This is a genomic window from Azospirillum sp. TSH64 (assembly GCF_003116035.1).
In the GTDB taxonomy this organism is placed as follows: Bacteria; Pseudomonadota; Alphaproteobacteria; order Azospirillales; family Azospirillaceae; genus Azospirillum.
On record NZ_LGQW01000015.1, the window covers coordinates 330,763 to 387,138 of the forward strand.

The window sequence follows — 56,376 nt, forward strand, 5'->3', positions numbered from 1 at the left end:
CAACGTCACCGGGCTGTTGACGATCACCCGCCTGCTGCTGGACCGGCTGATCGCAGAGCGCGGGCTGATCGTCAACCTCGCCTCCATCGCCTCCAACTGGCCCTATCCCGGCGGCAACGTCTATGCCGGCACCAAGGCCTTCGTGAAGCAGTTCTCGCTCGGTCTGCGCTGCGACCTGTCGGCGCAGGGCGTGCGCGTGACCTCCATCGAGCCGGGCCTGTCGGAGAGCGAGTTCACCCTGGTGCGCACCGGCGGCAACAAGGATGCCTACGACGCGCTCTATGGCGGAGCCAACCCGCTGCAGCCCGAGGATATCGCCGAGACGGTGCGCTGGGTGGTCTCGCTGCCCTCCCACGTCAACATCAACAGCGTGGAGATCATGCCGGTCAGCCAGTCCTGGGCGCCGTTCAGGATCCACCGCGAAACACCCGCCTGATCCCGCCCTTTCCTGATCCCGCCGCAACCGGCACCGCATCCCACCCCTAGGAGATGACCGATGGATGACGTCCTTCGGAACGACCTGTCACGCACCAACGACATCCGGCATGTGATCGAGGCCGACCGCGCCCATGTCTGGCACCATCTGACCCAGCACAAGGGGTTCGAGACGACCGACCCGCGCATCTTCGTCGAAGGCAAGGGCATGCGGGTGTGGGACGCCGCCGGGCGCGAATATCTCGACGCCGTGTCGGGCGGCGTCTGGACGGTCAATGTCGGCTATGGCCGGGCCAGCATCGCCGACGCGGTGCGCGACCAGCTGGTCAAGCTGAACTACTTCGCCAATTCCGCCGGGTCGATCGCCGGCGCCCGCTTCGCCGAGAAGCTGGTGGCCAAGATGCCGGGGATGAGCCGGGTCTATTATTCGAACTCCGGTTCGGAGGCGAACGAGAAGGTGTTCAAGATGGTGCGCCAGATCGCGCACCGGCACCATGGTGGCCGCAAATCCAAGATCCTCTACCGCGAGCGCGACTATCACGGCACCACGCTCGGCACGCTGGCCGCGGCGGGGCAGGCGCAGCGCCGCGCCCAGTTCGGCCCCTTCCCCGAGGGTTTCGTCGAGGTGCCGCATTGCCTGGAATACCGCAGCCAGTACGGTGCCGTTGAGAATTACGGCGAGCTGGCCGCCGACGCCATCGAGGCGGTGATCCTGCGCGAGGGGCCGGACACGGTGGGCGCGCTGTGCCTGGAGCCGATCACCGCCGGTGGCGGTGTCATTACCCCACCCAAGGGCTATTGGGAAAAGGTGCAGGACATCTGCCGCCGCCATGACGTGCTCCTGCACATCGACGAGGTGGTCTGCGGGCTCGGGCGCACCGGCACCTGGTTCGGCTACCAGCATTACGGCGTGCAGCCGGACTTCGTCACCATGGCGAAGGGCGTGGCGTCCGGCTATGCCGCCATCTCCTGCACCGTGACGACCGAGCGGATCTTCGAGCTGTTCAAGGACGATCCCGCCGACCCGATGTCCTTCTTCCGCGACATCTCGACCTTCGGCGGCTGCGTCGCCGGGCCGGCGGCGGCGCTGGAGAACATGCGGATCATCGAGGACGAGAATCTCCTCGCCAACACCCGGGCGATGGGGGAGCGGCTGATGGCCGGCCTGTGGGAGCTGTCGGAGCGCCACCGCGCCGTCGGCGACGTGCGCGGCAAGGGCCTGTTCTGCGGCGTCGAGCTGGTGCAGGACCGGACGACGAAGGAGCCGGCGGAAGAGAGGCTGGTGCAGGCGGTGGTGGCCGACTGCATGGCGAACGGCGTCATCATCGGCGCCACCAACCGCTCGCTGCCCGGCCTGAACAACACGCTGTGCCTGAGCCCGGCGCTGATCGCCACCGCCGACGACATCGACCGCATCGTCGCGGCCATCGACGGCGCCTTGTCGCGCGTCTTCGGCTGAAGGACGGCACGTCCGCAAGCCCGGTTGCCGCCGGGTTGCCGGTGCTCCGCCTGCTGCGGGGCACCGGCGCGGTGGAAGGCGTACTTGCGGGTCCACGATGCCGCGAAGCGTTCCGAGAGGCCGGTGCGGGTCGGCTACGCGCAATTCCTCAAAGGCAATGTCTCAAAGAAAGAACTCGTCGATCTCGCCGCCCTGCTCCTGGCCGCTTTTCTCCGGGCCGGCTTTCTCCTGGCCGGTTGGCCCCCGGCCGCCTTGCAGGCCACCGAAAAGCTCGGAATGGATGCTTCTCTCCCGTTCCGCGGTATACTGCGACGCGAAGAGCCGGTTCAGGTCGTCGGAAATTCCCGGGGCATGGATGTCTCCCCGTCCGGCATAGGGCTGCATCCGGTCGACGAAGCGTTGGGTGAAGCCTTCGAGCCGAAGCTCCATGCCCAATCGGCCTACCGTGCCGGTCAGCACCTTGGAGGCCTCCGCGCAATCGCCGGTCATGGTCGACAGGGAACGCATCTGATCGGCATGCAGCCGCTTCAGGCAGTCCATGGAGCCGGTCATGGCATCCACCAGCTCCATCGCCACCCGATGGTTGGTGCCCGACCGCCGGTCCAGGCCGTTCGCGCGGTCGGTGGCCGCATGGATCGCCTCGGAGATCGCCTTCGACATGTCCTCGGTCCGGCGGCTGCACGCGCGCAGTTCCTGTGCAACCACGCCCAGCGCCCGCCCCGCATCGCCAAGGCGCGCGCATTTCAGCGTCGTGTTCAGCCCCATCAGCCGCATGTCGGTGTCGATGGAGCGGATGGCGAGAACATCCCGCCCCATGGCGACGAAACCGCCCGAGACTTCGCCGACCTGCCTGCGGATGATGTCGTCGGAGCGGCGATAGTGATGCAGTAGCTCCAGCGCCCGGTCGACGTCGCCCGCGACATCGTGCAGAACGGACTTGCCTGCCGTTTTGCCGGCAGCCGGGATGTCGCCGCCCGACCCGAACAGCTCCCGGGCTTCCTGCGCGATGCTGTCCGCATCGCGGGCAAGCGCTTCCAGATTGTCCTTCAGCGACGCCACCTGACTGCCGAAATCGGCGCACGCCTCGACGCACTGGCGAATTTCGAGGGTGCAGATCGCCGCCGACAGATCCTGCCGGTGTCCCAGCTCCAGCTCGGCCAGCCATCGCAGGTCCCGTGCCACGGATGACGCCGGGGGCGGGTCCGCCAGCAGGGCCAGCACATCCATGGCCGTGCCGATATGGGCCAGCCGCTGGCAGGTGAAGTCGCCGACCTGAAGGTCGCTGATGCAGCGGGCGATCCGCCGGCCGATCTCCTCGACACGGCCGACGAAGCGCTGCGATGCCGCCTGCGCGGTGCGGCGGTATGCCGTCAAGCGGTCCAGGCTTGCCTGCAGACGGCTGCCGACATCGTCCAGGCGGGTGCGGTTGTCGCGCTCGAACGCACCGGCGCCGTCCTTTGCCGCGGACATGGTCGTGCGCAGATCGGCGAGGCGTCCGATAGCCTGCGTCGTCGCCGCCTCGGCCAGACGGTGGAGCCGGTCGATTTCCCGGTTGAACACGCTGAAATCGTCGCTGCCGGTGCGGATCTGGACCGACTGGACCTTCGCGTTGATCGCCAGGGCGGTGATCTCGCCGATGATCTTCGACAGGGTGGCGAGCAGGGCGGCCATATCGGCCCCCGTGCAATCGAGATCGGTCAGATCGGCCAGCGTTTGCCGGAGATTGCCCGCCAAGCCGTCGGTCACGCTGCGGACGGTGCCCAACCGTTTGCAGGCATCGGCGCCGTCCTCGCTGTCGATCAACATGGACAGGGCGCTGAAGCGGCCGGCGATGGCCGTCATCCGCTCCAGCGTCTGCGACAGCGTTTCGCCGACCGTCAGGAAGGTCGTCTCGATCGGCGCCGATGCGGCGCGCAGTTCGGCGCTCAGCGAGCGGATCAGTCCGGTATCCGGGCCGGCGCCTGGGCCGGACTGGGAAGCCGCCGGGAGGGCGCCGCCCGGACCGCCGAGGGCCACTGCGTCAACGGTGCTGTACATGCCGGAAGCCTTTTCCAAACGGATGCGTCAGGGGAAGCGGATATGGTCACGAGCGGTCATGGCGCAGGATCTCGCGCGGGATCGACGAAAGTCCCACCACCTTGTCCACCCCGCCCCGCGCGATGGCCTCCTTCGGCATGCCGAAGACGACGCAGCTCTCCTCGTCCTGGGCGACGGTGAAGGCGCCGGCCTGCTGCATCTCGCGCATCCCGGTGGCGCCGTCGTCCCCCATTCCCGTCATGATGACGCCGACGGCATTGCCGCCGGCGCAATGGGCGGCCGACCGGAACAGCACATCGACCGACGGCCGGTGCCGCGACACCAGCGGCCCCTCCTTCACCGCCACCAGATAGCGGGCGCCGCTGCGTTGCAGCAGCATATGGCGGTTGCCCGGCGCGATCAGCACCTGCCCGCGCAGCACCGTGTCGCCGTCGCGCGCCTCGCGCACCGTCATCTCGCACAGGCTGTCGAGCCGGCGGGCGAAGGCGGCGGTGAAGCTTTCCGGCATATGCTGGACGATGACGATGCCGGGACTGTCGGCGGGCAGCGCCTCCAGCACCTCGCGCAGGGCCTCGGTGCCGCCGGTGGACGCGCCGATGCAGATGACGCGCTCGGTGGTGCGGGCCATCGCCCCGCCGCTGGGGGCCGGCATCATCACGTCGGCGCTCAGCTTCGGTTCCGGGGCGCGGGTGCGGCCGAGTGGAGTGGGAGTGGCGGCGGCGGAGGCCGGGCGGGCGGAAGGGCGCGGGCGGGCGCGGGCCGCCGCCTTCACCGTGTCGCAGATGCGGACCTGGGCGTCGAGCAGGCTCTGGCGGGTGTCGATCCGCGGCTTCAGGATGACGTCGACGGCTCCGGCCTCCAGCGCCTGCATCAGCGTCTCGCTGCCATCCTCCACCAGCGAGGAGCACATCACCACCGGGATCGGGTGCTGGCTCATCAGCTTGCGCAGGAAGGTGATGCCGTCCATGCGCGGCATCTCGACGTCGAGCGTGATGACGTCCGGCGCCTCCTCCGCGATGCGGCGGACGGCGGCATAGGGATCGGCGGCGGTCCCCATCACCTCGATCTGCGGATCGGACGACAGGATGCCGGCAAGGGTCTGGCGGACGGTCGCGGAATCGTCGACGATCAGCACGCGGATCTTCTGGCCCATCGTTCAGCTCCGGACGAAAATGGCGGAACCCACCTGTTTCACGGGCAGGTCCATGTTGGCGATGGTCTCGCTGTGGCCGACGAACAGGTAGCCGCCGGGCCGCAGATGGCCGCACAGCTTCTCCAGCACCCTCTGCTGCGTCTTCTTGTCGAAATAGATCAGGATGTTGCGGAAGAAGACGACATCCATGTCGCTCGCCACCGGATAGACCGGATCCATCACGTTGAGATGGCCGAAGCGGACCGACTGGCGGACCGGCGGCACCAGCCGGACCGTGGGATTGCCGTCGTCGCGCGACCGCATCAGATAGCGTGACGCGAAGGGGGCGGGCACCATTTTCGCCATGTCGAGCGGGTAGACGGCGGTCTTCGCGGCGGCCAGCGCTTCCGTGCAGATGTCGGTGCCGATGATCTCGTGGCGGATCGGCGTCCCGGTGCCGGCACGGTCGAGCAGCAGCATCGCCACCGTGTAGGGCTCCGCCCCGGTCGAACAGGCCGCACTCCAGATCTTGAGCGGGCGGTCCTGGCCGGGCCGGTGGGGGAGACGGGACAGGGCCGGAATGGCGGTGCCCATCAGGTAGCGGAAATGCTCGATCTCGCGGAAGAAGTCGGTCTTGTTGGTGGTGACGGCATCGATCAGGTCGACCATCTCGCCGTCCAGCCCGCCGTCGTCCAGCACATGGCGGCAATAGGCGTTCATGTCCGGCAGACCGAGCGCCCGCAGACGGCGGCGCAGACGGCCTTCCACCATGGTCCGCTTGCCGGGCGGCATCCGGATGCCGGCATGGCGCTCGATGATGGCGGCGAGCCGGGCGAAGTCGCGCTCCGACAGGGTGTCGGAGGACGACCGCCGCGATCCTTCCTCTGGCTGCGGATCGTCGTGATCGATCATGACACCCCGTCCGCCATCAGGCCCGCCATACCGTCGGCCATGTCCAGCAGAGCCACGTCGTCCTCGGCGAACAGCCGGGCGATGTCGAAGACGATGACGAACGTTCCGTTGGAACGGCCGATGGCCTGGATGCAGTCCGACCGCCAGCGACCGCCGACCTGGGGCGGCGTTTCCAACCCGCGCTCGTCGAGCGCGGTGACCTCGAACACCCGGTCGGCGATGACGCCGACAGTGATCGACTGCCCGCGCTGCGGCACGTCGAGCACGACGATCCTGGTGTTGGCGGTGGGCTGCGCCGCCGGCAGGCCCAGCTTGACCCGCAGATCGACGGTGGGCACCCCCTGCCCCCGCACGTCAATCATGCCGACCAGGAAGGACGGCGCATGCGGCAGGCGGGTGATCGGCTGGAGATCGAGGATCTCGCGCACGATGGCGACCTCTATGGCGAACACTTCGCGATCGATGCCGATCGTCACATATTGCGCCGGTTCGCGGGGCGCGGTCGCGCTGGTCATCTGCGGCTTCCGGTTCGGGGGACGGAACGGCGGGATGACGCTGCAAGCACCATCCCTCCTTGCATGGGAAAGGGCCCGGCGATCAGAACGCGGTGTAGCGGGCGTCGAGCGCGTCGGGGCCGCTGCCGCCTTCCAGCGCGATCTTCACGCCGCGGTCCCTGCCGTTCAGCTTCGCCGCCGGCTTCTGCGTCATGGTGACGACCGTTGCAGGACGGCGGGCGGCCGGGGGCTGGGCCTGCGCCGGCCGGGCCTGGGCGGCCACAGCGACCGGGCTGCGAACGGCGGAGCGGGCGGCGGCTTTCTCCTCCACCGTGAAGTACGAGATGGTGTCCTGAAGCTGCGTCGCCATCGACGACAGCTCCTCCGAGGTCGCGGCCATCTGTTCCGACGCGCTGGAGTTCTGCTGCGTCACCTTGTCGAGCTGCTGGATCGCCTGGTTGATCTGCTCGGCACCGATGTCCTGCTCGCGGCAGGCGGCGCTGATCTCCTCGACCAGTTCGGCGGTCTTGCGGATGTCGGGCACCAGCCGGGCCAGCATCTGCCCGGCCTCCTGGGCGATCTTGGTCGATTCCGCCGACAGGGAGCTGATCTCCGCCGCCGCACCCTGGCTGCGCTCGGCCAGCTTGCGCACCTCCGAGGCGACCACGGCGAAGCCGCGGCCATGCTCGCCGGCCCGCGCCGCCTCGACCGCGGCGTTCAGCGCCAAGAGGTCGGTCTGGCGGGCGATCTCCTGCACGATGCTGATCTTCTCGGCGATGGTCTGCATCGCCTGCACCGCCTTGTTGACCGCCTCGCCCGACGCCTGCGCGTCCTTGGACGACTGGCGGGCGATCTTCTCGGTCTGGGTGGCGTTCTCGGCGTTCTGCTTGATGTTGGCGGCCATCTCCTCCATCGAGGCCGAGGCCTGCTCGGCGGCGGACGCCTGCTCGGTGGAACCCTGCGACAGCTGTTCGGAACTGGCCGACAGCTCCTGGCTGCCCGCGGCGACATTGTCGGAGGCGGACAGCGCGTCGGTCACCACGCCGCGCAGCTTCTCCAGCATGGTTTCCAGCGCCAGGCCCAGCGTGTCCTTGTCGGACTGCGGACGGGCCTGGACGGTCAGGTTGCCGCGGGCAATCTCGTCGGCGACCTCGGCGGTCGCCCGCAGGTTGGCGGTCATGCTGTTCAGCGCCGTCACCAGATCCTTGATCTCGTCGTCGGTCGACACCTCCACCTTCCGGCCGAGATCGCCGATGGCGACCGCATCGGCCAGACCGACCGCCTTGCCGAGGCCACGGGCGATGGAAATGGCGATGTAGGCGCCGGCGGCGATGGCGATCAGCAGGGCGATGGCGACGGCGCCGATGGTGACGGCGCGGATCTGGGCGTAGGTGGCCTCCGCCGCCTGCCGGTCCTGGGTCATGCCCTTCTCGGCGTCGGCGACGAGATCGTTGGCAATCGTCGCCAGCTTGGTGGCGGCGGTCCGCACCTCGCCGATGGACAGCGCCAGCGCCTTCACCTCGGTGTTCTTGCGGGCCAGGGCCACGACGTCGTCGGTCAGGCGCAGATAGGCCTGGTAGCGCTCAAGGAAGGTAGCGAACACCCGGATGTCGTCGTCGGCGGTCAGACGGGCGCGGATCTGCTCCTGCTGCTGGGCAACGCGCTTCAAAAGATCGGGCAGCGGCTTCAGCGCGACTTCCGTCGAGGCGTCGTCGGACACCAGAAGCGCATTGCGGACGACCACGCGGGCGGCCATCCAGTCCGTCGTCATCCGGCGGACCAGATGGGCGATGGCGATCTGCTCGGCGCTGGCCTGCGAGCCGTTTTCGACCCGGTCGAGCAGCGGGCGCAGTGCCTCCTGCGCGACATTGACCGTCTCGTTGGCGGTGCCGGTCAGCAGTTCGGCGCCCTTGCCGTTGGAGTGGACGCGGCCCACGGACCGCACCTTGTCCTGGGCGGTGTTGAACTCCGCCATCACGGCTTCGATCTGGGTCAGCTTGCGCTGGGCCTCCGGATCGGCGACGCGCCGGTACTGTTCCAGGATTCCCTTGAACTCTTCCCGGCGCGCCAGGATCGCCTTGTCGAAGCGGTCCATGTCCTCCTCGCTGTTCGACAGCAGGAAGTTCTTCTCCTCGCGCTGGATCAGATAGACCGTGGTCGGCATCTGGCGGGCGACGTTGATCCGCTGGGACGATACGCTGACGAGTTCCTCGATCTTCTGGTTCAGGTCCGACAGCCCGTTCAGGGCGATGCCGGCGGTGGCGGCGGACAGCAGGATGACCGTGCCGAATGCCGCGACGATTTTGGCCTTGATGGAGATGCGCATGGTCGTTCCTCGCTCCGCGAACCGGTGCGGCCTGTCCGATGGTTGGGACGGCGCTGGCCGGTCTGGTTTCCGTTGTCCTGAGTTCAGTGGGTCGTGAAGATGCGGACGATGTCCGGAATGACGATGAAGTCGTCGCCGCGCTTGCCGATCCCCTTGATCAGGTCGGGGTTCCAGCGCATGCCGATGTCGGGCGTGTCCTCGATGGAGGCGCCGGCGATGCCGGTCACCTCATGGACCTTGTCGGCCAGCAGCCCGACCACCGTCGGCTCGTCGTCCAGCAGGATTTCGACGACGACGATGCGGGTGTCGATGGTCGGCGGCGTGCGCTCCATGCCGAAGCGGATGCGCAGGTCGGCGAGCGGCACCACCTTGCCGCGCACGTTGATCAGGTGGCCGACCAGCGGCGGCGCGCCCGGAACCTCGGTCTGGGGAACGATGTCCAGGATCTCGTGGACCGAATTGGCGTCGATGGCGAAGATCTCGCCGCCCAGCCCCAGGGTCAGCGCTTCAAAGGTCTCTGTCCCGGTGACGGCCATGCCGGCCTCCCTGTGAGGTCTGTCGGTGGAATCGGTTCGCTTTTGAGGAGCGCTCAGCAGGCTTCGCGCCGCAGTTCCTGCGTCTGGCCGGCGGCGACGATCTGCGCGATGTCGAGGATCAGCGCGACCGAGCCGTCGCCCAGGATGGTGGCGCCGGAGAAGTTGGCGACGCCGGCATGCAGCTTGGACATCGACTTGATGACGGTCTGGTGGTCGCCCAGCACCTGATCGACCACCAGACCGACGCGCTTGTCGCCGGAGGAGATGATGACGATCTTCTGATAGGGATCGGGCGGATGACGGACGGCGAAGCTGTCGCGCAGACGCAGGAACGGCACCAGCGCGCCGCGGATGTTCAGGAAGTTGCGGTTGGCATGGCGGCGTTCGACATCGGCCGGCAGCTCGACGCATTCCTCCACCGCGAACAGCGGGATCACGTAGCGCCCCTGCCCGACCCGGACCAGCAGCCCGTCGATGATCGCCAGCGTCAGCGGCAGGCCGAGCGTGATCTCGGTGCCGCCGCCGGGAAGACTGGACACCTCGATGGTGCCGCGCAGCCCGTCGATCGTGCGCTTGACCACGTCCATGCCGATGCCGCGGCCCGACACGCTGGTCAAGGTCCGCGCCGTCGAGAAGCCGGGATGGAAGATCAGCTGGAACAGCTCGGCATCCGACAGCTTGGCACCGGGCGGGATCAGCTCCTGCTCCTCGGCCTTGGCCCGGATGCGGTCACGGTCCAGCCCGCGCCCGTCGTCGCGGATGGTCATCAGCACGCGGGTTCCGGCATGGCGGGCCGACAGGTGGATGCGGCCCTGCGGCGCCTTGCCGGCCGCCACGCGCTCCGCCGCCGGTTCCAGCCCGTGATCCAGGCTGTTGCGGATGATGTGGACGAGCGGGTCGTTCAGCCGCTCGATCATCGTCTTGTCCAGCTCGGTCTCCTCGCCGGACATCGTCAGCGCCACGTCCTTGCCCAGTTCCTGCGAGAGGTCGCGGACCAGCCGGCGGAAGCGGCCGAACAGCGATTCCACCGGCACCATGCGGATGCCCATGGTGATGTCGCGCAGCCCGTTGGACAGCCGTTCGATCTCCTCGGTCACCGACTTGATCTGGAGATCGACGCTGTCGGAAATCAGCTGCTTCAGACGGGCATGGGCGATCACCAGCTCGCCGACCTGATCCATCAGATCGTCGAGCCGCTCCGCCGGCACGCGGATCGAATTGGCCGCCGGCTGCGCCCTGCCCTTTTCGGCCGCTCCGTCCGCCTTCGACGGGGCCGGCTCCTTCGACGGGACAGGCCCGGCCACCATCGCCGTCACGGGCATCGGCACCGGCTCCTGCTCCGCCCCCGGCTCCGGCATCGCAGACATCGGTTCGATGGTCAGTTCGGTCTCGTCGATCACGAAGATGAACACGTCTTCGATGGTCGAGCGCGGATGGGTGGTGGTGAGGATCAGCTCCCAGCCGATGTGGCAGCTGGTCGGTTCCAACGCCTCCAGCGGCGGAACGTCGTCGGTCAGGGCGACGATCTTGGCCTCGCCCAGCCCGCGCAGCTCGTCGAGCAGCAGCAGCGGGTTGGTTCCGCGCTCCAGCGCGTCGGGAGCGAGCCGGAACCGGACACGCCAGCTCGCCCGGCTTTCCTCGTCGTCGCGCTCCCGGCCAAGGGGAGCGGACATCGCGGCACTGCCGCTCAGGTCCGCCAGCCGGGCCAGGATGCCGTCTACTACGGCAGGGTCGGCACTGGCGGGGTCCTCGATCAGGATGCGGATATGGTCCTTGGCGGCAAGGGCGATGCCGATCATCGCCGTCGTGGCGGCCAGTTCGCCCTTGCGCATCCGGTCGAAGGCGCTTTCCAGATGATGGGTGAAGCTCGCCGCAGCCTCGAACCCGAACATCGAGCCGGAGCCCTTGATCGTGTGCAGGGCGCGGAACGCGGTGTCGAGCGGCTCGCGGTCGGTGGGGTTCTGCTCCAGACGGAGCAGTGCGGATTCGAGATCGGCCAGAAGCTCCGCCGCCTCTTCGCGGAAGACCTGGCCCGGGTCGCCGCCGGTCATGTGCCGACGATCTTGCGGACGACGCTCAGCAGCTGGTCCTGCTGGAACGGCTTGACGATCCAGGCGGTGGCGCCGGCCGCCTTGGCTTCGGCCTTCTTGCCGGCGTCGGATTCGGTGGTCAGGAAGACCATCGGGATGCCGCGATAGGCCGGCAGCGTCCGCAATTCGCGGATCAGCGTCAGGCCATCCATATTCGGCATGTTCAGATCGGTCAGCACCAGATTGAAGCTGCCGGACTTCGCCTTGACCAGAGCGTCACGCCCGTCCGCGGCCTCCACCACCTGATAACCGGCAGAGGACAGGGTCAACTTCACCATCTGGCGCATGCTGGCGGAATCGTCGACGGCTAGTATGGTCTTCGCCATGATGTCAGGGCACTCCAATCCAGAATTCATCCGCCTTGCGCGTCGGTCCGGACATACCGATGAAGCCGCCCCGTTCGAGGGCATCGCGCATCGATGCTGAGATCGGCTGCTTGAGGTGAAGGCCGATGCCCCGCCCGGCTGCGCTCGTGCGTGCCGCCAGCAGAAGTTGAATGAAACAGATCGATGTCTCTCCAACTTCACTGCAATCGACATCGACCCGGCCAGCCGAATTCAGCGAATCCCGAAGCCGGTCGCGAACGTCCTCGACTTCGATGAGCGTCATCGGGCCAACGCAGTCCACAACAACGCTTCCACTGAGATCGGCCATTTTTCTTCACCGCATTCGCCGCGTCATCGCATTCGCCACGTCGCCGCAAGGCACATGTTGAAATTTTATATCGCGTCAGTCTGCGTAATTGAAATTCGGGATATCCCCAACCCCGGTTTCATCGCAACTTAATGGCCGCGAAAGATGATATAGCGTCTATATTAGACTCTTCATTGGCACCGAGCCGGTGGCAACGCGCGGCGGATCGCTTCGAGCCAATGGCCGACAGCCCGCTTTGGGTCATGCGCATGGCTTTTCCCGGCAGCGCCTTGCCGGCGCAGCCGGCGGCGGCTTCCCCTCCCCATCCGGTCACGGCCGGCAATCGTGTGCGTGTTTGCTGCCGCCGCCCACCTCTTGGTAGTCTGGGGCTGGACGACCGGAGAGGCTTTCGTGGCGAACGGCGGGCAGCGGGACGGGCAGCGGGGCGGGTGGCCGGAAAGAGTGGGGCCGGAGGGTGGAAGGCCGGCACGGGCTGGTCTGAGCGAGGCGATCCTGACCTTCCTGGAGCGTGGCGTCAGCCTGGTCGTATCGTCGAGCGACCGGGCGAACCGACCGCGGGTCGGGCGGGCGCTGGCGGTGAAGGTGCCGGCCGACGGGGCCTGGATCGGCGTCTGCCTCGACCGGACGGCGAACGCCGCCCTGTTGGCTGCGGTTGCCGAGACCGGACGCTTCGCCCTGGCGGCGACCGAGCCGAGCACGCATATCTCCATCCAACTGGCCGGCGAGGACGCCATCGTCACCGCAGCGGATGCCGAGGCGGCGGCGCTTGCCGCCCGCCACGTCGACGCCTTCTCCGCCGAACTGGCGCTGATCGGCTACAGCGACGCCTTCACCCGCGCCCTGATGGCGCATGACCCGGCCACACTGGCAATGGTCCGCTTCCGGCCGTCGCGGCTCTACGACCAGACACCGGGCCCGAAGGCCGGCACCGCGGTGCCGCCATGAGTGCCGCCACCAGCGCCTCCCTGACGCTCGATGCGATCCGCGCCTGCCTGGAAGGGGCGGTTCCGGCGACCATCGCCACCTGTGCGCCGGACGGAACGCCCAACGTCTCGCTGCTGTCGCAGGTCCATTACGTCGATCCCGACCACGTCGCGCTGTCCTATCAGTTCTTCAACAAGACTCGCGCGAACATCCTGGCGAACCCCATCGCCGTCCTGCAGTTGATCGACCCGCCGACCGCTGCGCAGTACCGGATGGAGCTGTGCTACCTGCGCACCGAGACCAGCGGTCCGCTGTTCGAGAGCATGAAGGCCAAGCTGGCCGGCATCGCCTCCCATGTCGGAATGCAGGACGTGTTCCGCCTGCTCGGCGCCGACCTCTACCGGGTGACGGCAATCGAGGCGGTGCCCGGCGGCGCGCCCCTTCCCGCGCCGGTCGCCCAGCGGAGCCTCCTGTCGGCGACCCGGCGGGCCTGCGAGGAGTTGCGCGGCTGCGCCGACCTGACGGAACTGCTCGACCACAGCCTGTGCGTGCTGCGGCGGCTGTTCGGGGTCGAGCATGCGCTGATCCTGATGCCGGACGCGGCGACCGACCGGCTCTTCACCGTCGCGGCACTCGGCTACGATTCCTCCGGCGTCGGGTCGGAGGTGGCGCCCGGCGAGGGGGTGATCGGCGTGGCCGCACGGGAACGGGTGCCGATCCGCATCACCCACATGACCAGCGACGTCGCCTACAGCCTGACCGCCCGCGACGGGGCGGAGGACGCCGGGCTGACCGGCGGCCCGGCCCGCGAGATCCCCTTTCCCGGGCTGGACCGGCCGCACAGCCAGCTGGCGGTGCCGATCCTGGCCGGGCGGCGGCTGGCCGGCGTGCTGTTCGTCGAGAGCCGGCAGGAGATGCGCTTCACCTACGACGACGAGGATGCGCTGGCGACGCTGGCCGCCCAGCTCGGCGCGCTGATGCAGGCCCTGCCCCCGGCGGAGGAGGTGGCACCCGTTCCCGCCGCCTGCCCGCAGGCCGGCGGCGCCCCGGTGGTGGTGCGCCACTACGCCGCCGACGACAGCGTGTTCGTCGACCACGATTATCTGATCAAGGGCGTGGCCGGCGCCATCCTGTGGAAGCTGGTGCGCGACCACACCACGCTCGGCCGCACCGACTTCACCAACCGCGAGCTGCGGCTGGCGCCAGACATCCCGCTGCCCGACTTCGCCGAGAATCTGGAAGCGCGGCTGATCCTGCTGCAACGCCGGCTGGCGGAGCGCTGCGGCGTGCTGCGCATCGAAAAGACCGGACGCGGGCGCTTCCGCCTGGTGGTGACGAAGCCGCTCCTCCTCCAGGAGACGTCGTGAACACCGTCCGGCTTTACTTTCCATCCCGACAGTTATCGGGTCAGAAACGGTTACGAATATTTTAGCATTCCGTTAGGCAACAGTTAGCAAGCCGGCGGCGATTGCCTGCGTAGGGTCCGTTCCGCACACAACGTCACGGAGCCGACCGACATGACCGCCCTTCCTCCCGTGGAGGCCCTGGAACGCATGATGCTGGAGCGCATGATGCTGATCCGGGCCTACGAAGAAACCCTGGTCGACCTGCATGGCCGCGGCCGCGCCGCCGGAACCTGCACCGCCATTGGGCAAGAGGCGTCGGCCGTCGGCGTCGTCGCGGCGCTGACCCCCGACGACCTGATCCTCACCAACCACCGCAGCGCCGGCCATCTGCTGGCCCGCGGCGCCGACCCCGGGCGGATGCTGGCGGAGGTGCAGGGCAAGAGCGGCGGCTATTGCGGCGGCAAGAGCGGGTCGCTGCACATCTCCGCCAGGGAGCTGGGCGTCGTCCTGACCTCCACCATCGTCGGCGGCGAGCTGGCGCTGGCGACCGGCGTCGGGCTGTCGCGCTCGATGCAGGGCGGCCCCGGCATCGTCGTCTGCTTCTTCGGCGACGGGGCGGCCTGCGAAGGGCGCTTCCACGAATCGCTGAACCTCGCCGCGGTGTGGAATCTGCCGATCCTCTATGTCTGCGAGAACAACCAGTGGCAGGCCTTCGTCCACCGCAAGGAGACGATGACGGCCGACGGCGTCGCCGACCATGCCGCCGCCTACGGCATCGACAGCGCGGTGGTCGACGGCAACGACCCGCTGGCGGTGTTCGAGGCCGCCGCCGCCGCGGTCGCCGCCATCCGCCGCACCGGCAAGCCCTTCCTGCTGGAGGCCATGACCTACCGGCTGCGCGGCCATTTCGAGCCGGACGACCAGTCCTATGTCGACCCCGGAGAGTTGGCCCGCTGGCGCGAACGCGACCCCGTCATCCTGCTGCGCGGCCGGCTGGAGCGCGACGGGCTGCTGGACGCCTCTGCCGCCGCCCGGATGGAGGAGCAGGTCAGGGCGCAGATGGAGGCGGCCGCCGCCTTCGCCGAGGCCAGCCCGTACCCGGCGCCCGAAGAGCTGACCCGCGACGTCTACGCCTGACCGAGGAGACCGACATCATGACCCAGATGACCGTGAACGATGCGATCTCCGCCGCGCTGGCCGAGGAGATGCGCCGCGACCCCTCCGTGCTGATCTTCGGCGAGGGCGTCGCCACCAAGCGCCGCGACCTGCTGGGCGAATTCGGCCCGGCCCGCGTCCGCAACACCCCACTGGCCGAAGGCATCATCGCCGGCACCGCCGCCGGGGCCGCCGCCACCGGCCTGCGCCCGGTGATCGACCTGCTGTTCGCCCCCTTCCTGTGCTACGCGATGGACGAGATCGTCAACAGCGCCGGCAAGCTGCGCTACATCTCCGGCGGACAGTTCAAGTTCCCGATGGTGGTGCTGGCGATGACCGGTGCCGGCTGGGGTGTCGGCGCCCAGCACAACCACAACATAGAATCCTGGTTCGTCCACAGCCCCGGCCTGAAGGTGGCGATGCCCTCGACCCCAGCCGACTTCAAGGGGCTGCTGAAGGCGGCGATCCGCGACGACAACCCGGTGCTGATCTTCGCCGACATCGCGCTCGGCTACAGCGCCGGCGAGGTGCCGGACGACATCGACGCGATCCCGCTGGGGCAGGCCGCACTGCGGCGGACAGGCGACGATGTGACGCTGGTCTCCTACGCCAAGACCGTGGGCACCTGCCTGGCTGCCGCCGACCGGCTGGCCGAGGCCGGCATTTCCGCCGATGTCCTCGACCTGCGCAGCCTGAAGCCGCTGGACGAGGACGCCATCCTGCGGTCGGTCGCCAAGACAGGCCGGCTGGTGGTCGTCCACGAGGCGAGCCGCCTGTGCGGCGTCGGGGCGGAGGTCGCGGCGCTGGTCGCCGAAAAGGCCTTCGCCAGCCTGCGGGCGCCGGTGCTGCGGCTGACCGGCCCGGACGCCCCGGCCCCGGCCAGCTTCCCGCTGGAGCAGGCCTTCGTTCCCCATGCCGACGCGGTGGTCGCGGCGGTCCAGTCCCTCGTCCATGGCGCGCTCGCCGCCTGATCATCCGGAGTTGCCGACGATGTTCCGCAAGACCCTGTGCACCGCCCTCCTGCTGTCCGCCGCCGCTCTCGCCTTCCACGCCGATGGGGCCCGCGCTGATGAGAGGGTGGAGCGCGGCAAGTATCTCGTCGCCCTCGGCGGCTGCAACGACTGCCACACGCCGGGCAACTTCCTCGGCAAGCCGGATTTCGCCCACGCGCTGAGCGGGTCGGAGGTCGGCTTCGAGATCCCGGGCCTGGGCGTGTTCCATGGCCCGAACCTGACGCCGGACAAAGCGACCGGGCTCGGCGAGTGGAGCGAGGATCAGATCGTCGCCACGCTGCGGACCGGCAAGCGGCCGGACGGGCGCATGCTGGCGCCGGTGATGCCGTGGATGGCCTTCTCCGTCCTGACGGACGCCGACGCCTATGCCATCGCCGCTTACCTGAAGAGCCTGCCGGCGGTCGCCAACAAGGTCCCCGGCCCCTTCGGCCCGACAGCGAAGCCGACCGGGTTCGTGATGCGGGTGGTGGCGCCGCAGAGCGAGTGAAACCGGCGGCCCGGCGGGTTCTCTCAGTCCTCGCCGATCGACACCAGTTCGGCCTTCCGGCGGCGCCGGGTGTCGGCCAGTTCCCTGGAATCGACCCGGACGAAGCTGCCCGGAGCCTGTTCGGCGTCGGTCGCACGGGCGATTTCCCGCCGGCTCCAGGCGGACACCCGATGCGCCTCGGCGATCTGATGCAGGAACAGGTCGGACGGACGCAGGCGGAAAATGATGTCGTCGTGCCGCTTGCCGACCTTGACGACCTCCCGTTCGACCTCCGCCAGAGCGCCGACCTTCTGCAGCACGTCGACGATGTCGGAAATCCACCGCAGCATGTTCGACCAGCGCGCCCATTCCGTCATGCCGCTATCGCGCATGATTTCCCGCGCGGTGATCTCGATGCTGGACCGGTCCTGGTGATGGCGTTGCAGCAGCGTGAAGGCCACGCGCTTGAACAGCCAGCGCGAGAACGGGTTGGCGATGCGCATCAGCCATTCATAGGAGATGCGCTGCTGCTCGACGCTGCGGATGGTGTTTTCCACCATCCAGTTGAACTGCACGGCGGTCTCGACGTCGGCGCGGCCGTTCTCGTCCGGCGAGCCGCCGGCATTGACGTCCTGGTTGCGCATCCACAATTGCGGGAAGACGCTGGAATCGAGCAGGGCGTTCTTCCCGCCCTTCTCCGCGATGACGATGGTCGAGCGGCGCAGGACGAGAAGCGCCTCCTTGAGTTCCGGCAGGCTCAGCGTGTGCTTGACCCGCCGAAGCTCCTGCATCACCTCGTAAAGGGTGAATTTGAAGACGATGGAGTCCTTGTCCCCGGTCGACAGCCGGGCCTTCTCGGCCGCAAGCCGGCGGATGACCTCCTCGACGACCTGCTCCTTCTCGCCGGGGAACATGTCGATTTCCTCGACGACCTCGGTGGCGCCCTCCTTCACCCGGCGCTCGATGCGGGCCGGCAGGATCTTGAGCGAATAGCTCTTGTCGTTGAAGACGAACTCGCGCTTCACCTGGCGCAGGAACCGCGGCTTGGCCGGATCGGGCTCCGCGGCGTCGACCGCGCCGGCGGAGCGCTTGCGGCCGTTGGACCGTGCGACATCGGAGGCGAAAAAAACCCATTTGGGCGCAACATCGTAGAGGCCGACGAAATGGGTCGTGCGCTTGGCGTCGTCGGGCTCGTCGATCTCGAACAGCGCGAACTGGAGCGGCAACGCCATCTGCTTCACGTCGCCCTTTCCGCCCGGTGTGTTGCTCGACATCTTGGGGTCTCCAGCCACGTCTCCAGCGATACACGCTATGGGGTTGGACGTCCGATGCGCAACGACGGATTTGGCATGCCCTCCCCCAAGCCGGTAGGTACCGGGTGCAGATAGCTAGGTTGCGGGTGCAGAAGCGATAGGTACCGGGTGCGGACCGGTAGGTACCGGGTGCAGGAAAATGCGGGACCGGCTGCCGGACATTCCTTTCTGCACCCGGCACCTACCGGAAACCCGTCCGAATCGGGCTGGAAATGCCCGGCCGGATTCCGGGGACGGTCCCTGGGGCGCCCCCCGAGGCGCCGGGATCTCCAGCCTCCGCAGCGATCTGCACCCGATGCCTACCCATCCGTGCCGGCCGCCACGCCGGCAAGCGGTCGGTAGGTGCCGGGTGCAGCAACGCCACCGGCGATTCTCCCAGGTGTAACGGCCAAGCCTCTATACGGTAGGCACCGGGTGCAGAAAGCGGACTGTCGTCCGGCCCCTCCTGCCGCTGCGGCCGTGTGCGGAGTCCAGCGCCGGTCCCCGATAGGAGCCGGGTGCAGATGGACCGCTCCGATTCGCAGTGTTTCTGCACCCGGTGCCTATCCATCGGCACCCGCATCCTACCGGGCCGCATCCGGCACCTACGCATCTGCACCCGACACCTAACGGTGGGCGCCGGGTGCAATTTGGCCGATGCCCGTCCCTCGGGGAATCCTTCCCGCAGATCCGTCGGCCCGTGCCGATTGCCAGACCTCGCAGGAGCACCCGATGCGCAGCTCGCCGACCGACAGCACCAGCCGCTGGGGCAGGATTCCCGCCTGGTGGCTCGACCACCCCGATCTCGACGCCGACGGGTTCGCCATCCTGGCGGCACTCGCCACCTTTGCCGACGAGGAAGGCGTCTGCTGGCCGTCGCAATCGACGCTCGCCGCCAAACTCAAGCGGTCGCGCCCGACAATCAACCGAATCCTGCAACGGCTGGACGACATCGGTCTCGTCCGCATCGAGCACCGCCGCGGCCGTGACGGCTCCCGGCTGTCCTGCCTCTACCGGCTGCGCGTCGAGCGGGATGGGGTCAGGGCCGCGGAGGAGGTGCCGCGCCCCGCCGCCAGCGGGTCTGTCCATGCGGAGGACAGGGATGACTCGGTCGTGAACGCCCCCTGTCCGCCAGCGAGTCAGAAACACCTCCATTCCGAACAGATTCCAGACTCGCTCGCCACGGGCGGGCGCGGACAGCTATCCGACGTGCCTGCGGATTGGATGCCGACCGCCGATGATCTCGCCTGGGCGGGCAGCCGTTTCGGCACGGTCGATCTCGGCCGGCATGTCGAGGGCTTCGTCCTGCGCTGCCAGGCACATGGCTACCGCTACCGCGACATCTCCGCGGCGTGGCGCGCCTGGCTGATCCAGGATGCGGCCGCCGGCAAGGCACCCGCGGCCAGGATTGCGGCGACCGGGGGCTCCCTTCCGCATTCCGCTCCGCCGGCCTCCCGGCCACGCGAAAGCTCTGCCGAACAGCGCGTCAATGCCTGGATGACCGTCGCGGCGCGGCTCAGGGACACCAAGACCGAACCCCGTTCCTGGCTGTGAGGAGAACCGCCATGTCAGCCTCCATGTCAGCCGCCGCCCTGATGCCGGTGCCGGAGCGCTCACCGCTGCCCTTCGACCCCGCGATGCCGCCGGGCGACCGCCGCCGGCTGCTCGTTGACGCCTTGCCGGAACCGTTGCGCGAGATCCTGGCCGCCGGCCGGCTCGAACACCGTCCGCGCTTCGGTGACAATGGCTTCGACGGCCTATCCGAGATTTGGTCGCCACCCGCCACCGTCACCGCCCGGCAGGCCGCCATGGCGCAATGGGCGCTGGCCGACCTCGAAGGATCGGTCCTGGCCCCGGTGGAGCCCGACCGGCTGCTCGGCCGTATCCTGGCGCTGCTGTCGCATTACCCCGCCAAGGGATTGACGCCCGAGGTGGAGCAGCTGGTTGCGATGGACTGGGTCGAGGATCTGGGCGAGTTTCCTGGGTGGGCAATCGACCAGGCGGCGCGCATCTGGCGCCGGACACGGAAATGGCGGCCGAGCATCGCCGAAATGCGGGCATTGTGCGAGGAGGCCTGTGCGAAGGAACGCCAGCTCGCCGAGTGTCTCCGCAAACTGGCGGGCGCCGCCCTGCCCAGACCATCGGTTCCGGGTTTCACGCGGCTGGCCGAGGCTTCCTGCATCCGCCGTTTTCCCTGAGTCCAGGCCTTGATCGCAGCGTTCGCCGGTGTTGCCGAAAAGCCAGGGTGGCTGCGAGACGCTAACGCGGGCATGGCCGGCCCATCCGAACGGCGTTGACAGGTGTGAGTGTCTCACACTATCGGTGACCCGGCTGGACTTGACGGATTGGGGAGGGGGCATGCTCGGCGAACAGTTGAAGGCGTACCGGGAGGCGCGCGGGCAATCGAGGGAAGACTTCGCGGCCTTCCTGAACGAGGGCCTGGACCGCTCTTACGACCGCCAGCGGATTTCGCGCTGGGAGAATGGCGGCGAGCGCATTCCGCAGGCCGTCGTCGCCTTTGTCCGCAAGCACCCGGTGCTTCCGGTCGAGAAGCCCGGCCCGGCGCTGGTGGTGTCGCTGGCGAACCAGAAGGGCGGTGTCGGCAAGACCACGGGCTGCGTCAATGTCGGCCGCATGCTGGCCGACCGCGGCTATTCAGTCGTGCTGGTGGATTCCGACCCCCAGGCCAACGCCGGCATCCATCTCAGTGTCGACGTCGTCGCCTGCGAGGAAGCCGAGAAGACCCTCTATTATGTCCTCAAGGGGGCGGCGAAGGCGGAGGAGTGTCTGGTCGAGACCCGCAACCCGCGCCTCCGGGTGCTGCCCTCCTCCCTCAAGCTGGCTGAGAGCGAGACCGAGCTTGCCGCCCAGCAGTTCTCGCACAACACCTTGCGCAGCCGTCTTGCCGAACTGCGCCGCAGCGTCGATTTCATCCTCATCGACTGCCCGCCCACACTGGGGCATCTGGTGACCAACGCTCTGGTGGCCAGCGACACGGTGCTGATCCCGTGCCAGACCCAGCCGCTCGCCTTCATGGGGATGGGCACGCTGCGCAAACAGATCGACTTCGTGCGTGAACGCGGCAATCCCACCCTGTCGCTGCTCGGCATCGTCCCGACCTTCTATTCCGGCCGCACGACCCAGGATCAGGCCACGCTGAAGGACATGCACGACACCTACGGGCAGGAGGTTCACATTTTCCCGCCGATTCCCAACACCACGCTCTACCCGCAATCCTCGGCCGGCGGCGATGCGCTGGTCGCCTTCAACGCCAAGGCGCCGGGGATCGGAACCTTCGATCTGGTGGTGCAGACCCTGATCGCGGAACGCGACCGCCGCATCGTTCGGGCCAGTCATGGAGTGATGACGCATGGCTAAGGGCATTCCGCGCTCCAACATGGGGCTTATCGCCAAGAGCAGCGATCAGAACAGCGCCAGCCCGGTGCGGCTCGACAGCAACGCGCTGACCGGCAAGGCCGTCCCCTTCGAGCGGCCTTTCGCCTGCGACATCGGGCTGGTAGTGACCAATCCCGACCAGCCGCGCAAGATCTTCCGGGAGGAGGATCTGGCGTCTCTGGCCGCCTCGCTCGACCGGCATGGCCTGAAGCAGCCGATCGGTGTGCAGCAGCAGGCCAACGGCGAATATCTTCTGGTGTGGGGCGAGCGGCGTTGGCGGGCCGCCCGGTCGCTGGGCTGGCCGACCATCACCGCGGTCCTGACCGCCGGCGATCCGCTCGAGGTGGCGCTGGTCGAGAATGTGCAGCGTGTCGACCTGTCTCCGTTCGAGCAGTCCGATGCGTTGCAGGGGTTGAAGGAGCGTCACGGCTACACGGACGAGGCGCTTGCCGGCATCGTCGGCAAGGATCGCAGCATGATCTCCAAGCTGCTCCGCCTGCAATCCCTGCCTGGATTGGTCCGCAAGGAATATGCGGAGCATGAGCCGACGCTCCGCTTCCTCCTCACCCTGACCCGGGCCGCGTCGGAAGCGTCCGCCCTTGCCATGTGGGCTCAATGGAAGAGCGGTGACGAGCCGGGAAATCCCGATCCGGATGGTGAGCCGCCGCAGCGCAAGAGCGCCGAGGAGGAGGGCGAGCGCCTTCCCCACAACCCGGCCGACGGCTCGCCGGAGATGGCGCTGAGCGCCTTGCCGCAGCGGGTGTTCCGCGTCCTCAACCGGGCTCAGGAAACCATCAGCGCGATGGTAGAGAAGCCGCGTCCGCTGACCGACGAGGATTGGCAGCGGCTGATGCGGATGCGGTCGCTGATCGACACGCTGCTTGAACAGCGCAAGGCGTAGTCGGGGGATCGTGCAATGGGAACGGTTCCCATTGCACGGCGCCCCCGTGCCATGGACGTGCCGATGACCGCCGACCCGCTTAAACGTGTGGTCCTGCCGGTCCGTTCGATGGGAACGGTTCCCATCGGACAGCGCGCCGCGCCTGTTCAAACCGCCTTCAGCACCCGGCGACGCAGCGGGTCGGACTAAGCCCGGCCAGCCATTCATCCAGTCACCCCACCCCGCGCCGGTGCGGTTCAGGGTGACGGCGCGGCAAACCGCATTCAGCAGTCACATCGCCCTGGGACATTCAGGCCATCTCTGTCGGGCGCCGGGGAGCGATGCCCAGCCATCAGACCCTGCTGTCGGATATCGGGCGGTTTGGGCTTTCGATGGAAGAGGCCACCGACCTCCGTCGTGTCGACCGCTGCCTGGAGCGATTGGCGCTGCCCGGCTGGTCGAGACCTTGAACCTATCGGATTGAAGTCGCGGCCTCTCGCCGAGGATGCCCTTTCAGCGCGCCCTTTGGCTCTCCACGCCGGCCCTCTTGTTATCGTCGCCGGTCTGCTGCCACCTCATCCGCCCGGTTTCGGCGATCATCTGGATGTGGCGGTCGCGAAGGATGGAGGCGAAGCCGCGATCGCTCTCGCCAACCGCTCGAAGTCGGGTCCTTGCGAGCGGTCCTCGTCCAGCGGCGGCACGAGACTGCGGACGAAAGCGTGCACCGCGCCGGTGCCGGCGCCGAGGACGAGGGGACCGCGCAAATCCACCGCCTGTGCCGCCGCCGCCAGTTCGATTGCGGTCAGCCAGCGCAGCCGCTCGACGATCTCGCCGGTCTTGGCGACGACGGCTGGCGCCATCGAGGCATGGTCCTCGATGCCGTCCGCAACCGGCAGGACGCCGAGCGAGGCCGGCAAGGCGAGATGGCGGATTTCCGCCTCCAGCGCCGCAATCGTCTTCTGGACGGTGGCGAAGCCGGTGCGGCTCTGGCCCTGCGGGGTGAGGAAGCGCGGCAGGTCGGAAACCGCGGGGGACATCAGTTTCATCGTGCGGTGGGCGGCCATGGTCGCCGCCTGGGCCAGCGCCTGTCCCAACGCCTCGAACCGCAGAACCAGGGCGGTCATGTCGAAATTGCCGTTGTGCAGCATCCAATCCTGTCCGCCCTCTTCGGCGATGACCACCAGAGGGTTGTCGGCGGCGGCATTCAGTTCGATGGCGACCGGTTCGCGCGCGGCCTCCAGCGTCACGCGGACGGCGCCATGGACCGGGGCGAGGCAGCGGAAGCTCAACGGGTCCTGGAGGCGCCTCGCGGCCCCCGGCTTCTCCAGCGCGCTGCCGGCGAGCAAGGCCCGCAGCCGGGCCGCCGCCTCCGCCTGTCCGGGGGCGGGCCGTGCCTGCTGGACGCGCGGGTCGAGCGGCTCCAGCTGCGCCCGGAACCCTTCGCAGCTCAGTGCCGCCGCCGCGTCCATCGCGTCCAGCGCCACGCGGGCATCCTCCAGCACCAGGCATCCCTGGCCGACCGACAGGGCGTTGGCGACGACGACGGCATGACCGTCCTTGAGGCCGAGGACCGGTGGCGTCAGTCCGGCACGCGCGAGGGCCGCATCGGCGGGCAGGATGTCCCCGCCGACCTCCGCTTCGGTGTCCGGGTCGCCGAGCAGGGCGCGGCCGAGATGGGCGAGCGGAGCCAGATCGTCGGCGCCGATGGAGCCCTTGGACGGCACCTGCGGATGGAAGCCGGCGTTCAACGCGGCGACGAGTGCCTGCAACATCGCCGGCGACGACCCGCTGCCGCCTGCGGCATAACCGGCGGCGCGGACCAGCATCATTGCGCGCAGGATGTCGGTCGGTAGGGGCTGTCCCACCCCGACGGCGCGGGCCGGAACCGCCCGCTGCTGGAAGGCGATGAGGTCGTCGGCCGTCAGCCGGGTGTCCACGCCGGCTCCGAGCCCGGTCGTCAGGCCATAGACCGGGACTTCAGCGTCCGCCAGCCGTTCGACCACCGCGCGGGCCGCGGCGATGCGCGGCGCCACCAGCGGACCGAGGGCGACTGTCCGCCGCTGCCGCGCCACCCCGACCACCGCCTCGATCGTCAACGGGCCGGCGCCGAGCACCAAAGGGTCCTGCCGCATTTCCAGATCACATCTGTAGTTTCCAAATCATTTTCCTATTGATCGCCACGATATTTGTCTATCAATTTAATCGGCTAAAATCAGAAAAACACAGATCTATGGTGAAATATGGCGGTCGTGGGTGGGAGCGGGGAAGGCGGGGCGCTGGCCGCCAATGCGCGCATGTACGCGCCGAACGCCGATGCTGCCGCTGCGTGGCGGGCGCTGTTCGACTGGGTGTCCGCGCGGTCCGGCGTGCCGCTTGCGGTGCTCGACCATGCATTCCCGGCCCGGCTGGAGGATCTGTGGAGTCGTGACGATCTTGGCGCCACCTTCATGTGCGGTTGGCCCTTCGTCCGCGCCGGCTCCCGGCACCGCATCGTCGCCGCCCCGGTGCCGGCGGCGGCCCGCTATGGCGGGCGGGCGGAATACCGGACCGACTTCGTGGTCCGGGCGGAGTCCGCCATCCACCGGCTGGAGGACAGTTTCGGCGGGCGGCTGGCCTTCACGGTGGACCACTCCCAGTCCGGCTACAACGCCCCGCGGCACCATCTGCTTCGCTTCCGCACGGCTGAACGGCCAAACCTCTACGCCGCCACGGTCGGCCCCTGCGTGACGCCGAAACGGGTGCTCGACACCGTGCTGGACGGCAGCGCCGATGTGGCGCCGCTCGACGGCTACACGCTGGAGCTTATGCTGCGCCACGATCCCGAACTAGGAAAGCGCATCCGCATCGTCGCCAGCACCGACCCGGTGCCGATGCCGCCGCTGGTCGCCAGCCCGTCGGTCCCGGACGAGGCCGTGGAGGCCCTGCGCGCCGCCTTCCTGGCCAGCGGCGAGGCGCCCGCCCTGGAGGCTGTGCGCGACGCGCTGGTGCTGGCCGGGTTCGCCGTTACCGATCCGGCGGATTACGCCGTCACCGAACGCTGGGCCGCCGAGGCGCTGGCCGCCGGCTACCCGGCGCCGGGCTGACCCCCATCCATCCGAAACGCACGCACCATCGAAAACGCAGGCAAGACAGGAAGGATCACCACCATGGTCGATGTGACGAGGCGCCAGCTTCTGGCCGCCGGGGCGGCATTCGGTGTCGCCGGCACCGGCTTCTCCCTGCCGGTTCTCGCCCAGTCCGAGAAGGGAGCGGGCCGCAAAAGCATCACGCTGGCGCTGCCGCGCGACGTGCAGCCGCCCTTCGACCCGCTGAACCGGCTGAGCTATCCGGAGGGCAACATCCTGCGCTCCGTCCTGCAGGGGCTGATCGCCTTCAAGCCCGGCAGCTTCGAGTGGGAACTGTCGGCGGCCAAGCGCATCGAGCAGGTGTCCGACACCGTCATCGAGTTCGAGCTGAAACCCGGCCTCAAATTCCACGACGGCTTCGGCGAACTGACCGCCGACGACGTGAAGTTCTCGTTCGAGCGGGCGATCAAGCCCGGTCCCGACGGCAAGCTTCCGCTGCACGGCAAGGATCTGGCGGCGCTGGAGGAGGTCGAGGTCACCGGCACCTACACCGGCCGGATCAAGCTGAAGACCCCTGCCCCGGCGCTGTGGCAGGTGGTGCTGCCCGACAATTCCGGCCTGATCGTCTCGCGCAAGGCGTTCGAGGCCGGGGCCTACCGTGCCGACCAGCCGACGAAGGTCATCGGCACCGGCCCCTACCGGCTGGCCGAATGGCGTCCCAACGAGCGCGTGGTCCTGCGCGCCAACCCGGACTTCCAGGGGCCGAAGCCCGGCTTCGAGGAGATCGTTCTGCGCCCGGTGCGCGATCCGAAGACCGCCGAGCTGGCCTTCCGCGCCGACGAGCTGCAATTCACCGCCATCGAGCCGGCGAACGCCGCCGACGTGGCCAAGATACCGGGCACCAAGATCCTCAAGCAGGATTCGATCAACTTCGTGTGGATCGGCATCAATGTCGAGAAGGCGCCCTTCACCGACCTGCGCGTCCGTCAGGCGATCCGGCTTGCCATCGACGTCGATCAGGTGATCGAGGGCGCCTACAACGGCGCGGTCGGCCGGGCCTATGCCCCGGTGGCGCCGGGGCTGCTCGGCTATTGGAAGGATGCGCCGCGCCGCGCCCGCGATGTCGCCGCCGCGAAGAAACTGCTGGCCGAGGCCGGCGTCTCCGGCCTGCGCACCCGGCTGACGCTGCTCAACAAGCCGGCCTACCAGAATGCCGGCATCATCATCCAGGCCCAGCTTGCCGAGGCCGGGATCACGCTGGACCTCGACGTGCAGGAGGGCGGCAGCTACTGGTCGGCCGGCAATGGCGAGGCCGGCAAAAATCTGGAGCTGTCGCTCCAGCGTTTCGGCGGCAAGGCCGACCCGTCCTTCCAGCTGCAATGGTTCACCGCAGCCCAGATCGGCAGCTGGAACTGGCAGCGCTGGAACAATCCGCAATACGACGCGCTGTTCGCCAAGGCCGGCGCCATCACCGACGCGGCCGAGCGCGCCCGGCTCTACATCGAGGCGCAGAAACTGATCGACGAGTCCGCCGCCTTCATCTGGCTGACCCACGAGGTCAACGTCTATGCCCTGAAGGACTGGCTGGTGCCGGGCATCCTGCCCAACGGCGACGACCAGCTGTTCAACCGCTTCGGCGCGGCCTGACCGTGGCGGGAGCCCTGCCGGTCCTCCTGCGGCATGCCGGGCAGCGCCTCGCCTCCACCCTGCTGGTGCTGGCGGGGGCGGTCGCCCTGCTGTTCGTGCTGACCCTGTTCATCTCCGGCAACCCGGCGCAGGTGCTGCTCGGCCCCCGCGCCACGCCGGAGGCGGTGCAGGCCTTCGCCCAGGCGATGGGGCTCGACCGTCCGGTGCACGAGCGCTTCGCCCTGTTCGTCTGGAACGTGCTGCACGGCGATCTCGGCACCGACGTGGTGTCGGGGCGCCCGGTGGCGGCGCTGGTGGTGGAGGTGCTGCCCTATACCGTCACCCTGACGCTGTCGGCCATCGCCATCGCCGTGCTGTTCGGCGTGCCGCTCGGCTGCTACGCAGCGACGCATCCGGGCAGCGTCCTGGACCGGGCGGCGGCGGCGGTCAGCATCGGCTTCATCGCCATCCCGAACTTCGTGGTGGCGATCCTGCTGCTGCTGGTCTTCTCCATCTGGCTGGACTGGTTCCCGGTGCTGGGCGTCAGCCGGTCGGGGGACATCGGCGACCAGCTGGCGCGGCTGGCCCTGCCGGCGGTGTCGCTGGCGCTCGGCTGGATCGGCTACATCGCCCGGCTGCTGCGCGCCTCGCTGCTGGAGGTGTTGGGCGAGCCGCACATCCGCACGCTGCGTGCCTATGGCGTGCCGGACCGGACGATCGTCTACAAATACGCCCTGAAGCCGGCGGCCACCCCGACGGTGGCGATCCTCGGGCTGGGCGTCGGCCGGCTGCTCGGCGGCGCCATCTTCGCCGAGATCGTTTTCGCCCGGCCCGGCATCGGCACGCTGGTCTACGACGCGATCTCCTCGCGCAACTACCCGGTGGTGCAGGCCTGCGTGCTGGTGGTGGTGGCGCTGTTCACCCTGACCAATCTGGCCGTCGATCTCAGCTATGCCTGGCTCGACCCGCGCATCCGCCGGGCGGGAGACCGCTGATGCACGCCGTCCTGAACCGCATCTGGCGGGAGCCGGGCGGACGCGCGGGGCTGCTGCTGGTCGCGGCGGTGCTGCTGCTCGGGCTGGCCGGGCCGTCGCTGGTTCCCCATGATCCCAACAGGCTCGACATCCTGGCCCGCTTCGGCGGGCCGTCGGCGGCGCATTGGCTCGGCACCGACCATCTCGGCCGCGACCTGCTGAGCCGGATCGCCGACGGTGGGCGGGTGGCGCTGCTGGTGGCGCTCTCGACCATCGCCGTGGCGCTCGCCGCCGGCACCCTGCTCGGCATCGCCGCCGCCTACGCGCCGCCGCGGGCTGAGCGGTCGATCCTCGCCGCCTTCGACATCGTCAGCGCCTTTCCCATCGTCGTCTTCGCGCTGGCGGTGGTGGCGCTGATGGGGCCGGGGCTGGACAAGGTGATCCTGATCGTCGCCGTGACGCTGGTCCCGCATTTCGGCCGGGTGGCGCGGGCGCAGACGCTGAGCCTGCGCAACAGCCCCTTCCTGGAGGCCGAGCGCGTGCTGGGCGCCTCGCCGCTGCGCATCGCCCTGCATCATCTGGTGCCCAACATCCTGGGGCCGCTGGTGGTGCTGGCCAGCATGGACGTGCCCGTCGTCATCACCATCGAGGCGGGCCTGAGCTTCCTCGGCGTCGGGGTGCCGCCGCCGCGCGCAAGCTGGGGAACGCTGCTGCATGACGGCTACATCACCCTGTCGCAATCGCCCTGGCCGGTGATCGCCGCCGGTGCGGTGCTGACGCTGGCGACGCTGGGCTTCACCCTGTTCGGCGAAGCGCTGCGCGATGCCATAGATCCGAAGCTGAGGACGGAACCGTGACCGCTTCCCCGCAAGAGGCGGAGCCGCTGATCGCCATCCGCGACCTGTCGGTTTCCTTCGCGACCGGCGCCGGCCCGGCCGACGTGCTGCGCAACGTGTCGCTGGACCTCGGGCGCGGGCGCGTCGTCGGGCTGGTCGGGGAATCCGGGTCGGGCAAATCGACCCTGGCCTCGGCCATCCCGCGCCTGCTGCCGCGCAACCTGTCGCGGCTGGAGGGCAGCATCCGCTATGGCGGGCGCGACCTGCTGGCCTTGCCCGACCGCGAGCTGGCGGCACTGCGCGGCACCCGCTTCGCGATGATCTTCCAGGACCCGATGGCGGCGCTGAACCCGGTCTTCCGGATCGGCACCCAGTTGGTCGATCTGCAACGCGCCAAGCGCCCGAAGGACAGGCGCCGAGCCCTGCTGGCACGGGCGGCGGCGATGCTGGCCCGCGTCGGCATTCCCGACGCCGAACGGCGGCTGTCCGATTACCCGCACCAGTTCAGCGGCGGCATGCGCCAGCGGATCATGATCGCCGCCGCCCTGCTGGCCGAGCCCGACCTGCTGATCGCGGACGAGCCGACGACCGCGCTGGACCCCACCATCGAAGGGCAGATCGTCGCCCTGATCGAGGAGCTTCGGCAGGACTATCGCGGCACCATCCTGCTGATCGCCCACAGCCTGGGGCTGGTGTCGCAGCTGTGCGACGACGTGGCGGTGCTCTATGCCGGAACGCTGGTGGAGAGCGGACCGGCGGCCGCCGTGCTGGGCGACCCGCGCCACCCCTACACCCGCGCCCTGCTGGCCTGCGAGATCGGCCCCGGCGTCGCCCGGCGCGCCACGCTGGCCTCGATCCCCGGCGAGGTGCCGGACGCGACGCGCCTGCCGCAGGGTTGCGTCTTCGCCCCGCGCTGCCCGCAGGCAGCGGAGCCCTGCCGGGCTGCGGTGCCGCCGCTGCGCACGCTCGGCAGCGGCCGATCCGTCGCCTGCGCCCTGGTCTGAGGAAATTGGTCTGAGGAAATTGGCCGTGAGTCATCCCCTGCTGTCGCTCGCCCTGCTGTCTCTCGATGGACTGTCGCTGAATTACGGCACCGTCCCGGCGGTGCGCGCGGTGTCGTTCGACCTCCATCCCGGCGAGACCCTGAGCGTGGTGGGGGAGAGCGGGTCCGGCAAATCCTCGCTGATCCGCACCGCGCTGGGGCTGGTGCCGCCGACGGCGGGAACGGTGCGTTTCGACGGGCGCGGCCTCGGGGATCTGCGCGGGCGCGAGGCGAAGGCGTTCCGCCGCGACGCCCAGATGATCTTCCAGGATCCGGCCGCCGCCCTGTCGCCGCGCATGACCGTCCGCAGCCTGCTGGCCGAACCGCTGCGCATCCATGGCGTGGCGGAGTGGGATGCCTGGCCGGGCGTGCTCGACCTGCTGCGCCGGGTCGGGCTGCCGGAGTCGGTGCTGGACAAGCATCCGCACCAGATCAGCGGCGGGCAGGCGCGCCGGGTCGGCATCGCCCGCGCGCTGGTGCTGCGGCCGCGCCTGCTGGTCGCAGACGAGCCGACCGCCGGGCTCGACCTGTCGGTGCAGGGCGACATCGTCAATCTGCTGGTCGATCTCCAGCGCGATTTCGGCCTGACCATCCTGATGGTGTCGCACAATCTCGACGTGGTGCGCGCCATGTCCGACCGGGTGCTGGTGCTCTATCTCGGCCGTGCGGTCGAGGTCGGGCCGGCGGAGCATGTGCTGGACGCCCCCGCGCATCCCTACACGCGAGCACTGCTGGCGGCGGTTCCCCGCTTCGATCCCGGCAACCGGCACCGCGCACCACCGCTGCCCGGCGAGGTGCCCAGTCCGCGCACTCCCCCGTCCGGCTGTGCCTTCCACCCCCGCTGCCCACTGTCCGATGCGCGCTGCCGCGCCGAGGAGCCGGCGGAACATACCCTGACCGACGGGCGCCGTGTCGCCTGCCACAAACCCCTGCTCGCCTCCCTGGCGGCAGCGTGAACGGAGTTCCCGCGATGGCGGACATCAGCATTTCCTATCTGAACGGCCCGGACGTCGACCGGCTGGCACTGACCGACGATGAGATCCTGGCGGCGGTGGAGCAGGCGCTCCACGCCCAGGGCAGCGGCCGGACGGTGATCGAACCGCGCGTCCACCTGATTCCCGAAAGTTCGGCCAAGGGGCACTTCAACGTGCTGCGCGGCGTGGTGAAGCCGCTCGGCGTCGCCGGGGTCAAGGTGGTCGGCGACTTCGTCGACAACTACAAGCGCGGCCTGCCGTCGGAGATGGCGGTACTCAACCTGTTCGATCCCGAGACCGGAATGCCGAAGGCCTTCATCGACGCCACCGGCATCACCGAGATGCGCACCGGCGCCGTCACCGCGCTGGGCGCCAAGCATCTGGCGCGCAAGGACAGCCGTATCCTCGGTCACATCGGCGCGCGCGGCACCGCCTATTGGAATGTCCGGCTGCTCGACCGGCTGTTCGACTTCGATGAAATCCGCGTCCATTCGCGCCGTCCCGACAGCCGCAACGGCTTCGCCGCGCGGCTGTCGCGCGACCTCGGCAAGCCGGTGGTGGCGACGGAGGATTGGGAGAGCTGCGTGCGCGGCGCCGACATCGTGGTCGAAGCCTCGCGCCTGCCGGAACCGGCGCCGCTGCTGAAGACCGACTGGATCGCCAAGGGGGCGCTGGTCGTGCCCTACGGCACCATGAGCGCGGTCGAGCTGTCGCTGACCGACATCATGGACAAGATGGTGGTGGACGACTGGGGCCAGTGCCGCAAGGGACTGCCCTTCGGCGCGCTCCGCGCCCATGTCGACAGCGGCCGGCTGAGCGAGGAAAACCTGCATGCCGAACTCGGCCAGATCGTCGCGGGCCTGCGGCCGGGCCGCGAGAGCGACGAGGAGACCATCCTGTTCTGGCATCGCGGCCTCAGCCTCAGCGACATCGCGCTCGGCCATGCGCTGCTGGAGAAGGCTGCCCGGCTGGGTGTCGGGCAGACTCTTCGCTTCGCATGATGGGTGCTTCGCGTCCTCAACCCCCTGTCGGGGTCAGTGGGTGAAGGGGTGGGGCGGCTGGTGGTGCGGGGTGAACAGATAGCGACGGGCCACCTCGCCGTACCCCCGGTAGACCAGACCGCCGTTCCGGGCGATCAGCGCGCTCCGGTTCGCACGGTAATAGGCGGGGATGGCGTACCAGGGCAGGTCCGGCCGCAGATGATGGACGACATGCAGGTTGTTGTGGAGGAACAGCAGCCCGAACAGCGGCGCGCGCTCGACGATGGCGGTGCGGTGGTCGCTGTCCCCGGCGGCGCGATGCTCAGCGAAGGACCGGACCAGGGCCAGGGCGAAACCGGGATAGGCATAGAGCAGCGCATAGGTCCACAGCGAAATCCCGCAGACCAGAATCACCCAGGCGGCGACCGCCCCCGCTGCCGCGCCATGCGTCAACCAGATGGTCCAGGCTTCGCGGTCGCCGCGCGCCAGCAGGACGGCCTCGCCGCGCAGGAAGCCGGCGATGGCGAGGGCCGGGCCGATGGTCAGGCGGCCGGCCAGCGTGTTGTCGACCCGCAGAAGGGTCCGCGCCAGCGGACCGCGCGCCGCCCAATGCGCCGGGGTGACATAGCGGGATTCCGGATCCTCGACTGGATCGGTCAGCCACTCTTCGCGATGATGGGTGGTGTGCGACTGACGGTAGCGCTCATAGGGAAGCCAGAGGCTGAGCGGGGCGAATCCCAGCGCCGCATTGATCCTCGTCGAGCGGGTCGGGTGGCCGTGGATGACCTCGTGCTGCAACGACATGTGCCAGGCGATCAGCCAGGATCCCAGCGGCAGCACCACCCACCAGGGCAGGGCATGGTCGAACCATGTCAGCACTCCCCAACCCCCATAAATGACCAGCGCCAGAATCCAGGTCGGCGCTTCCGGCAGGCAGCGCAAGCGTGCCCGTCGGCTGGAGGAGGGCACTGCCACGTCGATCATATAATTCACCATATAAATTGGTTGTTCATTTTTAAACTATATCTTATAAATAGGAAATAACGCAATGGAGCGTGAGCCGGGCCATGGAGCCGCATTCATCGGCGTTGCGTGGCGTCCCGACGCTCTCGAAACGACAGATAAAAACACTATCAAGATGTGAATTCTAATAATTCACAGTATGCATACGCTTTTGTGTTGCGAAACAACAAAGCCATCGATAACCCTTTGGGAAAAGGGAGTGCAGACCATGGATGAAGTTAAGATTCAGCGGCGCAGGGCGCTCGGTGCGATCATGCTGACCGGCGCGGGGGCCGGGGCCTCGCTGGTCGCCGTCACGCCGGCGCCGGCGGCGGCGCAGCAGTCCGCGGATACGCTCCAGCAGGTTCGCAACCGCGGCGAACTGCGGATCGGAACGCCGCCGGGCGAGCCCTGGTTCTTCAAGGACCAGCGGTCGGGAGAGTGGAAGGGGATCGGCTGGGGCGCCGGTGTCGCCCTGGCCGAGGAACTCGGCGTCAAGCCGGTCGCCGTCGAGACGACCTGGGGAACCGCGGTCGCCGGCCTCCAGGCGGGGCAGTTCGACGTGCTGTTCGCCATGGACGCGACGCCCCAGCGTGCGCTCGCCGTCGATTTCCCGGTGCAGCCGATGTTCTACTATGCGCTCGGCATCCTCGCCCGCGACGGTCTGGCGGCGAAGAGCTGGAGCGACCTCGACAAGCCCGATGTGCGCATCGGCGTCGTGCTCGGCACCTCGCCGGACCGCGAACTGACCGTCCGCCTGACCAATGCCAAGCTGGAGCGCTTCCCCAACATCGACGAGGTGGGGGCCGCTTTCGTCTCCGGACGCGTCGATGCGGTCTCGCTGTTCCATCCGGCGCTGGTCATGCTGCGCAGCCGCGTGAAGCGCGGCACCGTTCTGCTGCCCGACCCGATCCGTGCCGCCTCGACCAGCGCCGGCGTGCGCCGCGACGTGGACAAGTCATGGCGCGACTGGGTCGGCATCGCCATCCAGTCACTCTATGAATCGGGCCGGATCCAGAAGATCTACGAGGAGTTCCTCGCCTTCCGCGGGATCGATCCCAAGGATGCTCCGGCCCTCGTGCGCGAGCAATGGTCCCGGACCTGACCCGGCCATCCGCCCCCGGCCGGTCCGGGGGCGGTCTCGCAGCGCAGGAACGGGAGCGCAGGAACGCCTGATGGGCTATGTCTGGGATTTCTTCGCCGTCGCCCGCAATGCCGACATCCTGCTGGCCGGTCTGGGCCAGACGCTGCTGCTGTCGGTCTGCGGCATCGCGGTGGGGGTGGCGATCGGCGGCGTGCTGGCGGCGATGCGCCTGTCGGGCCGGCGGACGCTGTCCTGGCCGGCGCTGGCCTTCACCGAATTCTACCGCAACACGCCGCCCTTGGTTCATTTCTTCTGGTTCTTCTACGGCCTGCCGATGGCGTTCGGGCTGACCCTGCCGCCCTTCGCCGCCGCCCTGGCGGCGCTGGGCGTCCAGTCCGCCGCCTTCTTCGCCGAAGTGTTCCGCGGCGGCATCCTGTCGGTCGAGACCGGCCAGTGGGAGGCCGGCCGGGCGCTCGGCATGGGGCGGGTGCGGCTGATGCGCCGCATCATCCTGCCCCAGGCCGCCCGCCGGATGGCGGCACCCTTCGTCGAACGCAGCTTCGAACTGGTGAAGACCACGACGCTGGCCGCGGCGCTGGCCTTCCACGAGACGATCTACAGCGCCATGGTGATCGTGACCCAGACCTACCGCCCGCTGGAGGTCTATACGGTGGTGGCCGGACTGTTCTTCGTCGTCCTGTTCTCCGCCAGCCAGATCGCGGAGTGGCTGGAGGCCCGCGGCCGCCGGGCGGGAGCGCGGTGACGATGCCGACGATCACGATGCCGGAGCTTCAGTTCGGCGAGGTCTTCGCCAACATCGACCTGCTTCTCGAAGCCTGCGGCCTGACGCTGGCGCTGTGGGCGGTGGCGCTCGCCGCCGGCCTGTCCGGCGGCCTGCTCGTCGGTCTCGCCCGCCTCTCGCCGCGGCGCTGGATCGCCTGGCCGGCGCGCGGCTATGTCGAGCTGTTCCGCAACACCCCGGTCCTGGTCCAACTCATCTGGTTCTACTACGCGCTGCCGGTGGTGAGCGGCATCCAACTGCCGGCCTTCGCAGCCGCGGCACTGGCCCTGAGCCTGAACGCGTCGGCCTATTGCGCCGAGATCTACCGCGGCGGAATCCAGTCGGTTGCGGCTGGGCAGTGGGAGGCGGGGCGGGCGCTCGGCATGGGGCGGCTGCGGCTGCTGCGCCGCATCATCCTGCCGCTGGCGGTGCGGCGCATGGTTCCGGCCTTCACCAACCGCGCGGTCGAACTCGCCAAGAACACCTCGGTCGCCTCGATCATCACCGTGCACGAGCTGATGTACACCGCAAGGCTGTTCAGCAGCCAGAACTACATTCCCATGGAAACCTTCACCGTCGTGGCCATGATCTATTTCCTGCTGATCTACCCCTTCACGCTGGCATCCTACGCGCTGGAACGGCACTTCGCGGCGGGACGGGCATGACCGTGGCCGGCGACGTCGTGTTGCAGGTCGAGGACCTGCACAAGAGCTTCGGCTCCACCGAGGTGCTGAAGGGCATCGACCTGTCGGTCCGCCGGGGCGAGCGCATCGCGATCCTCGGTTCCAGCGGGTCGGGCAAGAGCACGCTTCTGCGCTGCATGAACGTGCTGGAGATGCCGACCAGGGGGCGCCTGATCCTCGACGGCGAGGCGGTGGGCAAGCCGGCGGCCGGCGGCGCCACCCGCTACCGCGAGGCCGAGCTGAACCGCCTGCGGGCGCGGGTCGGCATGGTGTTCCAGCAGTTCAACCTGTTCCCGCACATGACCGCGCTGGAGAATGTGATGGAGGGGCCACTGTCGGTGCTCGGCCGGCCGAAGGCCGAGGCGCGGCGGACGGCGCAGCGGCATCTGGAACGCGTCGGCCTCGGCGGCAAGGCCGACGCCCATCCGGCCCGCCTGTCCGGCGGCCAGCAGCAGCGCGTCGCCATCGCCCGCGCCCTGGCGATGGACCCGGAGGTGCTGTTGTTCGACGAGCCGACCTCGTCGCTCGATCCGGAGCTGGTGGGGGAGGTGCTCGGCGTCATCAACGACCTGTCGGAGGACGGGCGGACCATGCTGCTGGTGACGCATGAGCTGGGCTTCGCCTATCACTTCGCCACCCGCATCCTGTTCCTGCACGAGGGCCGCATCCTGGAGGACGGCCCGCCCGAGCAGGTGCTGAAGTCCCCGCGCGAGGAGCGCACGCGGCGCTTCCTCGACCGTTTCACCGCCTTCCGGTTCTGACGGTTCGCCCATGCACCCCGTCTCGACGCCGATGAACACTCCATGACCTCGCTGACGCGGCGTCTGGCCGATTTCGCGGCGGGGCTGGAGGTGGCGGACATCCCCGCCGACGTCCTCGCCAAGATCACCCTGCATCTGCTCGACGCGCTCGGTTGCGGCCTCGCCGGTGCGGACACCGATCTGACCCGGCGCGTGCTGGCCGCCGTGCGGGCGGACTGTGCCGACGGCCCCTGTCCGGTGCCGGGCATGGGGGTGTCGCTCGCGCCGGCCGGAGCTGCCTTCGTCAATTCCACGGCGATGAACGCGCTCGATCATGACGACGGCTTCGAGGTCGACGGCAAGGGCATGGGGCATCCGGGCGCGACGCTGGTCGCCGCCGCGCTGAGCGGCGTGGCCGTGTCCGGTGCCGACGGCGCAACGCTGCTGGCGGCGCTTGCCGCCGCCTATGAGATCAACGCCCGCATCATCCTGTCGATCCAGCCGAGCCAGGAGCGGTTCCGGCAGGTCTATGGCGTGTGCCAGCACCAGTCGCTGGCGGCGGCTGCCGTCTACGGACGCCTTCTCGGGCTTGGTGGCACCGATCTCGCCAATGCATTCGGCTTCGCCGGCACGCTGGCGCCGGTGCCGAGCCTGCGGCGCTACAATTGGGATGCCCGCCCGCTGGTGTCCTTCAAGGATTTCAACGCCCCCGCCGCGGAGGCCGGGCTGCGTGCCGTCGGCTACGCCATGGCTGGGCTGGTCGGTGCCGCCGATGTGCTCGACGGGCCGACCGGGTTCTGGCGGATGATCGGTTCGGACCGCTTCGATCCGGACGTCCTGTGTGATGGGCTGGGAGAGGTCTGGTGGACACGCCATGCCAGCTTCAAGGCCTATCCGGCCTGCCGCTTGATGCACACGGCGCTGGAATCCTTCGAGATTCTGCGCGACAGCCACGGGCTGGCGGCCGGTGAGATCGAGCGAATCGAGGTTCTGACCTCCGCCGGTATGGCGCGCGACTTCATGGATGCGGCCCCCGCCACCATGGTCGATGCGCAGTTCAGCCTGCCTTACTGTCTTGCCTGCCTCGCGCTGGGGCTGCCGCCGGTGGACTGGCATGTCGCCGGAGCCCTCGCCGACGATGACCGCGCGGCTTTGGCCGCCCGCGTCATCGCGGCCGTCGATCCTGAAATCGACGGGGCGATGGGCGGGGAGACGCGCCGGCCCGCCGGACAGGTGCGGGTGCATGCGCGCGGGCGCTGGTTCGAGGGGCCGCGGCTGTCCCATCCGCGCGGCTGCCGCGAACGTCCGATGGACGATGCGGCCGTGATCGCGAAGTTCCGCGCCAATGCGGCGCGGGTGCTGGCCGAACCGGCGGTCGACCGCCTGCAAGCCGCCGTGCTGACCATCGGAACCGCTGGCGACGCCCGCTGCCTCTTCCGGGATGCGGCGGCGGCCTGAGCATCCGGACGATCCCCGGTGGCCGCCGCCGCACCGATCCTGTCCCGTCGGCTCAACTCCTGCTGTCAACTCCAGGCATGGAGCGGCGGGTTGACGCCGTTCAGGGCATGGTTGCCGAGGATGGCGTATTTCCAGCGCACCGGGTCGTGCAGCGTGTGGGTGCGGGCGTTGCGCCAGTGTCGGTCGAAGTTATGCTCGGCCAGGACGGAGCGGGTGCCGGCCAGTTCGAACAGGGTGCTGCTCGCCTCCAGCGCGATTTCGGTGCTGAGGATCTTGGCCTCCGCCACCGCCAGTTGGGCCCGGGCGACGGTTTCGGCGCCGGGGGCGGCGACGGCGGCATCCACCGCGAGGCCAGCCTTTTCCTGCAAGGCTTCGGCGGCGTGCAGCCGCAGGGTCAGGCGACCGACCGCCTGGATGGTGTAGGGATCGTCGGACGCCCGGTCCTGCCCGCTGTCCACCCAGGGACGGCTGCGGCTGCGCACGAATTCCAGCGTGTCGCGGATCGCCGCCTCGGCGATGCCGTTGTCGACCGCGACCTGGATGATCTGGAAGATGGCGCCGTCGGCGGTCGGCACCTCATAGCCCTTGTAGCCGGGCACCAGATGGCTCTTCGGCACCCTCACCTTGTCGAGGATCACCGTGCCGCTGGCCGTGGTGCGCTGGCCGAAGCCCGACCAGTCGTCGATCACCGTCAGGCCAGGGGCGTTGCGGTCGGCGATGGCGTACCAGGCACGGCCCTGGTCGTCCACCGCGACAATGGGAACCAGATGGGCGAGCAGGGCGCCGGTCGAGTAGAATTTGCGGCCGGTCACCAGCACATGGTCGCCCTCGTCGGTGAAGCTGGTGGCGAAGTCGGCGGCGCGCTTGGTGCCGAATTCGGAAAAGGCGTTGCCGAAGCGGATGCCCTTCAGCACCTCGCCGAACAGCAGGCGCTGCTGCGCCTCGTCCGAGACGGTGCGGATGGCGGCGACCACGCCCAGATGGTTCTGCGAGATCTGCGACAGCGAGGGGTCGGCCGCCGCCACGATCTGCACCACCCTGGCCAACGTCGCGTAGGAGACCTCCGGCCCGCCGAACGCCTTCGGCACGTTGATCGACCACAGGCCGCTCTGCGAGAAGGCGTCCAGTTCGGCCACCGGCAGGATGCGCTCTCGGTCGCGCTTCGACGCGCTGTCGGCGACCTTGCGGGCCAGCGCCTCCGCCACCGCGATGGCTTCGGCGTCGTCCTTGATGACGTGGGCGGGCTTGGCGGGGCGCGGCAGGCCGGGCACGCCTTGCGGCGCGGGATCGGCGGTTTTGCTGTCGGAGGTTTTGGGGGCTGTGTCGAGAACGGCAGTGCTCATCGTCTCGTATCCTTTATCGGTTTCGGGTTGGTCCGCTCAGGCAGCGGTAGGGGTGGTTGCGGCGGCGGCGGGACTGCCGACACCGAAGCCCAGATAGAAGGCCTTGATGTCGTCGCGGTCGCGCAGGTCGGCGGCGGAGCCGTCCAGCACGGTGCGGCCGGTCTCCAGCACGCTGGCGCGGTCGGCATGGCGCAGGGCGACGGTGGAGTTCTGTTCGGCCACCAGAATCGACAGCCCCTCCTCGCGGTTCAGGCGCTTCAGCGCGGCGAAGATGCCTTCGACCACCAGCGGGGCGAGGCCCATCGACGGCTCGTCCAGCACCAGCAGGCGGGGCCGCGCCATCAGCGCCCGGCCGATGGCCGTCATCTGCTGCTCCCCGCCGGAGGTCAGGCCGGCGGGGGTCTTGCGCCTCTCGCGCAGCCGGGGGAACAGGGCGTAGATGCGCTCCAACTCGGAGCGCAGGGCGGTGCTGCCCAGGCCCCGCACCTGACCGCCGACAATCAGATTGTCCTCGACGGTCAGGGAGCGGAAGCAATGCCGGTCCTCCAGCACCTGCACCAGCCCGGCGCGCACCAGCTCGGCCGGGCTGCGGCGGGTGGCGTCCTCACCGTCATAGACGATGCTGCCGGCGGCGATCTGGCCGCGCTCCGCCGGCAGCAGGCCGGACAACGCCTTCAGGGCGGTGGTCTTGCCGGCCCCGTTGGCGCCGAGCAGGACGACGATCTCCCCTGTCCGCACGGTCAGGCTGACGCCCGACAGCGCACGGATGGCGTGGTTGTAGGTCGCCTCGACCCCGTCCAGCGACAGCAGCACCTCGTTGATCGTCATGGTGGCGGAACTCCTCCGGGCTGCGGTCAGTTGCTCGCGTCTTCGGCGGCGGGGTCGCGGACCTGGAGGCCGTGCTCGGCGGCGTAGGTCAGCGACGACTTCTCAATGATCGGGCGCAGCAGGGCCCAGTCCGGGGCGATCCAGTCGGACACCACCTTCCACTTGGCGCCGTCCCACTGCTGGAAGGTCACGCGCCCTTCGCCTTCATGGTTGGCGACGCTGACGTTGATGGAATGGAACAGGCCCTTGGCGCCCAGCGCCTCGACCCGTGCGGGATCGAGCCGCAGATGCTCGAAGCCCCAGCGCACCTCGTCGCCGGTCAGGGTCCGCTTGCCGAACTTGTCCTGGGCGATGCGCACAGCCTCGACGTTCAGGATGCCGTTCACGATGCCGAGATTGTGATAGACGCTGCCGATCCGCTTCTTGTCGTCCAGATTGCCCTTGCCGGCGCCGTAGACCGTCTTCGCGATCTCCTGCAGCACCGGATAGTCCGCACCCGACGCCTGGGTGGTGATGGCGGTGTAGCCCTTGGCGGCGTCGCCGGCCGGGATGACGTCCTCTTCGGAGTTGGACCAGACATTGCCGATGATGCGGTCGGCCGGGAAGCCGACCTTCTGCGCGGTCTTCAGCGCCACCGGATTCATCACGCCCCAGCCGCGCAGCACCACATAGTCGGGCTTGGTCCGGCGGATCGACAGCCATTGCGACTGCTGCTCGTTGCCGGGGTGCGGCACCTCGACCTGCTCGACCGAGAAGCCGTATTTCTCGGCCAGCAGCTGGTAGATCGGGATGGTCTCCTTGCCGTAGGGCGAGCCGTGGTAGAGCACCACGATCTTCTTGCCCTTCAGCTTCTCCAGCCCGCCTTCCCGCGTGCCGATGTAGTTCACGATGCCCGAGCTTTCGCTGTACGGGTTCAGCAGCAGCGGGAAGACATATTTGAAGACGCGGCCGTCGGTGCTGTCGGTGCGGCCGTGGTTGACGGTGATCAGCGGAACCTTGTCGCGCCCCACATCGTCGATCATGGCATAGGCGATGCCGACCGACAGCGGGTTCCAGGCGGCGACGCCGGGCCGGTTCTTCTGCCGCTTGTAGCATTCGACGCCGCGTTCGACCTCGTACTGGGTCTCGCACTCGTCCCAGGTCAGCTTGACGCCGTTGACGCCGCCGTCCCGGTTGTTGACCAGCGTCAGATAGTCGATGAAGCCGCCGAAGAAGCCGGTGCCGCCGGCGGCATAGGGACCGACGCGGTAGCTTTGCAGCGGGAAATACTGCTCGTCGGCCCGTGCCGCGCCGGGCAGCAGGGCGGCGGTGCCGAGCAGCGCGCCGAGCAGGGCGGCCTTCAGGGACAAGGCTTTCAGGGACAAGGTTCGGGTGTTAGGACGCGACATCTGGTGTGTCTCCGTTGGAAAGGGCGGTTTTTGAAAAGGGGCGGGATGCCCCGGTTTTTTTTGCGGTCAGCCGGCCCGGCGGAAGCGTCCGGCGATCCGGCTCCAGGCCCGGTCGAGCAGGGCGGTCAGGCCGGCCGGTTCGGCGATCAGGAAGGTCACGATCAGCAGGCCGAGCACGATGCGCTGGCTCATCTCCAGCACGCCGCTGTCGAACAGCCCGCCCAGCAGCGCCTCGCCCAGTCGGGACAGCAGCAGCGGGAAGACGACGATCAGCGCCGCCCCCAGGAAGGCCCCGCGCAGCGAGGCAAGCCCGCCGATGATGACGATGAACAGGATTTGAAAGGAGCGGTCGAGGTTGAAGCCGGCCGGCTCCACCGTGCGCAGATAGGCGAAGGCCCACAGCACGCCGGCGACGCCGATGATGAAGGAGGAGACGGCGAAGGCCAGCAGCTTGACCCGCAGCACCGGGATGCCGATCACCCGTGCTGCCGTCTCGTGGTCGCGCAGGGCCACCAGCGCGCGGCCGGTCGGGCTTTCCACCAGCCGCCACACCGCCAGCGTCACCGCCGTCACCACGCCGAGCGCGAACAGATAGCGGCCGGCGGAGCTGTCGAGCGGCAGGCCGGCAACCGACAGCGGCGGCACGGTGACGATGCCCGACGGGCTGTCGTTGGAGAACCAGCCGACCTTGTTGAACACCCACTGCACGAAGAACTGGGCGGCCAGCGTCGAGACGGCGAGGTAGAAGCCGCGCAGCCGCAGGCTGGGCAGGCCGAACAGCAGCCCGACCGCGGCGGCGACCAGCCCGGCCAGCAGGATGTCGACCAGGAAGGGCAGGCCCGGCAGGCGGAGCGCCAGATTGTAGGCGGCATAGGCGCCGACCGCCATGAAGGCCGACGATCCCAGCGACACCTGCCCGGCATAGCCGATCAGGATGTTCAGCCCCAGCCCGGCCAGTGCCAGCGCCAGGAAGGGCGTCAGGATGGCGTCGAACAGATATTCGCTGGCGACCAGCGGCAGGACGCCGTAGGCGACGATCAGCAGGGCACCGATGCCGAACGGGGCGGGGGAGAGGCGGCGCACCGTGGCGGTTCCGGCCTTCTCAAGCGCGAGATCGGTCATGGCTCAGACCCTTTCCACCGGCTTGGCGCCGAACAGGCCGGAGGGGCGGATCAGCAGGAAACCGAGGGCGGCGACATAGGCGATCCATCCCTCGATGCCGCCGCCGACGAACGGGCCGACATAGACCTCCGCCAGCTTCTCCACCGCGCCGACGATCAGGCCGCCGACGATGGCTCCGGAGATGGAATCGAAGCCGCCGAGCACCAGCACCGGCAGCGCCTTCAGCACCACCAGCGACAGCGAGAACTGCACGCCCAGCCGCGCTCCCCACAACAGGCCGGCGACCAGCGCCACCACCCCGGCCGCTGTCCACACCGCGGTCCAGATGCGGTCCAGGCTCAACCCCACCGCCAGCGCGGCCAGCTGGTCGTCGGCGACGGCGCGGAAGCCGAGACCGATGCGGGTGTAGCGGAAGAACAGGGTCAGCGCCGCCACCATCGCCCCGGCCACCGCCGCGGCGAACAGGTCGAAGCTGCTGATCAGCACGCCGCCGATCTCCAGCGGCAGGTCGTCGATGCCCAGATCCAGACCATGCACCTGGGTGCCCCACAGCAGCTGTGCGGCTCCCTCGATGACGTAGGAGACGCCGAGCGTCGCCATGAACAGGGTGATCGGCGGCTGGTTGACCAGCGGGCGCAGCACCGTGCGCTCGATCAGCGCGCCGATGGCGGTCATCGCCGCCAGCGTCAGCAGGATCGCCGCCCAGATGGGCAGTCCGCGTTCCGTCAGGCTGACGAAGGTCAGCGCCGCGAACAGCAGCAGCGCGCCCTGGGCGAAGTTCAGCACGCCGCTGGTCTTGTAGATCAGGACGAAGCCGATGGCGACCAGGGAGTACATCACCCCCGACAGCAGGCCGCCGACCAGCACCTCGGTGAAGAATTGCCACTCCATGGCTCAGATGCCCTCTCCGGCTTCGAGGTCGTGGGCGACGCCGAGATAGGCGTCGATCACCACCGGGTCGTTGCGGATCTGATCGGGTGTGCCGTCGGCGATCAGCCGGCCGTAATCCAGCACGGCGATGCGGTCCGACAGCCCCATCACGACGCCGACGTCATGTTCGATCAGCACGATGGTGGTGCCGAGATCGTCGCGGGCGGCGCGGATGTGGCCGCTGAGATCCCGCTTCTCGGTCAGGGTCATACCGGCCATCGGCTCGTCCAGCAGCAGCAGGCGGGGCCGCGCCACCAGGGCGCGGGCAAGCTCGACCCGCTTCTGCATCCCGTAGGGCAGGGTGCCGGCGGGCCGGTCGCGGACACCGTCGAGATGCAGGAAGGCCAGCAGTTCCTCCGCCTTGGCCTGGGCCTCCGCCCGTTCCCGCCGGGCGGCCGGCAGGCCGATGACCTGGGCCAGCACCCCGGCGCGCAGCCGGTGCGACAGGCCGGCGGCGACGTTGTCCAGCACCGACAGCCCCTTGAACAGCGCCAGATTCTGGAAGCTGCGGGACACGCCGAGCTTCGCCAGCCGGTCGGTCGGCACGGCAGCGAAGCTGTGCCCGCCGAGCCAGACCCGGCCGCGGTCGGGCCGGTACAGCCCGCTGACGACGTTGAGCAGCGAGCTTTTGCCGGCGCCGTTCGGACCGATGACCGCCCGGATTTCCCCCGGCGCGACGGCGAAGGAGATGTCGCTCAGCGCCGTGACGCCGCCGAAGGACAGCGACAGCGCCTCCACCGCCAGGGCGGACGGAACGCTCCCCGCCGCGGGCGAGACAAAGGGTTCGGAAAGGACGGCCGGCATGGGCGCGCTCCGCTGAAGACCTCGGGTTATGGGGCGAGGGAGGTGGGCCTCCCCCGCGGGACTTGCTCAGGCGGCGACCGCTTCCCGCTCCCTGGCCGCTTCCAGTTCGCGGACCAGCGGGATGACGTGGCGGCCGAAATACTCGACCTCCTCCTGGAAATGCAGGAAGCCGAGCAGAACCAGATCGACGCCGATGGATTTCAGGTGGACGATGCGCTCCGCCACCTGACGCGGCGTGCCGATCAGGTTGGTCTTGAAGCCGTCATTGTACTGGACGAGATCCTCGAAGGTGGACTTGGCCCAGTTGCCCTCGCGCTCCGGCGAGGCGTTGCCGGCGTTCTGGACCTCGTGATGGAAGCCCTTCACCGCGTCGGGATCGGCCTTTTCGAGAATCTCGCTAAGGACGGCGCGGGCCTCCTCCTCGGTCTCGCGGACGATGGCGAAGGCGTTGACGCCGATCTTCGCGCGGTGGCCGGTGCCGGCCTCCTTGGCGCGGATGTCGTCGATCTGCGCCCTGATGCCCTCCGGCGTGTTGCCGTTGGTGAAATACCAGTCGGACACGCGGGCCGCCATGTCGCGGGCGGCGCGGGAACTGCCACCCTGGAAGATCTCCGGCAGCGGGGCCAGCGGCTTCGGCTTCAGCGTGTAGTTCTCGAAGCGGTAATGGGCGCCGTTAAAGGAGAAATCGTCCTCCGACCAGACGCCGCGGATGACGCGAATGAACTCCTCCGACCGGCGGTAACGCTCGTCATGGTCCAGCCACGGCTCGCCGATGGCCTGGAACTCGCCGCGGAACCAGCCGCTGACGATGTTGACGGCGATGCGGCCTTTGGTCAGATGGCTGATGGTGGCGACCTGCTTGGCCAGCAGGGCCGGGTGCCAGGGGCCGGGCAGCACCGCGGCGATGACGTTCAGTGTCTCGGTCGCCGCCAGCAGGGCATGGGTGAAGGCGACCGATTCATGCTGGTTGTCGGCACCGTAGCCGGCGGTGAAGCGGATCTGGCTCAGCGCATACTCGAAGCCGACCTGCTCGGCGATCTGCGCCAGCTTGCGGTTGTAGTCGATGTCCCAACTGGTTCGCTGTTCGATCTTGCTGATGACGAGGCCGCCGGACACGTTCGGAACCCAATAGGCGAACTTCACGGCGTCGGAATTGGCAGTCGTGGTGGCGGTCATGGCGAAGTCTCCGGGAGCGGAAGAAGGGAGGATCAGGCGGCGACCAATGGCGCGGCGGCCAGGGAAGCGGTGGGAGCCGTCAGCCGGCCGAGTGCGGCGATGCGCACCGCCTCGTCGGCGGCGCGGGTCGCGCGGGCAGCGATGTCGGCGCTGCTCAGGCGGTAGTCGGTGAAGTCGCTGTCCTGGGCGAAGACGCCGGTCGGCACCGTATGGGCTAGGAAGAAGCCGAACAGCGGGCGCAGCTGGTGTTCGATCACCAGGGCGTGGCGCGGGCTGCCGCCGGTCGCGGTCAGCACCACCGGCACGCCGCCCAAGGCGTTGGGGTCGATGAAGTCGATCAGATGCTTGAACAGCCCGGTGTAGGAGCCCTTGTAGACGGGCGTGCCGACCACCAGCAGATCGGCGCCGGCGATGGCGGCCAGCGCGTCGGCCACGCGCGGCGGCGCGGCCTTCGGATCGGTCAGCGCCCCCAGCTCCGGCGCCAGTTCGCCGATGACGATGTCGGTGCGGTGGATGGCGGTTTGCGCCTCGACGCCTTCCACCACGGCATCGATCAGGGCGCGGGTGCGGGACCGGGCGCCCAGATTGCCGGAGACGGTGACGACCTTGATCTTGCCCATTGTACACAAGCTCCAGTGCGGGGTTGTCCGGAGCCATAGGCGCAAGCCGTGTGCCAGATGCATAACTGGCTGATTTTGTTGAAGAGACCATGCAGGGATCGCGGAAAATCCCGCTTCAAAGGCAGCAGGCTTCACACCATTCCTGCTGCACATGCAACAGCATGTAGGCATTATGCTGTCGTAGATTGTTCAATAATAACTACATGAGTTTGTAATATTGAATCAATTTCCATATTGATACACTGGGGAATGTTCGGGGTGACCCGACGATGCCCGCCTCAGGAAGCAGGTGCCGCCATGACCAGGATCCCGCCCAGTGACCGCTGGCCCGCCGCGACAGCCTTCGACGCCGCTCCCCATCCGGGGCCCGGCCTGTCCTCCTGCCGGTTCGACGCCGCCGCCTTGCCGTCCGTTGTCGTGGGGCAGGACGGGGGGTGCGGACCGGGCATCGACGCCGCCGGTTACGAACAGCGCCGCATCGTCGCCTTCGACCCGGCCAGCCGGGGGCGCAAGCCGAAGATCCGCGCCACCGCCATGGTGTTCGAGGATCCGCAGTCGCAACGGCTCCAGGCCGATCTCGACCGGCTGGCGCCCAGCGACGCCACCGTGCTGATCATAGGCGAGACCGGCACCGGCAAGGAACTGGTCTCGCGCTATATCCACAGCCGCAGCCGGCGGGCCGACGGCCCCTTCGTCGCCGTGAATTGCGGCGCCTTCACCGACACGCTGGCAGAGGCCGAACTGTTCGGCTTCGAGAAGGGGGCCTTCACCGGTGCGCTGAAGACCCAAGCCGGCTGGTTCGAGGCCGCCCATGGCGGCACGCTGCTGCTGGACGAGATCGGCGACCTGCCGCCCGCCCTTCAGGTCAAGCTTCTGCGCGTGCTGCAGGAGCGCGAGGTGGTGCGCGTCGGCTCGCGCAAGCCCATTCCCATCGACGTCCGCGTCATCGCCGCCACCAACGTCGATCTGGAGGCGGCGGTGGAGGCCAGGCGCTTCCGCGAGGATCTGTTTTTCCGTTTGAACGTCGCCTCGGTGCGCCTGGCGCCGCTGCGCGAGCGGCCGGGCGACATCCCGCCGCTGGCCGGGCATTTCCTCGACCTTCACAAGGAACGGCTCGGCCGGCCGGAATTGTCGCTGAGCGGGGAGGCGTTGCGCCGGCTGGCCCGTTGCCCCTGGCCGGGCAACATCCGCCAGCTGGAGAATGTGCTGCACAACGCCGTGCTGCTGGCGCCCGGCCCGGAGATCGGCGCGGACGACGTCCGGCTGCGCTGCGAAGGGCAGGGCCGAGCTTCGGGAGGGGTGGAACCGCCACCCTGCGACCTGGAGGGGGCGGTGAGGGCGCTGGTCGCCCGCGCCGTCGCCGAGGGCGAGGCCGACCTGTATGAGCGGCTGGTCCGCACCGCGGTGCGCAGCGCCTTCGAGTTGGCGGACGGCAACCAGATGCGGGCGGCGGAAAGCTTGGGGATGACCCGGAACGCCTTCCGCACCCAGCTGGCCCATCTCGGCGCCATCGCACCGCGCCGCCGCCCCGGCGCGGCGGAGCCGGGGGAGGAGCGGGGCCAGGAACGGGGGTCCAAGCTTTCCGCTCCGGCGGTCTCGCCCCGGCCCGCCCGGCCGCCTGCCCAACTGGTGGAACTGCCGATCGGCTACCAGAAATTCGGCACCTCCAGCATCCTGAAGATGCGAGGCGCCGTGGAGCAGCGGCTGGCCGCCCATGGCTACCGCGTCACCTGGACCGAGTTCGTGTCCGGCCCGCAGATGATGGACGCGCTCGGCAGCATGCAGGTGGAATTCGTGGCGACCGGGGAGGCGCCGCCGGTCTTCGCCCAGGCGGCCGGGGTGCCGCTGGTCTATGTCGGCTACGACCCGCCGGCTCCCAATGCCGAGGCGCTGCTGGTCCGCCATGACAGCCCGTTCCGCAGCACCGCCGACCTGCGCGGGCGGACGGTGGCGCTGCACACCGGCTCGAACGTCCATTACTTCCTGCTGCGGGCCTTGCAGGCCTATGGGCTGACCCTGGACGACGTGCGGATCGTCCATATGCAGCCGGCGGCGGCGCTGGAGGCGTTGCTCGACGAGATGGTGGATGCCTGGGCGATCTGGGATCCGCTGCTCTCCTCGGCCCAGATCCGCGACGACACGCGGGTGCTGACCGACGGCAGCGGGCTGGTGCCCAACCACCAGTTCTACCTCGCCAACCAGAGCTTCGCCGACCGCAACCCGGAAGCCGTCTCCATCCTGCTGGACGAGGTGGGCAAGGCCGGCGAATACGCCGCCCTGCACGCGGCGGAGGCGGCGCAGAGCATGACCCGCGATCTCGGCATTGCCGCCCAGGCATTGGAACTGGCCTTCAGCCGGCTGACCTACGGGGCCAAACCGCTCGACGACCGTGCTGTGCGGCGGCAGCAGGCGGTCGCCGACAGCTTCCACGCTTCCGGTCTGCTGAAGTCCAGCATCTCGGTGCGCGAGGCGGTGTGGTCCGGCACCTGGGCGTAACGGGCGACATGTGAAACCAGCGCTGCCCATGCAGCAATTCCCCGGCGGCGGCTGTTGCAATTGCAGCGCGGCGGCCGGGGAGAACCTTGGTCAAGCAATTGAAAACAAACAACAAGCCGGTTTGGCACCGATGTTGCCCCTCCAGGGCAGACCCTGCAACCGGAGACCGCAACCGTGTCCCGCAAGATCATCGACCTGCGCAGCCGCCCCGCCTTCCTGCATGATTTCTATGGGGCGACCCCCGGCACCCCCGGCTTCGAGACGGCCAGATGGCTGAACCGGCGCGTCGGCACCCGTGGCGACGACGCCCATTTCACCCGCTCCCACACGCTGGACGGCTATCTTGCCGATGTGCGGGAAGCCGGCATCACCGCCGCCGCCATCATCGGCCGCGACACCCCCGGCGTCAGCACCTCCAACGACCGGGTGCAGGAGCTGGTCGCCGGGCGGCCGGACCTGATCGGCATCGGCTCCGTCGATCCGCAGCGCCAGGGCATCGCCGCCGCGGTGGTTGAGGTGGGCCGAGCCGTTACCGCGCTGGGGTTGAAGGGCATCAATCTGGAGCCGGGCTTCCTCGATCCGGCGATTGCCTTCGACGATCCGTCGCTGCTGCCGGTCTATGACGCCTGCGACCAGCTGAAGGTGCCGGTCTTCCTGATGACCGGCCCGACCACGCCGGACCCGCGCTTCAACGACCCGGCCCCGGTCGGCCGCATCGCCCGCGCGTTCCCCACCCTGAACATCGTCATCCACCATGGCTTCTGGCCGCATGTGGCGGAGATCGTCGGGATCGCTTTCCGCCATCCCAACGTCCACATCGTGCCGGACATGTACCTCTTCCTGCCCGGCAGCCGCCTCTATGTCGAGGCCGCCAACGGCTTCCTGCGCGACCAGCTGCTGTTCGGCAGCTCCTATCCGTTCCGCCCGATGAAGCAGACGGTGGAGGATTTCCTGAAGCTCGGCTTCGACGGGGCGGTGCTCGACGGGCTGCTGTTCGACAATGCCCGGCGCCTGCTGGCGCTCGATCTCTGAGCGGAGGACCGACCCATGGACATTTTCTGGTTCCTGCCGGTGCATGGCGACGGCCCCTATCTGGGCAGCCAGGTCGACAGCCGGCCCGCCACCCTGGACTATCTGACGGAGATCGCCCAGGCCGCCGACCGGCGCGGCTACCACGGCGTGCTGGTTCCCTGCGGCAAGGCCTGCGAGGAGCCCTACATCGTCTCCGCCGCGCTGATCGCGGCGACGGAGCGGCTGCGCTTCCTCGTCGCCACCCGGCCGTCCTCGATGACGCCGACCTTCGCGGCGCGGCTTGCCGCCGGGCTGGACCGGCTGTCAGGCGGGCGCTTCTACCTGAATGTGGTGGCCGGCGGCGACGCGGCAGAGCTGGCCGGCGACGGCGTCTTCCTCGACCATGACGCCCGCTATGCCCAGGCGGCCGAGTTCTTCACGGTGTGGAAGCGGGTGCTGGCCGGCGAGACCGTCGATTTCGCCGGCAGCCACGTGACGGTGAAGGGTGCCGCCGTGCCGCTGCGGCCTGTGCAGCGGCCCCATCCGCCGCTGTTCTTCGGCGGCTCGTCGCCCGCCGGCCATGCCGCGGTGGCGGAGCATTTCGACACTTACCTGACCTGGGCCGAGCCGCCCGACGCGGTGGCCGCCAAGATCGCGGACGTGCGGACGCGGGCGGCGGCGCATGGTCGCACCCTGTCCTATGGCCTGCGCGTCAACATCATCGTGCGCGAGACCGAGACGGAAGCTTGGGCCGCCGCCGAGAAACTCATCAGCAAGATCGACCGCAGCGCCGTCGAGGCCGCGCACGGCGCCTTCCGCCGCTTCGAATCCGAAGGCCAGCGCCGGATGACCGAGCTTGCCTCCCGCGCGGATTTGGTGGTGGCGCCGAATTTGTGGGCCGGCGTCGGGCTGGTGCGCGGCGGGGCCGGAACCGCGCTGGTCGGCAACCCGCGGCAGGTGGCGGACCGGCTGCTGGAATACCGCGATCTCGGCATCGACAGCTTCATCCTGTCCGGCTACCCGCATCTGGGGGAGGCGCACCGCGTCGCCGACCTGCTGTTCCCGCTGCTGCCGGTAACGGCCCCGCCGCCGGCAGCTCAGGCCGCACCCGACGTCGCCTTCGTCAGCCCCTTCGGCGATCTTCAGCCGGCCAGGAGTGCCTCATGAGCCTCGTTCCGCTGTCCAGCCCGGCCCTGCGCGGGGCGCTGGCCGACCTCAAAAGCCTGTTGGCCGAGACCGCCGTCGCCCGAGACCGGGCCGGCGGCACCGCCAAGGCGGAACGCGACGCCATCCGCCGCTCCGGCCTGCTGACCCTGGCGATCCCGGCGGCCTATGGCGGGCAGGGGGAAGGCTGGCCGGCGATCCTGGGGTCGGTGCGGGAACTGGCGCAGGTCGATTCCTCGCTGGCCCATCTGTTCGCCTTCCATCACCTGATGGTCGCCTCGATCCTGCTCTATGGCAATCCGACCCAGCGGGCGGGGCTGCTGACCGCAACCGCCCGGCGCGGCCTGTTCTGGGGCAATGCGCTGAACCCGCTCGACCGCCGCACCCACCTGACGCCGGCCGGGGAGCCGGCGGAGGAGGAACCGCAGAACTGGAGTCTGAACGGCACCAAGAGCTTCTGCTCCGGGGCAACCGATTCCGACCTGCTGCTGGTGTCGGCGGACGGGCCGGACGGGGTGTTGCGGGTGATGGTGCTGCCGGCCGACCGTGCCGGCATCGCCGTGCTGGACGATTGGGACGCCATCGGCCAGCGCCAGACCGACAGCGGCACCGTCACCTTCACCGACGTGGCGGTGTCGGCCGCCGACATCCTGGGACCGCCGGGGCCGTTCGGCGACGTCGCCTCCAGCCTGCGCCCCTGCATCGCCCAGTCGATCCTGGCCAGCCTCTATCTCGGCATCGCCGAAGGGGCGCTGGCGGCGGCGCGCGGCTTCACCCTGACGGAAGGGCGGCCGTGGCGGGCGTCGGGCGTGGCCAGCGCCGCCGAGGACCCCTATCTGCTGCACCATTTCGGCGAGGTGCAGCTGGCCGTTGCTGCGGCGGACGCGCTGGGCGGGCTGGCGCTCGACCGGCTGCAACGGGCGTGGGAGCGCGGACGGTCGCTGGGGGCGCAGGAGCGGGGCGAGACCTCGCTCGCCGTCGCCACCTTCAAGGTGGCCGCCGCCCGTGCCGGCCTGGATGCCGCCGGCCGGCTGTTCGATATTACGGGCGCACGGGGAACCGCCGGGCGCTATGGCTTCGACCGCTTTTGGCGCAATGTCCGAACCCACTCCCTGCATGATCCGTTGGATTACAAGCTGAAGGAGCTGGGCGTCCATGCCTTGACCGGCGCGCTGCCGGAACCGGGTTTCTACTCCTGATCCGGCTGGCTGCGGCGAGCGGTTCTCACCGCCGCAGCCGGCGTTCCAGCCACAGGCTGTAGCGCGACGCGATCACGCAGACCGTCAGGTAGATCAGCGACGCGAAGCCGAACGCCTCGTCGTAGAATCCGAGCCAAGCCGGGTCCTTGGCGGCGGTGCGCGCAGTGTTCAGCAGGTCGAACAGGCCGATGACGATGATCAGCGTGGTGTCCTGGAACAGGCCGATCGCCAGGGTGACGATGGAGGGGATCACCGTCCTGAGCGCCTGCGGCAGGATCACCAGCCGCATCGATTGCCAATAGCCGAGCCCCAGCGCCTGGGCGGCTTCATACTGGCCCGCCGGGATCGACTGAAGGCCGGCCCGGACGATCTCGGCCAGATAGGCGGAGACGAACAGGACGATGGCGATCTGCGCCCGCAGCAGCTTGTCGATGGCGGCGCCGGCGGGCAGCATCAGCGGCAGCAGCAGGGTTGCGACATAGAGCACCGCGATCAGCGGCACGCCGCGCGTCACCTCGATGAACAGGACGGCCAGCGTCCGCACCCCGCCCATGGAGCTGCGCCGGGCGAGCGCCAGCAGCACCGCCAGCGGGAAGGCGCCGACCAGCCCGACGACGGCGAGCAGCAGGCTGACCGGCAGGCCGCTCCAGCGCTCGGTCGGCACCGCCGGCCCGCCGGGCCCGCCGGTCAGCAGCAGCAGGGCGGCGGCCAGCCCGAAAAGCCAGAGCCACAGCGTCGCCCGCCGCCAGAACAGCGGCATGCCGCTGAGCCCGGCCAGCGCCAGCAGGATGGCGCCGGCCGCCGCAGGGCGCCACTGCCGGTCCTGGTCGTAGAAGCCGAACAGGATGTAGCGCAGCTTCTCGCCGATGAAGGCCCAGCAGGCGCCGGCCGCGTCGGCGCAGCGGTCGGCCGGCCCCACCCACACGGCATCCAGCAAGGTCCAGCGCAGCAGCGGCGGCACGGCCCAGCCGAGAAGGGCGAGGCAGCAGAGCGTCACCGCGGCATTCAGCGGCGTGCCGAACAGGCCGGCCCACAGGCGCTGCCAACGGGGCAACGGTGTGGCCAGCGGTGGGGCGCTTTGCAGGACGCCGTCGGTCATCGCGCCCCCCTCGCCGCCAGCCGGCGGTTGTACAGGTTCATCGCCGCCGAGACCGCGAGGTTCACCGTCAGATAGGCGCCCATCATGATCGCCATGGTTTCCAGCACCTGCCCCGTCTGGTTGGCGCTGGTGTTGATGACGCTGACCAGATCGGGGAAGCCGATCGCGACGGCGAGGCTCGAATTCTTGGTCAGGTTGAGATAGCTGGAGGTCAGCAGCGGCACTATCACCCGCATGGCCTGGGGCAGGACCACCAGCCGCATGATCCTGTGGCGCGGCAGGCCCAGCGCGCGGGCGGCCTCCCACTGTCCGGCCGGCACCGCCTGGATGCCGCTGCGCACGATCTCCGCGATCATCGCCGCGGCGTTGACGACCAGCCCGACCAGCAAGGCGGAGAATTCCGGCGATACCGTCGTCCCGCCGCTGAAGTTGAAACCGGCAAGTTCAGGAAGCTCGACCTGCAACGGCACGCCCGACGCCAGCAGCAGCGCGACGGGCAGGCCGCATGTGGCCGCCGCGACCGACAGTCCGGACAGCGCATCCCGCCGCCCGAGGCGCCGGCGCAGAACGCTCCCGGCAAGGGCGAGCGCCAGCGCCAATGCGACGGCCGCGAGCAGCCATCCTCCCGCCCGTCCGTCGGCGAAGGCGGGCAGCTGGATGCCGCGGTTGCATAGGAACACGCCCGGCAGCGGGTTCAGCGCCTGGCGTGGGGAAGGCAGCGCCTGGAAGGTGGCGCTCCAGAAGAAGAGTTGCAGCAGCAGCGGCGTGCTGCGGACCAGTTCGACATAGCCCTGCACCAGCCCCGACAGCAGCGCGTTGCCGGACAGCCGCGCCACCCCCAGCAGCACGCCCAGGACGGTGGCGATCACGCAGCCAGCCACCGCGACCTTGACGGTGTTCAGCAGCCCGACCAGCAGGGCCAGCGCGTAGCTGTCCTGCGGCCGGTAGTCGAGCAGCGCCTCCCCGATCTCGAAGCCCGCCGGGCGGCCGAGGAAGGCGAAGCCCGGCGTGATGCCGAAGCGCTCCATGTTCGCCAGCGTGTTGGAGCCGAGCAGGAAGCCGCCCAGCAGCACCAGCGCCAGGATCGCCGCCTGAAGGCCGCTGCGGCCACCCCACCAGAGGGTGACCGCAGCAATCGGATCGGAGCGCAAGGCACCGGGCGGCATGGGGTTGCTCACCGGAAGGGCGGGGCGTAGAGCAGGCCGCCCTGGGTCCACAGCTTGTTGAAGCCGCGGTCCAGCCCGACCTTGGTCGCCGGCCCGACGTTGCGCTCGAAGATCTCGCCGTAATTGCCCACGGTCTTGACGATGGTGTAGGCGAATTTCGGGTCGAGCTTGGCCGCTTCGCCCAGGCTGGGATCGACGCCCAGGAAACGGCGGACCGTCGGATCGGCGCTGGTCAGGAAGCTGTCGATGTTGGCCTGGGTGATGCCCAGCTCCTCCGCCTGGATGGTGGCGTAGACCGCCCAGTTGACGATCTCCAGCCACTGGTCGTCGCCATAGCGGATGGCCGGGGCCAGCGGTTCCTTCGAGATGCGTTCGGGCAGCAGGACGTAATCGTCGGGCTTGGGCAGCTGGGTGCGGGTGATCGCCAGATCGGACGCGTCCTGGGTCAGCACGTCGCAGCGGCCGCTGGCGAAGGCCTTCTGGTTCTCGGCGGTTTCCTCGATCACCACCGGCTTGAAGGCGATCCTGTTCTGCCGGAAGAAGTCGGTGATGTTCAGCTCGCCGGTGGTGCCGGTCTGGACGCAGACGGTGGCGCCGTTCAGCTCCTTGCCCTTGCTCACCCCCAGCTTCTTCGGCACCAGCAGGCCCTGGCCGTCATAGAAGACCACCGGGCCGAAATGGAAGCCCAGCTTGGTGGCGCGGGTGAAGGTCTGGGTCACGCCCGACAGCAGGATGTCGAACTCGCCCGATTGCAGGGCCGGCAGGCGCTGCTGCGGCGAGGAGGAGACGAACTGCACCTTGTCCGGGTCGTTGAACACGGCGATGGACAGCGCCCGTCCGAAATCGACGAAGAAGCCCTGCCAGCGGCCGTTGCTGTCGGGGGCGAAAAAGCCCGGCTGGGTGCCGACACCGACCTTGATGCTGCCGCGCGCCTTGATCGCGTCCAGCGTCGGACCGGCTTTGGCGGCGCCGGTCAGGGCGAGGCCGATGGCGAGGCTGAGGGCGCCGGCGATCAGAAATCGCGGCGACAGGCCGCTTCGGGATGTTGGACGCGAAGGAGCCTGCGAAGGAGTGCGCATGGTGGTTTCCCGCAATGAGTTTGTTGTTTTGTGAAAGCAGCGGAGCGCCGCATCGAAAAGGCGCCCGACAGGCCCGATCCGGTCGCGGACCGGCGGTTGGCAGGGCAGCCGCGAAGGGGCAGCGCTTATTCCCTAATTAGCAGATAGGGAAAATGCCCTGTCAACGGTTTCGTGAAAATTTACCAATCAACATATTAAAAATGTTCAAATAGAATTTTCTCGGCTCATAAATCCACAATTATGATAGACAATAAGAGTCTTCCGCGTAATGATCGGATGTGAAACCGGGATGCCGCCTGGAGTTCCGTGACCCCGGCGGCCGTGCCAAGCCTCAAGCCCTAACCTCCCAAGTCATTGTACTGGAACGCTATCATGGCCAATCCTCAGACGGCCCGCCGGGCCTCCGCCTCCGCAGCGTCCGAACAGACCATGGTCTGGATCCCGCTTCCGGAAGCCATGGGGATGTGTGCCGTGAATGACGGGCTGACGCCCGATGCGCCGGTCAGCCGGCTGTGGGCGCAGATGCGCGGCACCTGGCTGAAGGCGCGCAGCCGCACCGACTGAGCGGCGCCGGCTTCCACAAAATCCGATTTCACATGTCGCTGCACGAAGCGGGCGTTCCCGAACGCATGTCCGCAAAGGAGAGTCCTGTGACCGCGCTTCCCTCTTCGGCCGAGCGGCCGCCACTGCCGTTTCTCGATCTCGCCCGCCTGGATGGCGCCGCGGCGGATCGCGCCCTGTTCCTGTCGGAGCTGCGGGCGGCGATCCGCCGCTTCGGCGCCTTCTATGTGACCGGCCACGGGGTCGATCCGGCCTTCATCGACTCCGTCTTCGACCTGTCGCGCGGCTTCTTCGCCTTGCCGGAGCAGGACAAGCTGTCCATCGAGATGGTCAACTCGCCCCATTTCCGCGGCTACACCCGCGCCGGCTGGGAGCGCACGCGCGGTCTGGCCGACTGGCGCGAACAGCTGGACGTCGGCGCGGAGCGGCCGGCCTTGCCGTGGAGCCCGAACTCGCCGCCCTGGGTCCGCCTGCAAGGCCCCAACCAGTGGCCGGAGGCCCTTCCGGAGTTGCGCCCGGCGGTGCTGCGCCTCCAGGACCAGCTGACCGCGGTGTCGCGGCGGATCCTGTCGACGGTGGCGGTGGCCCTGCGCCTGCC

52 protein-coding genes (1 of these 52 only partly in view) are annotated in these 56,376 nt (G+C 68.9%); 29 read left to right on the forward strand and 23 right to left on the reverse strand.

Annotation, left to right across the window (positions count from 1 at the left end):
* A partial coding sequence (locus tag TSH64_RS03010) for an SDR family NAD(P)-dependent oxidoreductase (protein WP_146208111.1) occupies positions 1–436 on the forward strand: 436 nt, incomplete at its 5' end.
* Positions 437–496: 60 nt separating this feature from the next.
* Entirely contained in the window at positions 497–1,894 is a 1,398-nt protein-coding gene (locus TSH64_RS03015; RefSeq protein ID WP_109095503.1) for an aminotransferase class III-fold pyridoxal phosphate-dependent enzyme, read from the forward strand.
* 162 nt (positions 1,895–2,056) lie between these two features.
* Here TSH64_RS03015 and TSH64_RS03020 read toward each other — a convergent pair whose 3' ends face one another.
* The 9 genes from TSH64_RS03020 to TSH64_RS03060 all read right to left on the reverse strand — a co-directional run bounded on the left by TSH64_RS03020 (position 2,057) and on the right by TSH64_RS03060 (position 12,075).
* Positions 2,057–3,931 carry a methyl-accepting chemotaxis protein gene (locus TSH64_RS03020; protein ID WP_158285332.1) on the reverse strand — a complete coding sequence of 625 codons (1,875 nt, stop codon included), beginning with the start codon at positions 3,929–3,931 and terminating at the stop codon, positions 2,057–2,059.
* A gap of 46 nt (positions 3,932–3,977) precedes the next feature.
* The gene (locus TSH64_RS03025) at positions 3,978–5,084 is read right to left on the reverse strand and encodes a chemotaxis response regulator protein-glutamate methylesterase (protein ID WP_109095504.1); all 1,107 of its coding nucleotides are present in this window, start codon (positions 5,082–5,084) and stop codon (positions 3,978–3,980) included.
* Positions 5,085–5,087: 3 nt separating this feature from the next.
* A complete protein-coding gene (locus TSH64_RS03030; RefSeq protein ID WP_109095505.1) occupies positions 5,088–5,975 on the reverse strand; it encodes a CheR family methyltransferase in 888 nt (295 codons plus the stop codon).
* Entirely contained in the window at positions 5,972–6,490 is a 519-nt protein-coding gene (locus TSH64_RS03035; RefSeq protein ID WP_109095506.1) for a chemotaxis protein CheW, read from the reverse strand. Before TSH64_RS03035 ends, TSH64_RS03030 begins: the two co-directional genes overlap by 4 nt.
* Positions 6,491–6,572: 82 nt before the next feature.
* Positions 6,573–8,795 (reverse strand): methyl-accepting chemotaxis protein, encoded by a 2,223-nt coding sequence (locus tag TSH64_RS03040; protein WP_109095507.1) that lies wholly within the window; start codon positions 8,793–8,795, stop codon positions 6,573–6,575.
* 83 nt (positions 8,796–8,878) lie between these two features.
* Positions 8,879–9,331 carry a chemotaxis protein CheW gene (locus TSH64_RS03045; RefSeq protein WP_098734811.1) on the reverse strand — a complete coding sequence of 151 codons (453 nt, stop codon included), beginning with the start codon at positions 9,329–9,331 and terminating at the stop codon, positions 8,879–8,881.
* Positions 9,332–9,384: 53 nt separating this feature from the next.
* A complete protein-coding gene (locus TSH64_RS03050) occupies positions 9,385–11,382 on the reverse strand; it encodes a chemotaxis protein CheA (RefSeq protein WP_109095508.1) in 1,998 nt (665 codons plus the stop codon).
* Positions 11,379–11,747: a response regulator gene (locus TSH64_RS03055; RefSeq protein WP_109046704.1), complete on the reverse strand. Its 369-nt coding sequence runs from the start codon at positions 11,745–11,747 to the stop codon at positions 11,379–11,381. The genes TSH64_RS03050 and TSH64_RS03055 overlap by 4 nt, the downstream gene beginning before the upstream one ends.
* Before the next feature lie 4 nt (positions 11,748–11,751).
* Complete coding sequence (locus TSH64_RS03060; RefSeq protein WP_109095509.1) at positions 11,752–12,075, reverse strand: STAS domain-containing protein; 324 nt, start codon at positions 12,073–12,075, stop codon at positions 11,752–11,754.
* Positions 12,076–12,465: 390 nt separating this feature from the next.
* Here TSH64_RS03060 and TSH64_RS03065 point away from each other — a divergent pair, with 390 nt between their 5' ends.
* The 5 genes from TSH64_RS03065 (at position 12,466) to TSH64_RS03085 (ending at position 17,000) form a co-directional block, all read left to right on the forward strand.
* Complete coding sequence (locus TSH64_RS03065; protein ID WP_247872716.1) at positions 12,466–13,020, forward strand: hypothetical protein; 555 nt, start codon at positions 12,466–12,468, stop codon at positions 13,018–13,020.
* Positions 13,017–14,366, forward strand: coding sequence for a GAF domain-containing protein (locus tag TSH64_RS03070; RefSeq protein ID WP_109095511.1), 1,350 nt, complete (start codon positions 13,017–13,019; stop codon positions 14,364–14,366). Before TSH64_RS03065 ends, TSH64_RS03070 begins: the two co-directional genes overlap by 4 nt.
* 150 nt (positions 14,367–14,516) lie before the next feature.
* Complete coding sequence (locus TSH64_RS03075; RefSeq protein WP_109095512.1) at positions 14,517–15,482, forward strand: thiamine pyrophosphate-dependent dehydrogenase E1 component subunit alpha; 966 nt, start codon at positions 14,517–14,519, stop codon at positions 15,480–15,482.
* A 17-nt stretch (positions 15,483–15,499) separates the two neighbouring features.
* Positions 15,500–16,471, forward strand: a complete 972-nt coding sequence (locus TSH64_RS03080; RefSeq protein ID WP_109095513.1) for a pyruvate dehydrogenase complex E1 component subunit beta — start codon at positions 15,500–15,502, stop codon at positions 16,469–16,471.
* Between the two features lie 19 nt (positions 16,472–16,490).
* The gene (locus TSH64_RS03085) at positions 16,491–17,000 is read left to right on the forward strand and encodes a c-type cytochrome (protein ID WP_109452196.1); all 510 of its coding nucleotides are present in this window, start codon (positions 16,491–16,493) and stop codon (positions 16,998–17,000) included.
* 23 nt (positions 17,001–17,023) lie between these two features.
* Here the strand turns inward: TSH64_RS03085 and TSH64_RS03090 are convergent, their stop codons facing one another.
* Positions 17,024–18,253 (reverse strand): plasmid replication protein, encoded by a 1,230-nt coding sequence (locus TSH64_RS03090; protein WP_109095514.1) that lies wholly within the window; start codon positions 18,251–18,253, stop codon positions 17,024–17,026.
* A 750-nt stretch (positions 18,254–19,003) separates the two neighbouring features.
* Between TSH64_RS03090 and TSH64_RS03095 the strand changes: the two genes are divergently transcribed.
* The 4 genes from TSH64_RS03095 (at position 19,004) to TSH64_RS03110 (ending at position 22,568) form a co-directional block, all read left to right on the forward strand.
* On the forward strand, positions 19,004–19,825 hold the full coding sequence (locus TSH64_RS03095; RefSeq protein WP_109095515.1) for a helix-turn-helix domain-containing protein: 822 nt from the start codon (positions 19,004–19,006) through the stop codon (positions 19,823–19,825).
* A gap of 11 nt (positions 19,826–19,836) precedes the next feature.
* Positions 19,837–20,469, forward strand: coding sequence for a hypothetical protein (locus TSH64_RS03100; protein WP_247872717.1), 633 nt, complete (start codon positions 19,837–19,839; stop codon positions 20,467–20,469).
* Between the two features lie 160 nt (positions 20,470–20,629).
* Positions 20,630–21,649 (forward strand): AAA family ATPase, encoded by a 1,020-nt coding sequence (locus TSH64_RS03105; RefSeq protein WP_109095516.1) that lies wholly within the window; start codon positions 20,630–20,632, stop codon positions 21,647–21,649.
* Positions 21,642–22,568, forward strand: a complete 927-nt coding sequence (locus TSH64_RS03110) for a ParB/RepB/Spo0J family partition protein (RefSeq protein WP_109095517.1) — start codon at positions 21,642–21,644, stop codon at positions 22,566–22,568. Before TSH64_RS03105 ends, TSH64_RS03110 begins: the two co-directional genes overlap by 8 nt.
* 575 nt (positions 22,569–23,143) lie before the next feature.
* Here TSH64_RS03110 and TSH64_RS03115 read toward each other — a convergent pair.
* Positions 23,144–24,661, reverse strand: coding sequence for an aromatic amino acid lyase (locus TSH64_RS03115; protein ID WP_247872718.1), 1,518 nt, complete (start codon positions 24,659–24,661; stop codon positions 23,144–23,146).
* Positions 24,662–24,787: 126 nt separating this feature from the next.
* Here TSH64_RS03115 and TSH64_RS03120 point away from each other — a divergent pair, with 126 nt between their 5' ends.
* The 7 genes from TSH64_RS03120 to TSH64_RS03150 all read left to right on the forward strand — a co-directional run bounded on the left by TSH64_RS03120 (position 24,788) and on the right by TSH64_RS03150 (position 32,065).
* The gene (locus tag TSH64_RS03120; protein WP_109095519.1) at positions 24,788–25,630 is read left to right on the forward strand and encodes a PhnD/SsuA/transferrin family substrate-binding protein; all 843 of its coding nucleotides are present in this window, start codon (positions 24,788–24,790) and stop codon (positions 25,628–25,630) included.
* A gap of 63 nt (positions 25,631–25,693) precedes the next feature.
* Entirely contained in the window at positions 25,694–27,259 is a 1,566-nt protein-coding gene (locus TSH64_RS03125; RefSeq protein ID WP_109095520.1) for an ABC transporter substrate-binding protein, read from the forward strand.
* Between the two features lie 2 nt (positions 27,260–27,261).
* A complete protein-coding gene (locus TSH64_RS03130; RefSeq protein ID WP_247872719.1) occupies positions 27,262–28,233 on the forward strand; it encodes an ABC transporter permease in 972 nt (323 codons plus the stop codon).
* Positions 28,233–29,069, forward strand: a complete 837-nt coding sequence (locus TSH64_RS03135) for an ABC transporter permease (RefSeq protein ID WP_109095521.1) — start codon at positions 28,233–28,235, stop codon at positions 29,067–29,069. Before TSH64_RS03130 ends, TSH64_RS03135 begins: the two co-directional genes overlap by 1 nt.
* A complete protein-coding gene (locus tag TSH64_RS03140) occupies positions 29,066–30,052 on the forward strand; it encodes an ABC transporter ATP-binding protein (RefSeq protein ID WP_109095522.1) in 987 nt (328 codons plus the stop codon). Before TSH64_RS03135 ends, TSH64_RS03140 begins: the two co-directional genes overlap by 4 nt.
* Before the next feature lie 25 nt (positions 30,053–30,077).
* Entirely contained in the window at positions 30,078–31,046 is a 969-nt protein-coding gene (locus tag TSH64_RS03145; RefSeq protein ID WP_247872720.1) for an ABC transporter ATP-binding protein, read from the forward strand.
* A gap of 14 nt (positions 31,047–31,060) precedes the next feature.
* The gene (locus TSH64_RS03150; protein ID WP_109095523.1) at positions 31,061–32,065 is read left to right on the forward strand and encodes an ornithine cyclodeaminase family protein; all 1,005 of its coding nucleotides are present in this window, start codon (positions 31,061–31,063) and stop codon (positions 32,063–32,065) included.
* A gap of 33 nt (positions 32,066–32,098) precedes the next feature.
* Here TSH64_RS03150 and TSH64_RS03155 read toward each other — a convergent pair whose 3' ends face one another.
* Positions 32,099–33,028: a fatty acid desaturase gene (locus TSH64_RS03155; RefSeq protein ID WP_247872721.1), complete on the reverse strand. Its 930-nt coding sequence runs from the start codon at positions 33,026–33,028 to the stop codon at positions 32,099–32,101.
* Between the two features lie 247 nt (positions 33,029–33,275).
* Between TSH64_RS03155 and TSH64_RS03160 the strand changes: the two genes are divergently transcribed.
* From TSH64_RS03160 to TSH64_RS03180, 5 genes are all read left to right on the forward strand, one after another.
* A complete protein-coding gene (locus tag TSH64_RS03160) occupies positions 33,276–34,151 on the forward strand; it encodes a transporter substrate-binding domain-containing protein (protein WP_199237418.1) in 876 nt (291 codons plus the stop codon).
* A 70-nt stretch (positions 34,152–34,221) separates the two neighbouring features.
* On the forward strand, positions 34,222–34,893 hold the full coding sequence (locus TSH64_RS03165) for an amino acid ABC transporter permease (RefSeq protein WP_109095524.1): 672 nt from the start codon (positions 34,222–34,224) through the stop codon (positions 34,891–34,893).
* 2 nt (positions 34,894–34,895) lie between these two features.
* On the forward strand, positions 34,896–35,576 hold the full coding sequence (locus TSH64_RS03170; RefSeq protein WP_247872722.1) for an amino acid ABC transporter permease: 681 nt from the start codon (positions 34,896–34,898) through the stop codon (positions 35,574–35,576).
* A complete protein-coding gene (locus tag TSH64_RS03175) occupies positions 35,573–36,355 on the forward strand; it encodes an amino acid ABC transporter ATP-binding protein (protein ID WP_109095525.1) in 783 nt (260 codons plus the stop codon). Before TSH64_RS03170 ends, TSH64_RS03175 begins: the two co-directional genes overlap by 4 nt.
* Before the next feature lie 42 nt (positions 36,356–36,397).
* On the forward strand, positions 36,398–37,792 hold the full coding sequence (locus TSH64_RS03180; RefSeq protein WP_109095526.1) for an MmgE/PrpD family protein: 1,395 nt from the start codon (positions 36,398–36,400) through the stop codon (positions 37,790–37,792).
* Between the two features lie 65 nt (positions 37,793–37,857).
* Here TSH64_RS03180 and TSH64_RS03185 read toward each other — a convergent pair whose 3' ends face one another.
* From TSH64_RS03185 to msuE, 8 genes are all read right to left on the reverse strand, one after another.
* The gene (locus TSH64_RS03185) at positions 37,858–39,135 is read right to left on the reverse strand and encodes an SfnB family sulfur acquisition oxidoreductase (protein ID WP_199237420.1); all 1,278 of its coding nucleotides are present in this window, start codon (positions 39,133–39,135) and stop codon (positions 37,858–37,860) included.
* Between the two features lie 36 nt (positions 39,136–39,171).
* Positions 39,172–39,963, reverse strand: a complete 792-nt coding sequence (locus TSH64_RS03190) for an ABC transporter ATP-binding protein (RefSeq protein WP_109095527.1) — start codon at positions 39,961–39,963, stop codon at positions 39,172–39,174.
* Between the two features lie 26 nt (positions 39,964–39,989).
* Positions 39,990–41,351, reverse strand: a complete 1,362-nt coding sequence (locus TSH64_RS03195; RefSeq protein WP_199237421.1) for an ABC transporter substrate-binding protein — start codon at positions 41,349–41,351, stop codon at positions 39,990–39,992.
* A 66-nt stretch (positions 41,352–41,417) separates the two neighbouring features.
* Complete coding sequence (locus TSH64_RS03200) at positions 41,418–42,473, reverse strand: branched-chain amino acid ABC transporter permease (RefSeq protein WP_109095528.1); 1,056 nt, start codon at positions 42,471–42,473, stop codon at positions 41,418–41,420.
* A gap of 3 nt (positions 42,474–42,476) precedes the next feature.
* Positions 42,477–43,364 carry a branched-chain amino acid ABC transporter permease gene (locus tag TSH64_RS03205; RefSeq protein ID WP_109095529.1) on the reverse strand — a complete coding sequence of 296 codons (888 nt, stop codon included), beginning with the start codon at positions 43,362–43,364 and terminating at the stop codon, positions 42,477–42,479.
* 3 nt (positions 43,365–43,367) lie between these two features.
* Entirely contained in the window at positions 43,368–44,207 is an 840-nt protein-coding gene (locus TSH64_RS03210) for an ABC transporter ATP-binding protein (RefSeq protein ID WP_109095530.1), read from the reverse strand.
* A 66-nt stretch (positions 44,208–44,273) separates the two neighbouring features.
* Positions 44,274–45,383, reverse strand: a complete 1,110-nt coding sequence (gene sfnG / locus TSH64_RS03215) for a dimethylsulfone monooxygenase SfnG (protein ID WP_109095531.1) — start codon at positions 45,381–45,383, stop codon at positions 44,274–44,276.
* Positions 45,384–45,415: 32 nt separating this feature from the next.
* Positions 45,416–46,003: an FMN reductase gene (gene msuE, locus TSH64_RS03220; RefSeq protein ID WP_109095532.1), complete on the reverse strand. Its 588-nt coding sequence runs from the start codon at positions 46,001–46,003 to the stop codon at positions 45,416–45,418.
* Between the two features lie 297 nt (positions 46,004–46,300).
* On the opposite strand from msuE, the gene TSH64_RS03225 reads away from it, so the two are divergent.
* From TSH64_RS03225 to TSH64_RS03240, 4 genes are all read left to right on the forward strand, one after another.
* Positions 46,301–48,499, forward strand: a complete 2,199-nt coding sequence (locus TSH64_RS03225) for an aliphatic sulfonate ABC transporter substrate-binding protein (protein WP_247872723.1) — start codon at positions 46,301–46,303, stop codon at positions 48,497–48,499.
* A 174-nt stretch (positions 48,500–48,673) separates the two neighbouring features.
* Complete coding sequence (locus tag TSH64_RS03230) at positions 48,674–49,531, forward strand: amidohydrolase family protein (protein ID WP_109095534.1); 858 nt, start codon at positions 48,674–48,676, stop codon at positions 49,529–49,531.
* Between the two features lie 15 nt (positions 49,532–49,546).
* On the forward strand, positions 49,547–50,677 hold the full coding sequence (gene ssuD, locus TSH64_RS03235; RefSeq protein WP_109095535.1) for an FMNH2-dependent alkanesulfonate monooxygenase: 1,131 nt from the start codon (positions 49,547–49,549) through the stop codon (positions 50,675–50,677).
* Positions 50,674–51,873: an acyl-CoA dehydrogenase family protein gene (locus TSH64_RS03240; protein ID WP_199237422.1), complete on the forward strand. Its 1,200-nt coding sequence runs from the start codon at positions 50,674–50,676 to the stop codon at positions 51,871–51,873. The genes ssuD and TSH64_RS03240 overlap by 4 nt, the downstream gene beginning before the upstream one ends.
* A gap of 25 nt (positions 51,874–51,898) precedes the next feature.
* Here TSH64_RS03240 and TSH64_RS03245 read toward each other — a convergent pair whose 3' ends face one another.
* The 3 genes from TSH64_RS03245 to TSH64_RS03255 are packed head-to-tail and all read right to left on the reverse strand — an operon-like array spanning position 51,899 to position 55,217.
* Positions 51,899–52,972: an amino acid ABC transporter permease gene (locus tag TSH64_RS03245; RefSeq protein ID WP_109095536.1), complete on the reverse strand. Its 1,074-nt coding sequence runs from the start codon at positions 52,970–52,972 to the stop codon at positions 51,899–51,901.
* Positions 52,969–54,138: an ABC transporter permease subunit gene (locus TSH64_RS03250; RefSeq protein ID WP_247872724.1), complete on the reverse strand. Its 1,170-nt coding sequence runs from the start codon at positions 54,136–54,138 to the stop codon at positions 52,969–52,971. Before TSH64_RS03250 ends, TSH64_RS03245 begins: the two co-directional genes overlap by 4 nt.
* 8 nt (positions 54,139–54,146) lie before the next feature.
* Complete coding sequence (locus tag TSH64_RS03255) at positions 54,147–55,217, reverse strand: amino acid ABC transporter substrate-binding protein (RefSeq protein ID WP_247872725.1); 1,071 nt, start codon at positions 55,215–55,217, stop codon at positions 54,147–54,149.
* A gap of 372 nt (positions 55,218–55,589) precedes the next feature.
* Between TSH64_RS03255 and TSH64_RS03260 the strand changes: the two genes are divergently transcribed.
* Both TSH64_RS03260 and TSH64_RS03265 read left to right on the forward strand, forming a co-directional pair.
* Positions 55,590–55,781 (forward strand): hypothetical protein, encoded by a 192-nt coding sequence (locus TSH64_RS03260; RefSeq protein WP_109095538.1) that lies wholly within the window; start codon positions 55,590–55,592, stop codon positions 55,779–55,781.
* 86 nt (positions 55,782–55,867) lie between these two features.
* Positions 55,868–56,376 carry the beginning of a 2-oxoglutarate and iron-dependent oxygenase domain-containing protein gene (locus TSH64_RS03265; RefSeq protein WP_348770318.1) on the forward strand. The gene runs 553 nt beyond the window's last position, so only the first 509 of its 1,062 coding nucleotides appear in the window; its start codon is at positions 55,868–55,870; its stop codon lies off the right edge, out of view.

What these genes read in the sequence shown, in the direction of transcription:
- TSH64_RS03015 (WP_109095503.1), top strand. Translation starts at nt 497, where the DNA reads ATGGATGACGTCCTTCGGAACGACCTGTCACGCACCAACGACATCCGG.
- TSH64_RS03020 (WP_158285332.1), bottom strand. Translation starts at nt 3,931, where the DNA reads ATGTACAGCACCGTTGACGCAGTGGCCCTCGGCGGTCCGGGCGGCGCC.
- TSH64_RS03025 (WP_109095504.1), bottom strand. Translation starts at nt 5,084, where the DNA reads ATGGGCCAGAAGATCCGCGTGCTGATCGTCGACGATTCCGCGACCGTC.
- TSH64_RS03030 (WP_109095505.1), bottom strand. Translation starts at nt 5,975, where the DNA reads ATGATCGATCACGACGATCCGCAGCCAGAGGAAGGATCGCGGCGGTCG.
- TSH64_RS03035 (WP_109095506.1), bottom strand. Translation starts at nt 6,490, where the DNA reads ATGACCAGCGCGACCGCGCCCCGCGAACCGGCGCAATATGTGACGATC.
- TSH64_RS03040 (WP_109095507.1), bottom strand. Translation starts at nt 8,795, where the DNA reads ATGCGCATCTCCATCAAGGCCAAAATCGTCGCGGCATTCGGCACGGTC.
- TSH64_RS03045 (WP_098734811.1), bottom strand. Translation starts at nt 9,331, where the DNA reads ATGGCCGTCACCGGGACAGAGACCTTTGAAGCGCTGACCCTGGGGCTG.
- TSH64_RS03050 (WP_109095508.1), bottom strand. Translation starts at nt 11,382, where the DNA reads ATGACCGGCGGCGACCCGGGCCAGGTCTTCCGCGAAGAGGCGGCGGAG.
- TSH64_RS03055 (WP_109046704.1), bottom strand. Translation starts at nt 11,747, where the DNA reads ATGGCGAAGACCATACTAGCCGTCGACGATTCCGCCAGCATGCGCCAG.
- TSH64_RS03060 (WP_109095509.1), bottom strand. Translation starts at nt 12,075, where the DNA reads ATGGCCGATCTCAGTGGAAGCGTTGTTGTGGACTGCGTTGGCCCGATG.
- TSH64_RS03070 (WP_109095511.1), top strand. Translation starts at nt 13,017, where the DNA reads ATGAGTGCCGCCACCAGCGCCTCCCTGACGCTCGATGCGATCCGCGCC.
- TSH64_RS03075 (WP_109095512.1), top strand. Translation starts at nt 14,517, where the DNA reads ATGACCGCCCTTCCTCCCGTGGAGGCCCTGGAACGCATGATGCTGGAG.
- TSH64_RS03080 (WP_109095513.1), top strand. Translation starts at nt 15,500, where the DNA reads ATGACCCAGATGACCGTGAACGATGCGATCTCCGCCGCGCTGGCCGAG.
- TSH64_RS03085 (WP_109452196.1), top strand. Translation starts at nt 16,491, where the DNA reads ATGTTCCGCAAGACCCTGTGCACCGCCCTCCTGCTGTCCGCCGCCGCT.
- TSH64_RS03090 (WP_109095514.1), bottom strand. Translation starts at nt 18,253, where the DNA reads ATGTCGAGCAACACACCGGGCGGAAAGGGCGACGTGAAGCAGATGGCG.
- TSH64_RS03095 (WP_109095515.1), top strand. Translation starts at nt 19,004, where the DNA reads ATGCGCAGCTCGCCGACCGACAGCACCAGCCGCTGGGGCAGGATTCCC.
- TSH64_RS03100 (WP_247872717.1), top strand. Translation starts at nt 19,837, where the DNA reads ATGTCAGCCTCCATGTCAGCCGCCGCCCTGATGCCGGTGCCGGAGCGC.
- TSH64_RS03105 (WP_109095516.1), top strand. Translation starts at nt 20,630, where the DNA reads ATGCTCGGCGAACAGTTGAAGGCGTACCGGGAGGCGCGCGGGCAATCG.
- TSH64_RS03110 (WP_109095517.1), top strand. Translation starts at nt 21,642, where the DNA reads ATGGCTAAGGGCATTCCGCGCTCCAACATGGGGCTTATCGCCAAGAGC.
- TSH64_RS03120 (WP_109095519.1), top strand. Translation starts at nt 24,788, where the DNA reads ATGGCGGTCGTGGGTGGGAGCGGGGAAGGCGGGGCGCTGGCCGCCAAT.
- TSH64_RS03125 (WP_109095520.1), top strand. Translation starts at nt 25,694, where the DNA reads ATGGTCGATGTGACGAGGCGCCAGCTTCTGGCCGCCGGGGCGGCATTC.
- TSH64_RS03135 (WP_109095521.1), top strand. Translation starts at nt 28,233, where the DNA reads ATGCACGCCGTCCTGAACCGCATCTGGCGGGAGCCGGGCGGACGCGCG.
- TSH64_RS03150 (WP_109095523.1), top strand. Translation starts at nt 31,061, where the DNA reads ATGGCGGACATCAGCATTTCCTATCTGAACGGCCCGGACGTCGACCGG.
- TSH64_RS03155 (WP_247872721.1), bottom strand. Translation starts at nt 33,028, where the DNA reads ATGATCGACGTGGCAGTGCCCTCCTCCAGCCGACGGGCACGCTTGCGC.
- TSH64_RS03160 (WP_199237418.1), top strand. Translation starts at nt 33,276, where the DNA reads ATGGATGAAGTTAAGATTCAGCGGCGCAGGGCGCTCGGTGCGATCATG.
- TSH64_RS03165 (WP_109095524.1), top strand. Translation starts at nt 34,222, where the DNA reads ATGGGCTATGTCTGGGATTTCTTCGCCGTCGCCCGCAATGCCGACATC.
- TSH64_RS03170 (WP_247872722.1), top strand. Translation starts at nt 34,896, where the DNA reads ATGCCGACGATCACGATGCCGGAGCTTCAGTTCGGCGAGGTCTTCGCC.
- TSH64_RS03175 (WP_109095525.1), top strand. Translation starts at nt 35,573, where the DNA reads ATGACCGTGGCCGGCGACGTCGTGTTGCAGGTCGAGGACCTGCACAAG.
- TSH64_RS03180 (WP_109095526.1), top strand. Translation starts at nt 36,398, where the DNA reads ATGACCTCGCTGACGCGGCGTCTGGCCGATTTCGCGGCGGGGCTGGAG.
- TSH64_RS03185 (WP_199237420.1), bottom strand. Translation starts at nt 39,135, where the DNA reads ATGAGCACTGCCGTTCTCGACACAGCCCCCAAAACCTCCGACAGCAAA.
- TSH64_RS03190 (WP_109095527.1), bottom strand. Translation starts at nt 39,963, where the DNA reads ATGACGATCAACGAGGTGCTGCTGTCGCTGGACGGGGTCGAGGCGACC.
- TSH64_RS03195 (WP_199237421.1), bottom strand. Translation starts at nt 41,351, where the DNA reads ATGTCGCGTCCTAACACCCGAACCTTGTCCCTGAAAGCCTTGTCCCTG.
- TSH64_RS03200 (WP_109095528.1), bottom strand. Translation starts at nt 42,473, where the DNA reads ATGACCGATCTCGCGCTTGAGAAGGCCGGAACCGCCACGGTGCGCCGC.
- TSH64_RS03205 (WP_109095529.1), bottom strand. Translation starts at nt 43,364, where the DNA reads ATGGAGTGGCAATTCTTCACCGAGGTGCTGGTCGGCGGCCTGCTGTCG.
- TSH64_RS03210 (WP_109095530.1), bottom strand. Translation starts at nt 44,207, where the DNA reads ATGCCGGCCGTCCTTTCCGAACCCTTTGTCTCGCCCGCGGCGGGGAGC.
- sfnG (WP_109095531.1), bottom strand. Translation starts at nt 45,383, where the DNA reads ATGACCGCCACCACGACTGCCAATTCCGACGCCGTGAAGTTCGCCTAT.
- msuE (WP_109095532.1), bottom strand. Translation starts at nt 46,003, where the DNA reads ATGGGCAAGATCAAGGTCGTCACCGTCTCCGGCAATCTGGGCGCCCGG.
- TSH64_RS03225 (WP_247872723.1), top strand. Translation starts at nt 46,301, where the DNA reads ATGACCAGGATCCCGCCCAGTGACCGCTGGCCCGCCGCGACAGCCTTC.
- ssuD (WP_109095535.1), top strand. Translation starts at nt 49,547, where the DNA reads ATGGACATTTTCTGGTTCCTGCCGGTGCATGGCGACGGCCCCTATCTG.
- TSH64_RS03240 (WP_199237422.1), top strand. Translation starts at nt 50,674, where the DNA reads ATGAGCCTCGTTCCGCTGTCCAGCCCGGCCCTGCGCGGGGCGCTGGCC.
- TSH64_RS03245 (WP_109095536.1), bottom strand. Translation starts at nt 52,972, where the DNA reads ATGACCGACGGCGTCCTGCAAAGCGCCCCACCGCTGGCCACACCGTTG.
- TSH64_RS03250 (WP_247872724.1), bottom strand. Translation starts at nt 54,138, where the DNA reads ATGCCGCCCGGTGCCTTGCGCTCCGATCCGATTGCTGCGGTCACCCTC.
- TSH64_RS03255 (WP_247872725.1), bottom strand. Translation starts at nt 55,217, where the DNA reads ATGCGCACTCCTTCGCAGGCTCCTTCGCGTCCAACATCCCGAAGCGGC.
- TSH64_RS03260 (WP_109095538.1), top strand. Translation starts at nt 55,590, where the DNA reads ATGGCCAATCCTCAGACGGCCCGCCGGGCCTCCGCCTCCGCAGCGTCC.